This is a genomic window from Methanoculleus chikugoensis, assembly GCF_900095385.1.
Classification (GTDB): Archaea; Halobacteriota; Methanomicrobia; order Methanomicrobiales; family Methanoculleaceae; genus Methanoculleus; species Methanoculleus chikugoensis_A.
This window is the reverse complement of sequence record NZ_FMID01000042.1, coordinates 1-51,775: the sequence shown is the minus strand read 5'-3', so window position 1 is coordinate 51,775 and position 51,775 is coordinate 1. Positions and strand designations below refer to the sequence as shown.

The 51,775-nt window shown below is 63.0% G+C and carries 50 protein-coding genes, 1 tRNA gene and 1 pseudogene; 30 read left to right on the top strand and 22 right to left on the bottom strand.

Annotated elements, in window-relative coordinates; translation table 11 throughout:
• Positions 1–597 precede the first annotated feature (597 nt).
• Positions 598–798, top strand: coding sequence for a hypothetical protein (locus tag L21_RS08745; protein ID WP_074370097.1), 201 nt, complete (start codon positions 598–600; stop codon positions 796–798).
• Between the two features lie 87 nt (positions 799–885).
• Positions 886–1,704: a diaminopimelate epimerase gene (dapF, locus tag L21_RS08740; RefSeq protein ID WP_074370096.1), complete on the top strand. Its 819-nt coding sequence runs from the start codon at positions 886–888 to the stop codon at positions 1,702–1,704.
• Here dapF and radB read toward each other — a convergent pair.
• Positions 1,691–2,365, bottom strand: coding sequence for a DNA repair and recombination protein RadB (gene radB, locus L21_RS08735; protein ID WP_074370095.1), 675 nt, complete (start codon positions 2,363–2,365; stop codon positions 1,691–1,693). The two genes, dapF and radB, sit on opposite strands and share 14 nt — an antisense overlap.
• Positions 2,362–3,555: a nickel pincer cofactor biosynthesis protein LarC gene (gene larC, locus L21_RS08730; protein ID WP_074370094.1), complete on the bottom strand. Its 1,194-nt coding sequence runs from the start codon at positions 3,553–3,555 to the stop codon at positions 2,362–2,364. The genes radB and larC overlap by 4 nt, the downstream gene beginning before the upstream one ends.
• Before the next feature lie 46 nt (positions 3,556–3,601).
• On the opposite strand from larC, the gene L21_RS08725 reads away from it, so the two are divergent.
• Entirely contained in the window at positions 3,602–6,019 is a 2,418-nt protein-coding gene (locus L21_RS08725) for a CDC48 family AAA ATPase (protein WP_074370093.1), read from the top strand.
• Between the two features lie 388 nt (positions 6,020–6,407).
• On the opposite strand, the gene L21_RS08720 is transcribed toward L21_RS08725, so the two are convergent.
• The 7 genes from L21_RS08720 to L21_RS08690 all read right to left on the bottom strand — a co-directional run bounded on the left by L21_RS08720 (position 6,408) and on the right by L21_RS08690 (position 11,864).
• The gene (locus L21_RS08720; RefSeq protein ID WP_256712837.1) at positions 6,408–8,024 is read right to left on the bottom strand and encodes a S41 family peptidase; all 1,617 of its coding nucleotides are present in this window, start codon (positions 8,022–8,024) and stop codon (positions 6,408–6,410) included.
• A 139-nt stretch (positions 8,025–8,163) separates the two neighbouring features.
• A complete protein-coding gene (locus tag L21_RS08715) occupies positions 8,164–8,622 on the bottom strand; it encodes a GNAT family N-acetyltransferase (protein WP_074370091.1) in 459 nt (152 codons plus the stop codon).
• Between the two features lie 22 nt (positions 8,623–8,644).
• A complete protein-coding gene (locus L21_RS08710; protein WP_143727253.1) occupies positions 8,645–8,932 on the bottom strand; it encodes a hypothetical protein in 288 nt (95 codons plus the stop codon).
• Positions 8,929–9,363: a hypothetical protein gene (locus tag L21_RS08705; protein ID WP_143727252.1), complete on the bottom strand. Its 435-nt coding sequence runs from the start codon at positions 9,361–9,363 to the stop codon at positions 8,929–8,931. The genes L21_RS08710 and L21_RS08705 overlap by 4 nt, the downstream gene beginning before the upstream one ends.
• Position 9,364: 1 nt before the next feature.
• The gene (gene feoB, locus L21_RS08700; RefSeq protein WP_074370088.1) at positions 9,365–11,359 is read right to left on the bottom strand and encodes a ferrous iron transport protein B; all 1,995 of its coding nucleotides are present in this window, start codon (positions 11,357–11,359) and stop codon (positions 9,365–9,367) included.
• Complete coding sequence (locus L21_RS08695; RefSeq protein ID WP_074370087.1) at positions 11,356–11,598, bottom strand: FeoA family protein; 243 nt, start codon at positions 11,596–11,598, stop codon at positions 11,356–11,358. Before L21_RS08695 ends, feoB begins: the two co-directional genes overlap by 4 nt.
• Positions 11,598–11,864, bottom strand: coding sequence for a FeoA family protein (locus tag L21_RS08690; protein ID WP_074370086.1), 267 nt, complete (start codon positions 11,862–11,864; stop codon positions 11,598–11,600). Before L21_RS08690 ends, L21_RS08695 begins: the two co-directional genes overlap by 1 nt.
• A gap of 227 nt (positions 11,865–12,091) precedes the next feature.
• On the opposite strand from L21_RS08690, the gene L21_RS08685 reads away from it, so the two are divergent.
• Positions 12,092–13,642, top strand: a complete 1,551-nt coding sequence (locus L21_RS08685; RefSeq protein WP_074370085.1) for a class I adenylate-forming enzyme family protein — start codon at positions 12,092–12,094, stop codon at positions 13,640–13,642.
• Between the two features lie 52 nt (positions 13,643–13,694).
• Positions 13,695–14,279 carry an RAD55 family ATPase gene (locus L21_RS08680; RefSeq protein ID WP_074370084.1) on the top strand — a complete coding sequence of 195 codons (585 nt, stop codon included), beginning with the start codon at positions 13,695–13,697 and terminating at the stop codon, positions 14,277–14,279.
• On the opposite strand, the gene L21_RS08675 is transcribed toward L21_RS08680, so the two are convergent.
• The 4 genes from L21_RS08675 to L21_RS08660 form a co-directional block, all read right to left on the bottom strand.
• Positions 14,276–15,178: a methionine synthase gene (locus L21_RS08675; RefSeq protein WP_074370083.1), complete on the bottom strand. Its 903-nt coding sequence runs from the start codon at positions 15,176–15,178 to the stop codon at positions 14,276–14,278. The genes L21_RS08680 and L21_RS08675 overlap by 4 nt on opposite strands.
• Positions 15,179–15,239: 61 nt before the next feature.
• Positions 15,240–16,529 carry an aspartate--tRNA(Asn) ligase gene (gene aspS, locus L21_RS08670; protein WP_074370082.1) on the bottom strand — a complete coding sequence of 430 codons (1,290 nt, stop codon included), beginning with the start codon at positions 16,527–16,529 and terminating at the stop codon, positions 15,240–15,242.
• 121 nt (positions 16,530–16,650) lie between these two features.
• The gene (locus L21_RS08665; RefSeq protein WP_074370081.1) at positions 16,651–17,193 is read right to left on the bottom strand and encodes a pyruvoyl-dependent arginine decarboxylase; all 543 of its coding nucleotides are present in this window, start codon (positions 17,191–17,193) and stop codon (positions 16,651–16,653) included.
• Positions 17,194–17,478: 285 nt separating this feature from the next.
• Positions 17,479–18,651, bottom strand: coding sequence for a HEAT repeat domain-containing protein (locus tag L21_RS08660; RefSeq protein WP_074370080.1), 1,173 nt, complete (start codon positions 18,649–18,651; stop codon positions 17,479–17,481).
• 234 nt (positions 18,652–18,885) lie between these two features.
• Here L21_RS08660 and L21_RS14140 point away from each other — a divergent pair, with 234 nt between their 5' ends.
• The 4 genes from L21_RS14140 to nifU all read left to right on the top strand — a co-directional run bounded on the left by L21_RS14140 (position 18,886) and on the right by nifU (position 20,137).
• The gene (locus L21_RS14140) at positions 18,886–19,038 is read left to right on the top strand and encodes a hypothetical protein (protein ID WP_178377709.1); all 153 of its coding nucleotides are present in this window, start codon (positions 18,886–18,888) and stop codon (positions 19,036–19,038) included.
• Positions 19,039–19,074: 36 nt separating this feature from the next.
• Complete coding sequence (locus tag L21_RS08655) at positions 19,075–19,323, top strand: sulfurtransferase TusA family protein (protein ID WP_074370079.1); 249 nt, start codon at positions 19,075–19,077, stop codon at positions 19,321–19,323.
• A gap of 118 nt (positions 19,324–19,441) precedes the next feature.
• The gene (locus tag L21_RS14135; RefSeq protein ID WP_178377708.1) at positions 19,442–19,588 is read left to right on the top strand and encodes a hypothetical protein; all 147 of its coding nucleotides are present in this window, start codon (positions 19,442–19,444) and stop codon (positions 19,586–19,588) included.
• A gap of 159 nt (positions 19,589–19,747) precedes the next feature.
• A complete protein-coding gene (nifU, locus tag L21_RS08650; RefSeq protein ID WP_074370078.1) occupies positions 19,748–20,137 on the top strand; it encodes a Fe-S cluster assembly scaffold protein NifU in 390 nt (129 codons plus the stop codon).
• A 9-nt stretch (positions 20,138–20,146) separates the two neighbouring features.
• On the opposite strand, the gene cofD is transcribed toward nifU, so the two are convergent.
• Positions 20,147–21,049: a 2-phospho-L-lactate transferase gene (gene cofD, locus L21_RS08645; protein ID WP_074370077.1), complete on the bottom strand. Its 903-nt coding sequence runs from the start codon at positions 21,047–21,049 to the stop codon at positions 20,147–20,149.
• 73 nt (positions 21,050–21,122) lie between these two features.
• Positions 21,123–22,025 (bottom strand): 2-phospho-L-lactate transferase CofD family protein, encoded by a 903-nt coding sequence (locus L21_RS08640; protein ID WP_074370076.1) that lies wholly within the window; start codon positions 22,023–22,025, stop codon positions 21,123–21,125.
• 225 nt (positions 22,026–22,250) lie between these two features.
• Between L21_RS08640 and L21_RS08635 the strand changes: the two genes are divergently transcribed.
• Positions 22,251–22,850, top strand: coding sequence for a type II toxin-antitoxin system antitoxin SocA domain-containing protein (locus L21_RS08635; protein ID WP_256712835.1), 600 nt, complete (start codon positions 22,251–22,253; stop codon positions 22,848–22,850).
• 2 nt (positions 22,851–22,852) lie between these two features.
• Positions 22,853–23,266, top strand: coding sequence for a type II toxin-antitoxin system PemK/MazF family toxin (locus L21_RS08630; RefSeq protein ID WP_074370074.1), 414 nt, complete (start codon positions 22,853–22,855; stop codon positions 23,264–23,266).
• A gap of 75 nt (positions 23,267–23,341) precedes the next feature.
• Here the strand turns inward: L21_RS08630 and L21_RS14130 are convergent, their stop codons facing one another.
• A complete protein-coding gene (locus tag L21_RS14130) occupies positions 23,342–23,518 on the bottom strand; it encodes a hypothetical protein (protein ID WP_178377707.1) in 177 nt (58 codons plus the stop codon).
• Between the two features lie 568 nt (positions 23,519–24,086).
• Between L21_RS14130 and L21_RS08625 the strand changes: the two genes are divergently transcribed.
• From L21_RS08625 to L21_RS13855, 3 genes are read left to right on the top strand one after another with little or no spacing between them, the layout of a single operon-like run.
• Positions 24,087–24,251 (top strand): DUF2080 family transposase-associated protein, encoded by a 165-nt coding sequence (locus L21_RS08625; RefSeq protein ID WP_074370073.1) that lies wholly within the window; start codon positions 24,087–24,089, stop codon positions 24,249–24,251.
• A gap of 35 nt (positions 24,252–24,286) precedes the next feature.
• Positions 24,287–25,150, top strand: coding sequence for a DNA-methyltransferase (locus tag L21_RS08620; protein WP_074370072.1), 864 nt, complete (start codon positions 24,287–24,289; stop codon positions 25,148–25,150).
• 16 nt (positions 25,151–25,166) lie between these two features.
• Positions 25,167–25,790, top strand: a complete 624-nt coding sequence (locus L21_RS13855; protein WP_143727251.1) for a hypothetical protein — start codon at positions 25,167–25,169, stop codon at positions 25,788–25,790.
• Positions 25,791–26,341: 551 nt separating this feature from the next.
• On the opposite strand, the gene L21_RS08615 is transcribed toward L21_RS13855, so the two are convergent.
• Together L21_RS08615 and L21_RS14605 are read right to left on the bottom strand one after the other, a co-directional pair.
• Positions 26,342–27,778 carry a restriction endonuclease gene (locus L21_RS08615; RefSeq protein WP_256712821.1) on the bottom strand — a complete coding sequence of 479 codons (1,437 nt, stop codon included), beginning with the start codon at positions 27,776–27,778 and terminating at the stop codon, positions 26,342–26,344.
• Between the two features lie 132 nt (positions 27,779–27,910).
• Positions 27,911–27,985, bottom strand: a pseudogene (locus L21_RS14605) (zinc-ribbon domain-containing protein); the annotation flags it as partial.
• A 297-nt stretch (positions 27,986–28,282) separates the two neighbouring features.
• On the opposite strand from L21_RS14605, the gene L21_RS08610 reads away from it, so the two are divergent.
• The 4 genes from L21_RS08610 to L21_RS08595 are packed head-to-tail and all read left to right on the top strand — an operon-like array spanning position 28,283 to position 32,452.
• Positions 28,283–29,491, top strand: a complete 1,209-nt coding sequence (locus L21_RS08610; protein WP_074370070.1) for an HD domain-containing protein — start codon at positions 28,283–28,285, stop codon at positions 29,489–29,491.
• A gap of 12 nt (positions 29,492–29,503) precedes the next feature.
• Positions 29,504–30,058, top strand: a complete 555-nt coding sequence (locus L21_RS08605; RefSeq protein ID WP_074370069.1) for a UbiX family flavin prenyltransferase — start codon at positions 29,504–29,506, stop codon at positions 30,056–30,058.
• Positions 30,051–31,292, top strand: a complete 1,242-nt coding sequence (locus L21_RS08600; protein WP_074370068.1) for a UbiD family decarboxylase — start codon at positions 30,051–30,053, stop codon at positions 31,290–31,292. The genes L21_RS08605 and L21_RS08600 overlap by 8 nt, the downstream gene beginning before the upstream one ends.
• Entirely contained in the window at positions 31,292–32,452 is a 1,161-nt protein-coding gene (locus L21_RS08595) for an aconitase X (RefSeq protein ID WP_074370067.1), read from the top strand. The genes L21_RS08600 and L21_RS08595 overlap by 1 nt, the downstream gene beginning before the upstream one ends.
• A 6-nt stretch (positions 32,453–32,458) precedes the next feature.
• Here the strand turns inward: L21_RS08595 and L21_RS08590 are convergent, their stop codons facing one another.
• Positions 32,459–33,970 (bottom strand): glutamate synthase-related protein, encoded by a 1,512-nt coding sequence (locus L21_RS08590; RefSeq protein WP_074370066.1) that lies wholly within the window; start codon positions 33,968–33,970, stop codon positions 32,459–32,461.
• Positions 33,967–35,007, bottom strand: coding sequence for a class II glutamine amidotransferase (locus tag L21_RS08585; protein ID WP_074370099.1), 1,041 nt, complete (start codon positions 35,005–35,007; stop codon positions 33,967–33,969). The genes L21_RS08590 and L21_RS08585 overlap by 4 nt, the downstream gene beginning before the upstream one ends.
• 107 nt (positions 35,008–35,114) lie before the next feature.
• Between L21_RS08585 and L21_RS08580 the strand changes: the two genes are divergently transcribed.
• From L21_RS08580 to L21_RS08570, 3 genes are all read left to right on the top strand, one after another.
• Positions 35,115–36,443 carry a glutamine synthetase family protein gene (locus L21_RS08580; protein WP_074370065.1) on the top strand — a complete coding sequence of 443 codons (1,329 nt, stop codon included), beginning with the start codon at positions 35,115–35,117 and terminating at the stop codon, positions 36,441–36,443.
• 166 nt (positions 36,444–36,609) lie between these two features.
• The gene (locus L21_RS08575) at positions 36,610–36,882 is read left to right on the top strand and encodes a HEAT repeat domain-containing protein (protein ID WP_074370064.1); all 273 of its coding nucleotides are present in this window, start codon (positions 36,610–36,612) and stop codon (positions 36,880–36,882) included.
• Between the two features lie 64 nt (positions 36,883–36,946).
• Positions 36,947–37,201: a HEAT repeat domain-containing protein gene (locus tag L21_RS08570; RefSeq protein WP_074370063.1), complete on the top strand. Its 255-nt coding sequence runs from the start codon at positions 36,947–36,949 to the stop codon at positions 37,199–37,201.
• Positions 37,202–37,208: 7 nt separating this feature from the next.
• On the opposite strand, the gene L21_RS08565 is transcribed toward L21_RS08570, so the two are convergent.
• Both L21_RS08565 and L21_RS08560 read right to left on the bottom strand, forming a co-directional pair.
• A complete protein-coding gene (locus L21_RS08565; RefSeq protein ID WP_074370062.1) occupies positions 37,209–38,489 on the bottom strand; it encodes an ArsB/NhaD family transporter in 1,281 nt (426 codons plus the stop codon).
• Positions 38,490–38,704: 215 nt separating this feature from the next.
• The gene (locus tag L21_RS08560) at positions 38,705–41,416 is read right to left on the bottom strand and encodes a cation-translocating P-type ATPase (protein ID WP_074370061.1); all 2,712 of its coding nucleotides are present in this window, start codon (positions 41,414–41,416) and stop codon (positions 38,705–38,707) included.
• A 174-nt stretch (positions 41,417–41,590) separates the two neighbouring features.
• Between L21_RS08560 and L21_RS08555 the strand changes: the two genes are divergently transcribed.
• From L21_RS08555 to L21_RS13850, 9 genes are all read left to right on the top strand, one after another.
• Positions 41,591–42,145 (top strand): type 1 glutamine amidotransferase domain-containing protein, encoded by a 555-nt coding sequence (locus L21_RS08555; RefSeq protein WP_074370060.1) that lies wholly within the window; start codon positions 41,591–41,593, stop codon positions 42,143–42,145.
• Between the two features lie 57 nt (positions 42,146–42,202).
• The gene (locus L21_RS08550) at positions 42,203–43,405 is read left to right on the top strand and encodes a HEAT repeat domain-containing protein (RefSeq protein ID WP_074370059.1); all 1,203 of its coding nucleotides are present in this window, start codon (positions 42,203–42,205) and stop codon (positions 43,403–43,405) included.
• A 26-nt stretch (positions 43,406–43,431) separates the two neighbouring features.
• Positions 43,432–43,959, top strand: coding sequence for a HEAT repeat domain-containing protein (locus L21_RS08545; RefSeq protein ID WP_074370058.1), 528 nt, complete (start codon positions 43,432–43,434; stop codon positions 43,957–43,959).
• A 29-nt stretch (positions 43,960–43,988) separates the two neighbouring features.
• Positions 43,989–45,854 carry a sensor histidine kinase gene (locus L21_RS08540; protein ID WP_074370057.1) on the top strand — a complete coding sequence of 622 codons (1,866 nt, stop codon included), beginning with the start codon at positions 43,989–43,991 and terminating at the stop codon, positions 45,852–45,854.
• Between the two features lie 76 nt (positions 45,855–45,930).
• Positions 45,931–46,317 carry a response regulator gene (locus tag L21_RS08535; protein WP_074370056.1) on the top strand — a complete coding sequence of 129 codons (387 nt, stop codon included), beginning with the start codon at positions 45,931–45,933 and terminating at the stop codon, positions 46,315–46,317.
• Between the two features lie 11 nt (positions 46,318–46,328).
• Positions 46,329–46,922, top strand: a complete 594-nt coding sequence (locus tag L21_RS08530; RefSeq protein ID WP_074370098.1) for a CheB methylesterase domain-containing protein — start codon at positions 46,329–46,331, stop codon at positions 46,920–46,922.
• Positions 46,923–46,983: 61 nt separating this feature from the next.
• Positions 46,984–50,838, top strand: a complete 3,855-nt coding sequence (locus tag L21_RS08525) for a DNA-directed DNA polymerase II large subunit (RefSeq protein WP_074370055.1) — start codon at positions 46,984–46,986, stop codon at positions 50,836–50,838.
• A 100-nt stretch (positions 50,839–50,938) separates the two neighbouring features.
• A tRNA-Leu gene (locus L21_RS08520) sits at positions 50,939–51,021 on the top strand.
• A gap of 213 nt (positions 51,022–51,234) precedes the next feature.
• On the top strand, positions 51,235–51,775 hold a 541-nt coding region (locus tag L21_RS13850), incomplete at its 3' end, for an AbiJ-NTD4 domain-containing protein (RefSeq protein WP_218600637.1).

The window sequence follows — 51,775 nt, the reverse complement described above, 5'->3', positions numbered from 1 at the left end:
GGAACGATCTCCCTCGTTCGTCAGCGAACTTCGAAGTAAGGGGTGCTCAGAAGAAGAGATTGCTGAGGCAATCCGTAGCCTGCCGCGAGTTTCATACCTTGACGGATGGACGGAGGCGGATGATAAGCGGGTATCGCCCCTTCTGCAACAGGCAAGGGATGAATTGAACTACTCGATGCACGGCGGGATAGATCTCCCGACAGAGGATTGGGCCTCGGGACCCGGGCACATTGACTCTCCGCTTACAGAACCCGGTTCTCAAGCGGATGCGGTCGTCGCCCTCTCTAATCCAGGGGCTGCTACAACAATTCTGTACCCCTCCGGAGGCCTCCGGGATCCGGAGCCGGGAGCATCCGCCGCGAACCTCCAGCCATCCCACCGGTCTTCACCGGACCGGGGATAGAAGACCTCAAAGCCGGCCTGAACAGGCAGGAGCCCGTCACCGTCACGCTCGGAGGGCTCCCCGTCTCGAAAGGCGGGGGCGGGATACCGCTCTCAACCTTCACCGCCGCCACGAACAATCTGATACGGGAACACTACCTCTACCCCAATGGATCCCTCATCGGGTTCGGCTACGACATCGACGGGTATCTCCGGGTGAGCATCTGGAACGGTCCCCCTCCGGCTGAGAACGTCTCCTCGATAGAGGCGGTGTATGCGATGCTCGATGAGCGGGCTCGGGAGATGGGAATCGAGAGTATCCCGGTGAAGTTCACGGTATTCATCTCCCCGCCGGATCTGGTCATCGGCCCCCGGATGGATTCGTCGGGGTGGAGACGTCTCTGGGGTGCGGCGTGAGGAGGCCCTGATCGGGGCCGGAGTCCCCGCCCAACCCCCACACGGTTTATCACCCGCCGCCCCCATATTTACAGGAGAGGCTACACCATGGAGATCGCGTTCACCAAACTGCAGGGAAACGGCAACGACTTCGTTCTGATCGATGAGCACAACGGCGAGGTCATTCCCGAGGATATGAAGGGGGCGTTTGCGGCGCTCTTCTGCGACCGCAGGTTCGGCATCGGCGCCGACGGCATTCTCTTCCTCCAGGCGTCCGAGGCGGCCGAGATCCAGATGCGGCTTTTCCAGCCCGACGAGAGCGAGGCCGCGATGTGCGGGAACGGTATCAGGTGCCTCGCGAAGTACGCCTACGATGCCGGCTACGTGAAAGAGTCCTGCTCGGTCGAGACCGGGGCGGGGATCGTCCAGGTCTCGGCAGGCTACGCCGACGACGAGTTCACCGCGACGATCACGATGCCTGAGCCCGCGTTCGAGCGGAACGGCATCCCGGCCGTCGGGAACGGCGAATACAGAGAGGAGATCCGGGGTTTCACCGTGTATGCCGCGAACACCGGCGTTCCCCACGCGGTCGTCTTCGTGAAAGAGATCGGCGCAATCGAGATCGGCATTGTCGGCCCGGCCATCAGGAACCACCCTTCCTTCCCTGAGGGCGCGAACGTCAACTTCGTCGAAGAGGCCGGCGACGACACGATCCGGATCCGGACGTTCGAGCGCGGCGTCGAGGGCGAGACCGAGAGTTGCGGGACCGGCGCGACGGCGTCCGCCGCGGTCGCCCGCCATCTCGGCAAAGTCGGCGACACGGTGCGGGTCGAGACAAAAGGCGGTCCGCTCGTGATCCGGTTCGGCGAGACCGTCACGATGGAAGGCCCCGCCGAGACGGTCTTTACCGGCGTTATACCGTTCTGATCCCGTCTTCGGTGATCACGAAGTCGAACGAGAGCCCTTCCGGCCGGGACCGGTGCTTCCGGAGCATCGCCCGGCGGACACTATCCTTCTTTTCGAGCCGTATGATGGCCTTCGAGAGATGTTCGAGCGCCGTTCCCCCGAGCCCCGCCACCCGCTCGCGCTCCACATCCATATAGATCTGGTTCGTGATCAGGACGGGGATGTCGTACTTCTTTGCGAGCCCGAGGAGTTTGATCATGTGGTGCGAGAGTTTCCGTATCGCCTCCCGCCCGAGATCGAGTTCCGTCCGGTAGAGGGCGGTGGCCGAGTCCATCACCAGCAGCCCCACGGGGGCGTGGCCGTTCTTGAGCAGCCCTTCGGAATCGGCGATCATCGTCCCCTGCTGGGCGAAATCGAGCGGTTCGAAGAGGTAGAGCCGGTCGGCGAGCGCCCCGGCGTTCTCCCCGGTGATCTGCGTAAAGCGCTCCACCGAGAAGCCTTCGGTGTCGATGTAGACGACCGAGTTCCCGGCCCGGAGGCAGGCCACCGCCGCCATCAGGCAGAGGGTGCTCTTGCCGCTCGCGGGCTCGCCGTAGATCTGGGTGATCGCCCGCCGTTCGAGCCCGCCGCCGAGCAGGTCGTCGAGGCCCTGGCTTCCCGTGCCGACCCGATCGGTCTTCATGGTTCGAGCACACCCCGCTCGACGAAGAGACGGCGTGCTGCCGCCTCGACCGTTCCGGCGACCTCACGGAACGGGAGTCCGGTCTCCCGTGCGCACGCCGCCGCCTGTTCGTACTCCGCCTTGAACGATACGATCTTCCCCTCACACCAGCCGCACTTCACGTCGATCGTCGTCTCCTTCCCCCGGATCGTCACCGTGACCGGCTCGATCGTCCGCTCCGCGACGGCCCGGTGCACCATCGGGATGCACCGTATCCCGAGCGTCCCGAGTTCCCGCGCCATCACCCCTACGAGGCGGTCGGTCGTGTCGGGGGAAGAGATCACCCGGACGAGATGGCCGCTCCGCCCCTTCTTCATCATCACGGGAATGGCGCTTGCGTCCCGTGCCCCTTCTTCCATCAGGCAGTTGATCGTGTAGGCGAGAGCCTCCCCGGTGACGTCGTCGACGTTCGTCTCGAGGATGTCGATCCGGTCGCCTTCAGGAGCCTCTTTCGTAGAGACGAGCATCGACCGGAGGACGTTCGGCCTTCCCTGCGGGTTCCTGCTCCCCGCCCCGTAGCCGACCGCCCTGATCTCCACCGGTCCGAGGTCTTCGGGCCGGACGGTCGAGAACTCAGCGAGGAGGGCGGCCCCCGTCGGGGTGCAGAGTTCCCGCTCCTCGTCCCCGGGAACAGTTCGAAGATCCGACCCGGCGAGGATTGCGACCGTCGCGGGAGCCGGGACGGGGAAGGTGCCGTGGGCGCCGACCGCAAACCCCCGGCCGAGGGCGACCGGGCGGACGGCGACACCGCCGGGGGCGAGGGAGTGAAGGGCGGTGCAGGCTCCCACCACGTCGGCGATCGCGTCGTCCGCACCCACCTCGTGGAAGTGCGCCCCCTCTCCGTGGATACTCTCCTCGGCCCGGTGTATCCGGAGGAAGACCCGTCGCGCCATCTCCCGGGCGGGGGCGGGAGCGTCGCTTTCGGCCACCCGGTCGAGCACCTCCTCGAGGGTGCGGTGATCGACCGGGGCGTGCGTTCTCACCCGGACGGCCCGGATGCCGGAACGGTCTACCCGCTCTATTGTCGGTTCGCCGACGACTGAGCGCATGGCTGCCCGGACAAGCCCTTCGTCGGCCCCCAGATCGAGAAGGGTTCCGATGATCATGTCGCCTGCGGCTCCGTTGAACGGATCGAAGAGAAGTACGTTCATGCGCCTCCAGTACTTATAAATCCCCGAAATATAAGAACTAGAGGTAATGCCCGAGATATACTTGAAGGTAGATAGCGCTTATCCGGAGGATCAGGGGGCAGGCAAGGCACGGCTTGACCCTGATACCATGTTGCAGCTCAGGCTCAACCCGGGAGACCTCGTTGCTATCGAAGGGAAGCGTCGCACCGTAGCGAAGGTCTGGCGCGCCATGGTGAACGACTGGCACCAGGGCAAAGTCAGGATCGATAATTTTACCCGGCTCAATACCGGTGCGAGCATCGGCGACCGGGTCAAGATACGAACGCTCGACGAGGAGGCCGAGGCGAAACGGGTCGTGCTTGCGCCGCCCGAAGACCTCCCGAAACAGCTCCCCATCAACTACGGCAGCGTCGTCAACAAGCTGATCGACTTTCCGGTTGTGAAGAACGACTCCGTCCCCATCCAGGCCGGGCTCCCGTTCATGCAGCCCCAGCTCGTCGCGTTCAAGGCCGTGGTGGTCGAGCCGGAGAACGCCGTGATCATCACCAAGAACACGAAGATCGAGTTCTCCGAGAAGCCTGCGGCCGGATTCGAGGGCGTCAAAAGGATCAGCTATGAGGATATCGGTGGCCTGAAGGGCGAGTTGCAGCGGGTCCGGGAGACGATCGAACTGCCCATGCGCCACCCGGAGATCTTCAGAAAGCTCGGTATCGAGCCGCCGAAGGGCGTTCTCCTCTACGGCCCGCCGGGGACCGGGAAGACCCTGATCGCAAAGGCGGTCGCGAGCGAGAGCGGAGCACACTTCATCTCGATCGCGGGGCCGGAGGTGATCTCGAAGTACTACGGCGAGAGCGAACAGCGGCTCCGGGAGGTCTTTGAGGATGCACGGCAGCACGCTCCTGCGATCATCTTCATCGACGAGCTCGACTCGATCGCCCCCCGGCGTGAAGAGGTGACCGGGGAGGTCGAGCGGCGGGTGGTCGCCCAGCTCCTGACGATGATGGACGGGCTCGAGGAACGGGGCCAGGTCGTGGTGATCGGGGCCACGAACCGGCTCGACGCCATCGACCCGGCTCTCCGCCGTCCCGGGCGGTTCGACCGGGAGATCGAGATCGGGGTGCCCTCGGAGGACGACCGGATCCAGGTTCTCCAGATCCACACCCGCGGTATGCCGCTCGCGGACGACGTGGCGATCGCCGACGTCGCCCAGCAGACCCACGGATTCGTTGGGGCGGATCTCGCCGCACTCGCCCGCGAGGCGGCGATCAAGGCGCTGCGGCGCTACCTCCCCGAGATCGATCTCGAAGCCGACGAGATCCCGCCGGAGATCCTCGAGAAGATGGAGGTGCAGGCCAGGGACTTCCGTGACGCTCTCCGCGATGTGGGCCCGAGCGCCATGCGGGAGATCCTCCTCGAGGTGCCCCACACTGCCTGGGAGGATGTGGGGGGCCTCGAAGAGGCGAAGCAGGATATCCGCGAGGCGGTGGAGTATCCGCTCACCCGGCGGGAGCAGTTCGAGAACCTCGGCATCGAACCGCCGAAGGGCGTTCTCCTCTACGGCCCGCCGGGGACGGGAAAGACCCTGATTGCAAAGGCGGTCGCGAGCGAGAGCGGGGCGAACTTCGTCCCGGTCAAGGGCCCCCAGCTCCTCTCGAAGTGGGTCGGCGAGAGCGAGCGGGCTGTTCGGGAGGTCTTCAAGAAGGCCCGGCAGGTGGCGCCGTCCATCATCTTCTTCGACGAACTCGACGCCCTTGCCCCGGCCCGGGGCGGCGGCACCGAGTCGCACGTCACCGAGAGCGTGCTAAACCAGATTCTCACCGAGATCGACGGCCTCGAGGAACTCCGGGGTGTGGTGGTGATGGGCGCGACCAATCGGCCGGACATGGTCGACCCGGCGCTGCTCCGGCCCGGGCGGTTCGACCGGCTCGTCTACATCGGCGAGCCCGGGCGGGAAGACCGGCAGAAGATCCTCGCGATCCACACCAGTTACATGCCGCTCGAGGGCTCGACGATGGAAGACCTCGTGGCGATGACGGAGGGGCTCACGGAGAACGATCTTGAAGACCTGGTTCTCGCCGTGGGAGCGAACCGTCAGGTGAGCGTCGAAGACGTGAAGGAGCACCGCGCCGCGATTGCGTCGAACGAAGACGAGGGGCTCGTGAGCCACGTCCGGCGGAAGAAACTCGTCGACCTCTTCACGCAGCAGAAGATGACCCTGGACGATCCGGCGAGAGATCAGCTCATCAAGAAGGTTGCAGCCGAGACCGAGGGGTTCGTCGGCTCGGACCTCGAGGCGCTCGCGCGGGAGGCGGCCATGCTCGCCATGCGGGAGGGTGCCGCCGTCGTGAAGCCGTCGCACTTTGAGAATGCACGGGAGAAGGTGCACGCGACGATGAACGAGCGGCTGCGGCAGTACTACGGGAAGGTGCAGCAGCACTTCAAGGGCGGGCTGCCGAAAGAGATCCAGCCCCCGGAATACCAGTGAGCGGTTATCCGGGGCCCCCCGGAGAACTCTTTTTTACAACTTTCCGTCCCCGTCCGGAAAAATCCTCGTCTCTTCGGCCTGGGGTAATCTCACGCAAAAGTTCACGCGAAGCCGCGAAAGGGCGTTCCTCCCGGGTAAACCGATCTTCGCGCCCTTTCGCGGCTTCTCGCGAGCTAACGGGAGAAGATAACGATACAGCCTCACGCGAAAGACGCGAAGCCGCGAAGGATGGTTGTACGTGTATCTACCGAACTTCGCGCACTTCGGGGCTCAAAGCCTACGGCTTCTCAAGCTCCTGTCTTGCACCTTCGGTGCTCACGCTCCGGTTCTAGCGAACCGTCGCGTCCTGCGGACAGTTGCACTTCGCGTGAGGATCTCTCCTAACCCCTCACCGCCGCCCATACCAGACAGCGACAACCGCAAGCGCCGCAAGCACGACCACCCACCCGGCCGCCGCCTGTGTCGGCACCGCCGAAGGCTCCGCGGTCGTGCTCTCCGCCTGCGCCTCGATCCACTCGACCGCATACGCAAACTGGACGTCCTCCCCGGCCATCGCCCGCGCCAGGGTATCCCGTTCAAGCGGCACCCGCACCGTCGGGGCGACACCGCCGACCAACGATGCGTTGCTGTCGACCTGGATCTTCCCGTCCTCGTCGAGCGACGCGCCCTGCGGGAAGGCCGTCATGACCCCGAGGGGGAGGACCGGCCCCATCGACTCCATCCCGAACGCCCCGTTTGTCCCGTACCACGAGACGATCGCGCCCGTCCCGGACTCCGCAAAGACCTTCGGGAGTCCCTCGCCCGAACTGATGGTGTAGGGGCTGACGAGGAGGGCGACCGGGCCATCGTAGCGGTCGGGCCGGGGCTGTGTCCAGGACTCCCAGAGGACCGCGGGTTTTCCTGTCCCGGGGTCGTAGGTGGTGCCGTACTCGTAGAAGACCGGCCGGTCCACGAACCACCCACCGTAGGCGGCGGCCAGGTTGTCGTCCCCGCCCCGGTTGAACCGGAGGTCGACGACGATGCCGGGCGCCCCGTCCGCGATCGCATCCTCCACCGCCGCCTTGAAGGGCTGGTAGACGTCATAGGACTCTTCGTAGACCGCGATGTAGACGGTCCCTCCGGGGAGGGTCCGGGTGGTCACGGTCTCGTTCGTAATCATCGCCTTGAGTTCCGCCGACGATCCGGCCGCTCCGTCGTTCACCTCGCGGCCGAGGAAGATGCTCGTCCGGGCGAGGGTCTCGTAGCCGTCGTCCGCTGCGGTCAGGTTGATTGTGCGGGGGGCTGATCCCGCCGGGCCGGCGATGCCGACGGTCGCCCCGGCCCCCACCGGCGCCCGGGTCAGGAACCGCAGTTTCTGGAGGAGGATACCTTCGGCGGTCGAGGGCTTGACCGGGGTCCAGATGATCGACGTCGCGTCGATCGCCTCCCCGACCGGCCGGCCGTTCCAGGAGACCACCTCGTCGCCGAACCGGATCCCCGCCCGCTCCGCATCGCTCCCGTTTGCGACGTGGGCCACGATCACTTCGCCCGAATCGAGCCGTGCGACGGCGAGCCCGTAGCCCCCGCCGATATCGGCATGCTTCGCCCCGAAGTCGTCGGGAGCGAGGACCAGGACGTGCCCGTCGGGGATGGCGAAGACGAACTCGCGGAGCGTCCGGTAGTAGGCGGCGCTGTCCCGGTTCTCCTCGGCTTGTGCGATCTTCGGTGCGTAGGTCGCGTACAGCGCGTCCCAGTCGACGCCGCGCCACTCCGTGAAGGCGTAGCGCTCTTCCATATAGGCGCACGTCTCGCGGAAGGCGTCGCTCCAGGTCATGCTGCTGAAGTCGGGTGGGCTGTCGGTCAGGTTCGCCATGATCGGCGTGTAAGACGCCATCAGTTCCTCGTTGTAGGCCGTCTCGTTGTTCCGCTCGAACGGGATAGCGGCGTCCGTCCATACCATCCCGCACGAATCGGTGTAGAGGCCGGCGGATACCGGCGGCATTACGGAGAAGAGCAGGAGCAGCACGATCAATCCGGCTCTCGCTGTGCGCAAACTCTCTGGTTGCACGATCAACTACCCTGAACATCTGTCTTCTTGCCCGGGATTTGGAGTTTGCGTTTTCTTTCGGGATATACGGACCGGCGGGCCGGTGAGCTGCCGGAGATCACTCCGGCGGATACGCGACGAGCCCTTCCTTGACGCCCCGGACGAACCCTGCCTTCTTGTAGAGCCGGAAGACGTTCGGCTCGCGACGGCCGGTGAGAAGCATCACTTTGTAGCAGTTCTCTTCCCACGCACACTCGAGTGCATGGTCAAGGAGGGCCGTGCCGAACCCCCGGTTCCGGAACTCGCGACGGGTCACGACGTTCTCGATGAGCCCGTACGGCCGTGCGCCCCGGGTGAGGTTCTGGAGGATATGGAGGACGCACGTCGAGACGGCCGCGCCCCCGTCTTCGAGGAGGAAGATACGGGTTCGTGGGTCGGCAAGGATATCCTCCCAGGCAGTCCGGAGCGCACGGTCGTCGGCCTCCTCGTCGAGATCGTGCATCTGTGCATACAGGGAGAGGACTGCGGCGAGGTCTCCATGGACGGCCTCGCGTATGAGCGGCGTATCGACCGGCATACACCTCGATCTCCCTCTTCAACTAATCCCCTTTTGGTTTTGTCGGCGGAACCCCGGCAAGCCGCCTCCCCTTCTCCGTCAGGGTATACCGGACGCCTCCGGGAAGACCGGTCCCGCCGCAACACCCCGCACAATGGCGGCAGGAAGGCGCCCCGGCAGGTTCGCACCCTCCGCTCCGCTCGACAAAACCGAGACGTTCCATCATGAAGAGCCGCTCCGCGAGGGCCTCCTGCTGGAGGTTCAGTTCGGCCGCAAGCGCCGGGAGTACGAACCCCCCTTCCGAGATCCGCCGTGCTATCGCCCGCATCATGCCGCCGAGAGCCCCCGGAGGAATGTCCTGCCCCACGCGAGGTACCCGGCGGCACCCAGAACCGCGAGGTACAGGAGCGGGTTCATCGCGTCGGCAACCGACCATTCGACCCATTCCCCGACGAGATAGGCGTCGATCCCCAGTGCGCAGAGGGCGAGGAGTTCCACGAGCCCGAACGCGACCGAGAGGAGAACCCCGACGGAGACGAAGATCGCGCCCTCCCCGGCGCCCGCGGCGAGGTTCCGGACACCGGCGAGGAAGACGGCCCCGACCACGAGGAGGACGAACCCGCCGAACAGGTTGCCCGTGAGGTAGAAGGCTTCGAGGCCGGGTATGGGGCCGACGACGGCCCTGACCATCTGGAGCAGGCCGGCGGCGATGTAGAGTACACCGAGCACCGCTCCATAGACCAACTTTGCTGTATCGTTCATATCAGACACCTCCCATGAAGAGCCCGGCAACGCGCCCGACGACGAACGCGAGCAGCCAGGCGACGACGAGCCCGTAGGCGACCGAGAACCCGGTCCACTTCCACGACCCCGTCTCTTTCCTGATGACCCCCAGCGCCGCGACGCACGGGGTATAGAGCAGCACGAAGACCATCAGGGCAAGGGCCGTCGCCGCGGAGAGGCCCGGATCGGCAAGGAGCGCCGTCGGAAGCGTCTCTTCCCCGGTGCCGTAGAGGGTGCCGAGCGACCCGACGACGATCTCCTTCGCGATGAACCCGAAGATCAGCGCGACCGCGACCTTCCAGTCAAAGCCGAGCGGGGCCACCAGCGGTTCGAGCGCGTGGCCGATCATGCCTGCGAAACTCTCCGCGCTCCCGTACTCGACCCCGAACGGGAACGACGCGAGGAGCCAGACGACCAGAACGCCGGCAAGGATGATCGTACCCGCCTTTCGGATGTACATCGACCCCCGGCTCCACATATGGAGGAGGGCCGTCATCGCCGTGGGGATCCGGTAGGGCGGCATCTCCATGACGAACGGCGAGGCTTCTCCCGGGAGGATGGTGCTCCTGAAGAGCTTCGCGGACGCGATCGCGACGACGATCCCGAGGACGTAGAGGAAGAAGACCACGCTGCCCGCCTGATCGGGGAAGAATACCCCGGCGAAGAGGATGTATACGGGCAGCCTCGCGCTGCACGACATGAACGGATTGACCAGGATCGTGAGCAGCCGGTCCTTCTCGCCCTCGATCGACCGTGTGGCCATGATCGCCGGGACATTGCACCCGAACCCGATCAGCATCGGAACGAAGGATTTCCCGGGCAGACCCAGGGCGTAGAGCGGCCGGTCCATGATGAACGCGGCACGGGCGAGGTAGCCCGAGTCTTCGAGGATCGCGAGGATCAGGAAGAGTATGAAGATGTTCGGGAGGAAGATGAGGACGGAGCCGACGCCGCCGATGATCCCGTCGCCGATGAGCGAGGCTAGCCAGGCGGGTTCGATCGAACCGGCCACGAACCCGGCAAGCCACGCGAAGGCGGCATCGATCGCGGTCATGAAGGGAGTCGCGACCGTGAACGTCAACTCGAACGCTCCCCACATCAGGGCTAAAAAGATCGGGATGCCGAGATACCGGTCGGTGACGACGCGGTCGACCATATCCGAGGGGCGCATCTCCTTGAGGTTTGCTTTCCGGACCTGCGGCAGGACGGCCGCAATCGCCTCGTAGCGCTTGTCCGCCATCAGCGCCTCGTACTCGTCCGGGTCTATCCGGGAGAGGATCTCCTCCACGCGGGTCGATGCCGGTCCTCCCCGGACCTTCGCGAGGACGTTCTCGTCCCCTTCGAGGAGTTTGACTGCGAGCCAGCGGAGAGGGTACCTCCCGGCGAGGTCCCCGTCGGCTGAAAGCGCATCGGCAAGCGATGCGATCATCGTCTCCGTCTCGTTGCCGTAGCCGATGGTGTGCTCGTGGTGGAGGGAGGTCTCCGCCTCCCGGATCGCGGCGTCGAGGAGGTCCTTCAGCCCTTCTCCGCGGGTTCCGACCGTGCGCACGACCGGGATCTCGAGGAACGCCGAGAGCTTCCGGTAGTCGATGGGGTTGCCCTGCGCTTCGGCCATATCCGCCATGTTCAGGGCGATGACGACCGGAACCCCGAGTTCGGCGAGCTGCGTCGTCAGGTAGAGGTTCCGCTCCAGGTTCGTCGCATCCACGACCTGGACGACGATGTCCGGTCTCTCCTCCAGGATGAAGTCCCGCGCGACGACCTCGTCCGCGGTGTAAGCGGTCAGACTGTAGGTTCCGGGCAGATCGACGACCTCGAACTCGAAGCCGTTGCGGCTGGCCTTGCCGGTCTTCTTCTCCACGGTCACGCCGGGCCAGTTCCCGACATGCTGCCGTGAACCCGTAAGCGCGTTGAAGAGCGTCGTCTTGCCGACGTTCGGGTTGCCGGTGAGCGCTATCCGGATCTCTCGCTTCATGCAGCCCCCTTCGCGCACCCGACGATTATCTTCATCGCGATTCCCTTCGACAGGGCGTACCGGGCATCGCCGACCGAGACGATGATCGAACCCCGGTCCGCGCACTGGACCTTCACCCGGGCGTCGGGGCAGAAACCCATCCCGAAGAGACGCGCCTGCATCCCTTTGCCGGCACGGACATCGGCGACCTTCGCCTCGGTCCCGGCGGCGAGGAGGGCAAGCGGGCAGACGCCGTCCACTATCTCCCCTCCGGGACGACCTCGATGAGGCTCGCCTCGGCACGCCGTAGCGAGAGGCAGTACCCCTTCACCCGGTACTCCGTGGGATCGCCGAGGGGGGCGGCCCGGACAACCTCCACTTCCGTCCCCGGCACCATGCCCATGGCAAGCACGCGCTTTCTAAGGGCTCCGGCAGCGCGGACGCCGGCAACGCGGCACCGGCAGCCGTGGCCGACGCGGTCGAGCGTGGTTGTTGCCGCATGATCTGCTGAATCAGATGATTTCATACCGTTTTCTCTCTTATTCGGTCGATATAATCCGGATCCGAAAAAGTTCCGGATTTTATCGCCGGAGACGAAGATTCTTCGGATCTTGCGTGCGATCCGAGATTCAACGAGGGTGCCCGGCGGGGTTTCACGCTCACGACCACGCCCGGTATCCCGGGACAACTTATTTACCGCACTATGGACAAGTATATACATCGAAGTGCAACCCTGTAACGCGGAGCCCCCTGATGCCGAACTGTACCACCTTCCTCGATGCCAACGCCTGTAACCCCGATAAGATCGCTCTCGTCGTCCCCTCCCGCCGCGAGGTCTACACCCGTGCCGAACTCAGGGACCGGGTCGCCTGGGCTGCAGGCGGCCTCCTCGCCCTCGGTATCGAGCGCGGGGAGCAGGTCTGCATCTACCTTGAGAGTTCGCCGGAATACCTCATCACCTACCTCGCCCTCTGGCGGATCGGGGCCGTCGCCGTCCCGACGAACCGGGTATACACGGAGAGCGAGGTCCTTTACGCCGTCCGCGACGCAGAGGCCGTCGCCGTCGTCACCGACGTCGAGGGTGCAGGCCTCGTCGACCGCATCCGTGACCGGGCCCCGGCGCTCCGGCACGTCGTCGCCGTCGGGGGGGAGGCCGCGGGCGCAACGCCGTGGGCCGACCTCCTCCGGGGAGCCCCGTGTCGCCGTGCCGCCCACTGCCGGTTCGACGACCTCTGCCAGATCCAGTACACGAGTGGCACCACCGGCAAGCCGAAGGGCGCCATGCTCACCCACGGGAACTGGATCGCCGCGATGGATGCCGAACGTGACGTTCTCCGGATCACCGATGCCGACATCTACCTCGGGATCTACCCGATGGGGCACGTCGGGGTGAGCTGGGGGATCGCCACCCTCCGGGCCGGCGGAACCTACGTCGTCATGGAGCGGTTCGATCTCGACCGCTACCTCGAACTCGCCCGTGAATACCGGGCGACGATCGTCGCCGGGATGCCGCCGGTGATCCACTCCCTCATCCAGACCCCGCCGGGGACCGAGACGGCGCTCGCAACCGTCCGGGCGATGATCAGCGGCGGCGGCCCCCTGACGCCCGGCGTCTGGAAACCCTTCCACGAACGGTTCGGCATTCCCGTCGTCAACGCCTACGGCCTCTCCGAGACGGTCGTCGTCGGGACCGGGACCGCCATCCGCCCCGAGCACTACGCGAGCGCCGACGAGTTCCGGAGCGTCGGCACCCCGGTCGGGTTCTCGGAGGTGAAGATCGTCGATGCGAACGACCCTTACCTGGAACTCGGGCCCGGCGTTGACGGCGAGATCGCTCTCCGGGGGCCGGGGGTGGCGCTCGGCTACTGGCAGATGCCCGAAGAGACGGCCGCCGTCTTCCTCCCCGAAGGCTGGTTCCTGACCGGGGACGTCGGCCACCTGGACGAAGACGGGATGCTCTACATCACCGACCGCAAGAAGGACATGATCGTGATGTCGGGCTGGAAGGTCTACCCGACCGAGGTCGAGGACGTCCTTGTCCAGCACCCGGGCGTCCGCGACGCGGCGGTCTTCGGGTGCGCCGACGAGCACCGGGGAGAGGTTCCGGTGGCCGTGGTGGTTCCTGCAGGTAACGCCATCTCGCCCGACGAGATCGTCGCTTTCGCCCGCGAACGCCTCGCGGGATACAAGGTCCCCCGCCGGGTCATCATCGCCGGCGAGATCCCCCGGGTGAACGGGTGGAAACTCCTCAGAAAGCGTCTCCGGGAGGAGTATTGCAGCGACGGAGCGCATCCGACAGGGTAGTTATTTAGGAAAGGGCGGCAAAGATCCTGCGAGACATACCCGAGGTACAGACGTGGCCGACACCACCAAACGTTCGACAGGAATCGCGGGCCTGGACCTGGCGCTTGACGGAGGATTCTCACCGGGCACCCGTATCGTCATCGCCGGATCTCCGCTGAGCGGTCTTGAACTCCTGGCACAGCAGTTCTGGCAGGAAGGGGAAGGAGCGGGGGCCTACCTGATGCTCGATACGGCGCCGGGAGAGCATATGATCGACGCCCGGGGGATGGACCCCGCGGCGATGGCGGCGGCGATGGAGGGCGAGAAGATCGTCGTGGACTCCCTCTCCACGCTGATCGCCGCCTGGGGGATCGATACGGCCGCGAGGTTTCTCCTCGAAGATACCCGCCCGATCATCGAAGGGGGTGCAAACATCGTCTACCTCCTCTACGCGGGAGTCCACAGCCCCTCCGAAGAGGCGCGGATCATGCGGGCGGCCGACGTCTTCATCACCCTCCGGCAGGAGATCCACGGCAACGAGTTCGAGCGGACGCTCGCCATCGAGAAGCTCAAGGGTTCGGACGTGCCGCAGCGGGTCATCCCCTACCATATCATCGCGGACGGTATCGAGCTCTCGACGACGAGCAGGGTGGTCTAGCCGGTATATTCTGTCCGGGCCTCGCCCGCCGCAACAACCATATTTTTCAGTTTTCCGAACGCCGCATCGCGCGCCTGCATCCTGAGGCCGCAGTCGGGGTCGAGGAGCATGGCCTCCGGAGAGAAGACATCGATCCCGGCCTCGATCCGTTTGCGAACCGCTTCGACGCTCTCGATGCCCGGATCGGCCGAGTCCACGCAGCCGTAGCCGATCATCCGGCCGCGCAGGTCTTTTGACGAGAGCACCTCGAGGTTTTTGGGGTTGTTTGCGAACTCAAAATCGAATACGTCGACGTTTATCCGGAGGACGTCGTCGATGACGTTCCCGAGGTTCCCGCAGACGTGGAGGCAGACCGGCACCCGGAGCATCCCGGCGATCGCGTTCACCGCCTCGCGGCCGACGGCGAGGTTCGCCGCCCCTGTCGAGAAGATGGGCTCGTCTATCTGGATGAGCGCAACGCCGGCGTCCTGAAGGTAGTTCGCCTCGGCCGCGAGCGCCTGCGCGAGATCGAGAACCAGTTCGTCTTTGTTCCGGTAGAACGGCGTCTCGATCGAGAGGCCGTGGGCGAGCGTGCTCGGCCCGGTGAGGATGCCTTTCACTTTCGGGTGCCGGGAGAGGGCGTATTTCGTGTCCGCAAGGGTGATGGGTCGGGCGGCCGGCTGGACCTTCCCGACGACCGACGACCCGCGGATCCCGGGGAGGTGGGAGGTGAAAGCCCGGATCATGTCGCCCCGGACCTGGCCGTCGGAGATGATGTCGATCCCGGCGCCGATCTGGTCGGCGACCGCTGTCTCCACCGCATGTCTCAGCGGGTCCATGAGGGCGAAAACCCCCGATCCTTTCACCACCGGGTAGCTCCCGACCACGGTGGTCGGGAGGCGCACGCTTGTCAGGGTCATGGGACGGTCCTGTGCCGGTTATGCAAGCACATCGATCCGTAGGTCGGCGGTGTAATTAAATTCATGGCGTCAGTCTGTGCCGGTCACGCGGGAAGAGCACCGCCTCGCGGATGTTTGGAAGGTCGAGCATCGTCATCACCAGCCGCTCGATGCCGAGCCCCCACCCGGCATGCGGGGGCATGCCGTAGCGGAACGGCTTCAGATAGAACTCAAAACTCTCGGGAGAGAGTCCTTTCGCACGGATCCGCTCCACGAGGAGGTCGTGATCGTGGATACGCTGGGCGCCGGAGGAGAGCTCCATCCGGGGGTGCATCATATCGAATGCCTTGCAGAACTCGGGACGATCCGGGTAGGGCATCGCGTAGTAGGGCCTGATATCGGTCGGCCAGTCGACGATGAAGTAGTGCTGCCCGACGGTATCCCCGATCGCCCGCTCGGCCGCCGGAGAGAGGTCGTCGCCGAAGGTGAGTTTCTCCTCGATGGTCTTGTTCGCGATCTCGATCGCCTCCGTATAGGGGATCCGGGGGAACGGCTTTGCCGGAACCGTAAGTTCGACCCCGAGTTCCGCGAGCTGGTCGGCGCAGTTCTTCGCGACGTGGTCGTATATGTGGACGATCAGGTCCTCGAGGAGTTCCATGACGTCGTTGTGGTCGGCAAACGAGACCTCGACGTCGAGGCTCGTCGCCTCGTTGAGGTGCCGGACGGTGTTGTGCTCCTCGGCGCGGAAGATGGGGCCGAGCTCGAAGACCGCTTCGAACCCGGCAGCCATCATCATCTGCTTATAGAGCTGCGGGCTCTGGTTCATGAACGCCTCTTTCTCGAAGTAGGCGATCGGGAAGAGTTCGGTGCCGCCCTCGGTCGCCGCCGCGACGATCTTGGGGGTGGTGATGTTGATGCAGCCCCGGGAGGCGAGGAACGCGGTCGCGGAAGAGGTCACGGCGGACCGGATGAAGAATATGGCGCGGACACGCGGTTTCCTCGCGTCCAGGAACCGGGAGTCGAGCCGGGTATCGAGTTCGGCGGGGACCTTCTCGGCGACGTCGAGCGGGAGCGGGCTCTCTGCGGTGCTGATGATCTCGAGTTCTTCGGGGACGATCTCGCGCCCGCCGGGTGCTTTCTCGATTGCCTTTACCCTGCCCTGGACCCTGACCACCGACTCTCGCGAGACGTTCCGGGCGACATCAAGAATCTCTGCCGGGACTTTCTTCTTCGGGATGGTCACCTGGATGATGCCGGTCCGGTCGCGGATCAGGAAGAACGAGAGTCCTCCGAGGTCGCGAACCTCGTGTACCCAGCCGATGATCTCGGCAGATTCCGTTTCCGGGGTTACGGCCTGTATTGGTAGACGCATGTGAAAAACCTGGATACAGTGTGGGCCCCGGGAGGTATTTTGCTTTGCGCTCCGGCCCGGGAGAAGACTTCGGCGGGGCAGCCGCAGGAAAAGAGATCGGCTGCCCCGGGAGGTGCAGGTCTTAGAGGAAGACCGCTGCGGCGATGACCGTTGTCCAGCGGCCGTCCATGACCCCTTCCGCCGCCTGGCAGGTGTGGGTCGTGCTGATGATCCGGCCGCTCGCCTTGTAGATCTGCTCCCGCTCCTGCCACGCCCTGTCGGGGTCGAACTCGATCCCGAGCGTCGTCGCAAGCATGGTTGCCGCAAGGTCTTCGGCGTATTCGCCCGAGACTTCCGCCGTCTCCCCGAAGGCGTGGTGCTCGGAGAGGTAGCCGTAGGTGTTGCTCTCCTTGGGCATCGCGTGGCCGATGGCAGCGGAGGCGAGCCTGCTCGGCTCGTTGGTCTCATTCCGGGCCATGACGACGTAGACGATGCTGCCCGGGGAGAGCTCCTTTAAGCCTTCCTCCGGCGAGACCAGCTGGCAGTTCGGGGGGAAGATACTCGAGACGTAGACCAGATTGTACTTCTCGATACCCGCCTCCCTGAGAGCCAGTTCAAACGAGGCCAGTTTGTCTTTGTGGATACCCACACCTTTCGTAAAGAAACACTTGGTCGGAACGAACATTAGAGATCTTCTTATCGCTTGAATTTTTTAATATTTTCGGTTATAACAGTCACAAATCGAAAAAGGAATGAAATTTCCCCCATTTTCGGCATTAGGTGGGTAAAATGCCTGCAAACGGGAAATTAGCCTGAAAAAAGCGGGTGGTTATTATGCCCTCCGGTGACTGCGGCCACGCCGGATCGAGTCTCTCCACCCTTTTGGCGCGACCCGAACCGGGATTACCACCGTATTCGCCGCTGCCGCGAAAAACCCCTGCGTTCTCTCGGGGAATGGGGAGCGCGCCCGTCAGGCGAGGTCTCCCCGCGCTTTGATCACTTCGAGCGCCTCGAACGCCTCCCGCCGGACCTCCCTGTCTGCGTCCTGGAGGAGGGGCTGCAGCGCTTCGGACGCGCCCGGAGCGCCGATCTCGCCGAGAACGATAGCGGACCTGCGCCGGGTCTCGGCATCGCCGGCACCGGTGAGACCGATCAGGGCCGGTGCCGCCGCCTCGCCGACCCGCCAGAGCGCCTCCATTGCCCGGTGCCGGGCGGCCTCGTCGCCGTTTCCGAGGGCCTCGACGAGCGGGCCGACTGCCGGAGTACCGATACCTGCGAGCGCACCGCCGACGTGCCACCTCACCTCACGGTCGGGGTCGGCAAGCGCCACGATGAGCGGTGCAATCGCTTCTTCTGACCGGATCTCACCGAGCGCCCGGGCGGCCCACCGGCGGACGGACGGCCGTTCGTCCCGGAGAGCGGCCGAGAGGGGGCCGACCGCCGGGGCGCCGATACGGGCGAGAACCGCTGCGCTTCGCCGCCGGAAGTCCTCGTCATCGTCGCCGAGCGCCCCGATGCAGGACGCGACCGCAGCCTCGCCGAAGGCGGCGAGCGCGTCGCCGGCGAGAGCCCTGACCTGCTCGTCCGGGTCGCGAAGGAGAGCGACAAGCCCCTCGATGCCGCGCTCGTCGCGGGTTTGCCGCACCCCGGCGATCGCACATCGCCGCACCCGGGGATCGTCGTCGGCGAGCGCCTCCAGATAGGCGTCCCCGGCCGGGAACCCCTTGAGCGCCTCCAGCGCCCCGCAGCGGACGGCCGCGTCCCCGTAGTGCGCCGCTTCCTTCAGGGCATCCGTCGCCGGGTTCCCGATCGACCGGAGCGCCCGGACGGCGTCCTGCCGCATGGCGTCGTCCGCGTGCGAGAACGTCCCGATGAGGTGTGGGATTGCCGCCGGCCCCACCCGGCCGAGGGCGGCCGCCGCCTCCCGCCGGACGCACCAGTCCTCGTCGCTGAGCCCTTTCATCAGCGGGAGCACCGCGGCGTCGCCGATCTCCCCGAGCGCACGCACCGCTCTCCACCGGGCTACGATATCCTCGCTCTCAAGCGAGAGAGCGAGCCCCGCTACCCGGGCTTCCTCCTCCGCATCGACTGATGCGTCCGTTTCCTCCCCCTTCCTGCGTCCGAGCCGGTTCCACAGTCCCATCGGTATCCTCCGTACGATCGGTCTTCTCCGATGATGGTAGGTGGCAGGAGATGGAGTATAACCTTTCTGATCTTCTCGCCGAAGCACGGGAACCGTCCGTTGCCGCGCTCTACCGCCGTCACCCCCGGAGGAACGCTTATATGGGATGGGGCAGCACCCGGTCCTCCCGGGAGCGGCACGTTTCCGGGTCACGGCACCGTATTCCCACGCGCGTCCCGCAACGGGAGGTAAGAGATGGAACTGGAGGACGAACCCGGGCTCTCCTCTCCCAGGCCGATCACGATGACGAAAGAGGCGGAAGGCCCTGCCGCGGAGGAGGATATCCGACGCCGGAGAGGCCGGGCGGGGCACGAGATCGTGAAGTTCGAGAAGGATGACGGGGCATGAGGTCCGTTATCCGGAAGATGAAGTGAGGTGAGATGGATGTACGCGGATAAGACGGTAAACTGTGTCGGCGCCTGCCAGTCGCCCATGCTCCTGATCGAGGAGGAGATGGAGGCGCTCGAGAACGGGCAGATCCTGCAGGTGACGGCCGACAGGCACGACCTTGTCGAGGCGGTCAGGTCGTGGGCCGATAAGAGCGGGCATAAGGTCGAGGAGGAGCACGTCGCGAGCGGCGTTACGACCCTCATCGTGCGCAAGGGAGCGGCACCGGCGGCAGAAGCGACGTGACCGGCCGGAAGGGGTGCTGAAGCGTACGGCACGGGTACCGGACTCCGGACCCGCGGCACCGCGACCCCTGAGCGGCCGTATGCGCCGTTCCTGCTCGCGATGACGGTGCGAAGCATGGATGGAGATGATCCCGGCCGGGGACTTCCCGCCCCTCTCGGAGATCATGCAGCAGGCGATCTCGGCGGGGGCGAAGGTTGCCATCTGCGAGCAGCCGGCTCCCCGGCATGGAACCGGGCGGCTTCATTCGCGGGGACGGTCACCTTGAACGACCTCGCGGTCGACGCCGGAGCGGCCGTCTCGCCGGGTTACGGGGAAGAGGTCTGCCCGGCCGGTCTTTGCTTCTCCCCGGCCGACTCCGGGACGCAGGGACATTCGAAGAAACAGTTAAACGCCTGCGGGCTATTACATCGCTGTAGGTGGAAGAATGGCGGACCAGATCGGATACAGCCAGAAGGTGATGGAGCACTTCATGAACCCGCACAACGTCGGGGTGATCGAGAACCCGGACGGTTACGGCAAGGTCGGCAATCCCGTCTGCGGGGACATCATGGAGATCTTCATCAAGGTCGGGGACGACGTCATCGAGGATATCAGGTTCCGGACGTTCGGGTGCGGGTCGGCGATCGCGACGAGCAGCATGGTGACCGACATGGCAAAGGGGAAGACGCTCGACGAGGCGCTGAAGATCACCCGCGACGACGTCGCGACCGAACTCGACGGGCTGCCGCCCAGAAAGATGCACTGCTCGAACCTGGCGGCGGACGCGCTCCACGCGGCGATAGAGGATTACCGCAACAAGCAAAAACAGGGGTGAAGGGCTCTTTCAGCACCCGTAGATCAGGGTCAGGATACTCTTTGCAAGGTCGAGGCTCTTGCCCCGGTTGACCATGAGGGTGTCCTGGCGGAGCGCCCCTTCGAGTTCGACCGGGTCGCGGGTGTCCTGGATGAAGACGTCCACGAAGTCCTCGTAGAGAGCGTAGGTTCCGGCGGACGAGGGCTCTTTTCCGAACGCTCGCATCAGGGCGGCCGCCGGGCCGCTGACCGGCGCATCGCCGATGAACGGGCTGACGACGATGACGTGCTGCCGGCGGAGCGCCTCCCGCACCCCGGTGCACTCGAGGATCGGGGATATGCTCGTGACGGGGTTGCTCGGCCCGATCACGACGGCGTCGCTTCCCTCGATCGCATCGATCACCTCGGAGGTCGCGACCGGCGGCGCATCGAACTTCCGGACGACGCCGTCGATCGCCATGTCGCCGCGGTGCTTCACCCAGTACTCCTGGAAGTGCATCTCGCCCCTGGCCGTCCGGACGCAGGTCGTCACGACGGAGTCGGTCATCGGGAGAACGGTCGCCCGGACGTCGAGCGTGCGGCAGAGTGTGCGGGTTATCTCCGTCAGCCGCATGCCGCTCCGGAGCATCTCGCCCCGTGCGGCGTGAACCGCCCTGTCCTGGTCGCCGACGGCGATGTACTCGTCGATGCCGAGCCGTGCGAGGAGGTCGTGGGTGACGTAGGAGTCATTGCGGATCCCCCACCACCGGTTGGTGTCGAGGATGCCCGCAAAGAGGTACATGACCGTGTCGATGTCGGGCGAGAGGTGGTTGCCGGAGAGCCAGGTGTCCTCGGCCGTGTTGACGACGACCGCGATATCCCGCTCGTCCAGCAACTCCCGCATCCCGCGGAGGAGTTTCGGGGTTCCGGTCCCGCCCGAGAGGAAGGTTATCATTGGATAATTAGCGTATCAAGCCCATGCGTATATGAATTTTCCCAAACTTTGTCCGGGGGTCAATGCCCCAATTTCACGAAATCGCGTGCCGTATGACCGCCGTGATGTCCCAGGCGAGCGATTCGGCCTGCCGTTCGTGCATCAGACGCGTCTCCAGGCGGAGCGATCCGGGGACGTCGTCCGGGTCGTGGATGTCCTGGACGAAGACGTCGACGATATCCCCATACAGCCGGGAGACCGCCGGCGACGTGGGGGGTTCGCCGACGGCGTACATGAGGGCGGCGTCCTTTGGGTCGGGCGCGGCGCCGCCCCGAAACGGCGAGACCGCGACGACGAACGCATCGCGGAGGAGGTCCCGCATCCCGGCGCAGTCGAGGATGGGGAGGATGCTCGCCGCCGGGTTCGCGGGGCCGATCACGACGGCGTCGCTCGCCTCGATCGCCGCCCGCACCCTGTCCGTGACCGCCGGCGGTTCGGGCCCGACGAGTTCCCGGACTTCGGTCCCGGGGTCGGCGGCCATCCGGTACTCGAGGAGCGGGATCCGTTCGGTACCGGTATCGACGAAGAGGGCGGCGTCGCCGTCGGTCATCGGGAGGGCGGTCGCCCCGATCTTGAGCGAGCGGCACTGGCGCTCGACCGCCTCGGTCAGGGTCAGCCCCTCCCGGAGGAGCGCCGCCCGGGCGATCTGGACGGCCCGGGCACGGTCGCCGACCGGGAAGGGTTCGCCGCCCGCCACCTTCGGGAGGTAGTTATGGGTGGCGTAGGTGTCGCCCTTGATCCCCCACCACCGGCCGGTGTCGAGGATGCCGGCAAAGAGGAAGACGGCGGTGTCGATATCCGGCGCACAGTGGCCCCCCGATATCCAGAGATCCTCGGCGGTATTCGCGACCACGGCGATCTCGCTGTCGTAGAGGATCTGGCGGACGCCCCGGATGAGCGGGAGGGTCCCGGATCCGCCGGAGAGGAAGGTGATCATGGCTGAATGTTATTGTAGGTGGGGTGTCCGGGGGGTTAAGAGTTTCATTTGCTGTGGTGGGGATGCATACGGTATGAAGCAGAAAAGCAATGCTATCGTGTAAAGAATCCGTGTCGTTATAGCGAACAGGGATGAGCAACGCGGGCAATAATATCAAATATTATATAGTATTACATTATAGACTCAAATATCCATTGAGGCGTTCAGACAGAGGGCGTGCTGATCATGGAGAGGGTGAAAAGGTTAAACGCACTCCTTTACGCAATGGAGGAGTACCCAGACATTGGAAGAACAAAATTAATGAAGTTCGTGTTCTTCACAGATCTTATCCACTATAACAACTACGGCAACACATTACTGGACGATGAATACATCAGAATGAAAGCAGGGCCAGTTCCCGCGCATGCTTTCGAGGTCTCTGGAGCAACTCAGCCGCAATATGATGTTTGTGTCGAGCAGATCGACGAAGAGCGAACAAAGTATACATATCATCCAAAGCAGCAATGCAATCGCTCTTTGTTCTCCGATGAGGAAAGGGAGTTGTTTGATAAAATCATAAGACTACTCAAAGCATATCACACTGAAGAGATCAGCGAGATCACGCACCGTATGGCACTCTGGAAGAACCATGGAAAGATGGATCAGATTCCAATTGAAGAATTTGAGCTGAGTGACTACGAGATGGATGAGTTTTGCTCCTTCATTGATTACCAAGAGGCAATTGAGTGTGTCTGTCAGTTAGAGATGAACATGGATGATGGTTACGAGGATAGAGTGCCTGAATATATCCACGAATTACAGATGGCTGCATTGAAAGAGGAATAAGTTTGCATTCATCACCATCTCCCATTGGTCCTGGTTCAGTCCATTTTTTTGATCTCACAGCGCACACAGGAGTTTCACCAAATACGATCAAAAAGGCTCATTTTGTTGCTGTTGTCATGAACCCCAGGATCGTTTCCCGACCGCGGCACCTGACGATTATTTGTGTTCCAATGACCTCTTTCCGGCTGGATGATCACTGGGATAACGACAAAGGAGTAATGCGGTCATTCTATCATTACCTCCTTGAAGCACGAAAATATCCTGAGCTGGAACATGATACAGTTGTAAAATGCGAGCAAATCTTCACAATAAACCGGGAATATTTCAATGGAAATTATAGATTCACCCTTGAGAAAGATGATCTGATAGAGATTCGGAAAAAACTTGCTGGTGTCCTTGGCATTGGTGGCGTGTAACAGACCAAAAGTCCGATTGATTCAGGGAATTTTTGAGGGGGAAAAAAGAGTTGAGTTTTTATGATTTAGTTCCCCTCATGCAATTCCACTTGTTGCATCAATGATCATCCCAGCAATTAAGCAGGCGAAGCCAAGTACGCCAAGTGCGACGATAGCTTCTCCTGCATCTTTAAGCACCGGGATGGATGCGATAATGGCGCCCATTACGATGAGGGCGATTATCGTACCAATCAAGGTTTTAACCTCCGGCATTTTTTGCTCAATTTGCGCTACTTTTTTATACCAAAACGCCTAGAATAGATATAGCAATTGGTGAAATTGCATCTATTTAGGAGATTTGATCAGATGGACTGATGCGCGAACATCGTCCATCTCTGATCATCTCGTTTCAGACTCTTCTGACACCCCCTATTGATTGTAATTCTAATTAGCTTGTCAGCATATATATTCTTGTCGCCGACGATGTCGAAAATAAGCCATTTAGTGCCTCTTAATCCAATTTAACCCACTGTAACACAGTGTATCACACTGTATTATAATTCATCCCAAATCATTCCAATACCATCTAATACTATTGCATCTTTTCGCATCTGACTGACTGGGACCTCAACTCACTTGGGTCATGGTCATGGCGCTGCCGTGATTGGGAAGCAGTATGCACACTCCAGTAGGTAGAATAATACATGCTCAAAACTAGGGCTAGGTCAATTCTATCCCCTGATTCCAAAACAACTTTCTCTCAAGATAGTAGAAGATTATTAACCTAATTGTGGCTATATAATAGCACAATGTATTTATTGTATGGCTACAATTTGAATTTATGAACGAACAAATGGAAATAAAAATAAACGGATTCCAAATATTAGAGAAAACTGTAAAAAATTCTGGAAACTCGGGTAGGGTGTACGTGCCAGTCGACTGGGTAGGGAAGCGAGTGAAAATAATCTTATTGGATCCTGTTACCAGTGACCCAACTACAGAGTAAGGCGTATTTTAACAGAAAAATGCAGGGAGCAGGTTATGACTGAGATCACCGAAGTAAATAGGATATATCAAATGGATTGTTTAGCAGGACTAAAGAAAATGAAGGATAACTCTGTAGACGTTATTGTGACATCACCGCCGTATAACATCGGCATCCAATATAATACCTATGAAGATAAAAAATCCGAGCAGGAATATCTCGATTGGCTGCATAAAGTTGCAATCGAGTGCAAACGGGTGATGAAGGATGACGGGTCTTTTTTCCTAAACATTGGAGGGACGCTCACAAATCCCTGGATCCCGATGAAAGTCGCTCTTGCATTCGAAGATTTGTTTGCCCTGCAAAATATGATTCACTGGATAAAGTCTATTGCCATACCTGGGGAGCAGGTTAAAAAATATGCGAAGTTCGATAAGGACATCGCCGTTGGTCACTATAAGCCAGTCAACAGCCAGAGATTTCATCATGACTGTCATGAGTTTATTTTCCACTTTACCAAAACGGGCACTGTAAAGCTCGATAAAATTGCGATTGGTGTTCCATACCAAGATAAGAGCAACATTAAACGATGGAAATCTCCTAATGGCTCAGATAAGCGAGACCGGGGTAATACATGGTTCATCCCCTATGAAACAATACAAGATTCACGACCGCATCCAGCGGTGTTTCCAACAAAATTACCTGAGATGTGCATTCTGGATCACGGGCTTGACCGCACAAGCTTGGTTTTAGATCCGTTCATGGGCATAGGGACAACCGCAGTTGCATGTGCCAGACTAGGTGTCAACTATATCGGCTTTGAAATAGATCCGACCTACATAGATATTGCAAACGCTCGTATACCATGTGGAGGCATCAAAACTGAAAGCAACTCAGGAGAAAGCTTTTTAGCCAGTTAACTAATATGGTCTATTGATGACCAAAATCCCCTCTTTTCAGGAATTACATTCTATGGTTGCCCAGATATCTGGAAAAGTTGCTTTCCCGGACCTAGTTGAAGGAACAACCGGTTTCAAAGTAGAAAAGTTAGATCCTGGGAATAATCCCGATGATTTAGTTCTTTTTAATGAGTTAGAAAAGGCTGCTCGTAACTTTATACGCTATATCGACAGAACTAGGACTCGATATCACGGTGAAAGACCAAATGATGTTGGTAAACAGTTTGAAGAAGTTTTTGTGGAAGAATTGAAAAAAACAACGTTGAAGCCAACTCAATTAAAAAAATCTGGCTATCCAGACATGAAAGTTGTTGATGCTTTCGGGAGAGTAACATATCTGGAGTCTAAAGTTGTCAGCAAGAACTGGGATAATGGTCTTCGTTCTTTTTATTATAGCACAGGAACCAAAATTGACTCCGACGCTAGGCACTTAGTAATTGCTTGGGATATTCGGGAAGAGAGGGAGAAATACTGGAAAGTGGCAGGTTACAAATTATGTGACCTCTATGCATTATCCAACATAAAAGTGAAGTTAGAATATAATTCTAGTAATGACGTATTATATACAGAAGAGATGGTTGTCTCAAGTTTTAATCTATAATAATTTATTCTACATCCTTTCTGCAACCCTTTTTTCTCTCTCCCGCCGCAACCCTGCATCATGACAGGCCAGCAGGTAACTATAACCTAGAAGCCCGAACTCTCCATCCTCATCCCCGAACTTAGCCTCCGGTGATCGCAATCGGTATCGGGCTGTACTGCCTCACTGACCCGATGTGGTTGTAAGCAGTCAGCGTTGCGGTGCTGGTCTGGGAGGCATCCATCCAGAGTCTGGGTGTACTGGGAAATTAGGGGGCAGTATTTGTAAGTTGCAGGCGCGGATGCATCGGAAGCCGGAGCTGGCCCAAAATGAATTAGAAGAGTAAATTAACTTGGGAACGTTTATCGGCCCGTAAGCTGACGCCCTGTATGCTTTGTCCCCTGATTAAGGCAGAATGTCTCCGTGAAGGTTGTGCGTGGTGGGAACCTGTCGATAAGAAGTGTGCAGTTCTGTTGCTGGCCTATACGACGGATATAGAGAGTTTTCTTGAAAAGAAGTTGGACAAACTATTCTAATACTTCGATATCATCCCTAAAATTCAGGTCTAAAAATTATTGGCAGTTCTTACATATTCTCGTCTTCCGCAGTAACCCCGATGTCGTGATACAACTCGGACAGACGGCCGCCCCGCACTTATCGCAGATCAGGGTATGGTTCGCTCCGTATGGCTTGTGACAGATCGGACATTCGACCTCGCAATCGGAGCAGAGCGGCTGGTGGCACCCCCGACAGATCTTACTCGCATGCTCTTTGCAGAACGTCTTGCCACATGAACTGCAGACCGAAGCGTGATCGCTACAGACCCATCTCCCGCAGACAGGACATTGAGAGATGTGCTCACTGCAATAGGCCTTGCCGCAAACCTCACATACGGCAGTGGTCTCTTTCTTGACGTTGATGGCACCGAGCTTGAAGTGCTGCGGGCAGTACTGGATGGTATTCTCAAGGACGGTCCCGGAGTGAGCGAAGACTTCTTTCGTGTAAATTGTGCCGAACGCGTTGAAATAAATCGCCCATTTGGGGACCAGAACCATTTCACTCTTGAAGAGTTTTATGTCGCTCCTTCGCGGCACGAACTTTCGGTGTCTTATGTCCAGAATGACATCCCCTTTTGCAGGGGTATACGCCATGTCCTGAGTATTCCTTGCCGTGATGTATTCGATTGTCGCTCTCTCTACCGTACGCTTGGTAACTTCGGGTTTCAGTTCGGTGATCTGATAGTCTGAACCGATCGTTATGGAGTATTCAGGGGAGGGCGAGAAGTCCATCACTTCCCTGAAGGTCTTGAGCGTTTGAACATTGTCGGCGCTCTGCTTCGAGGAACTCAGGGAGTTTAAGATGGAACCCCCTTTCTTGGCCTGCTTGTTGAGCACCTTGCCGTCGAGCAGATCGATGACGACCGTCCCGTCGTCGGAAAACCTATGAAGCTTCTTGGTCGGATCGTAGACCCGGGCTTTGAAGGTATACGGGACTTTGACGTAGGGATGGAAAGTAAGCCGGGCGCTGCTTACCTCGACCAGATGTTTGTTTTGCAGCGGCAATGTCGTCACCATGAGGTAATCGGACTTGATAGACAGAGCGGATCTTAACGTCAGTCGCTCTCCCTGCCGGCTGACTCTGCCGGCAGAGACAGCGAACCACTTTTCCATGATGTCTTCGTGACCGAGGGTCTCGATGTTCCTGCTCTCTGCGAAGTTCTGGGCATCAAGCGTGAAGTCGTTGAAAGCGGCGAAGACACCACGCCAGCCAGGACCGAGGTCATCAAGTTTCTTGGAGAAGTCCCGGATCTCTTTGATGCCGACTGCGGATGTAAAATTCTTGCACTCGATAGCGACCTGCTCTTTCCTTCTCCTAGCGATGACATCGATCTCGTTTGTATAGCCGCCTTGCCCGGGCATCCTGACCCGCCGTTCGGTCTTGTAGCCCTCCGCTTGGTAAATTGAATCGACAATCTCTTCCAGCTTCGTCCCAAGCTCGTAGGCGTTCACGGGTGACGGGGTAACTTCTTCCGGGTATTCCTCTTCCGACCAGTCGATAGGCTTTGACCAGTCATCGTCTGTAGAGGGTTGGATCTGGGTTCCGGCGGTGGCAATGGGTGTCAGCGTTCCCTGTATCAGTCCGGTGCCGCACTCAGGGCAAAACTTTGCATTAATGCTTTGTAACGGCGTCCCGCACTCGGGACAAAACTTTGGCATAGTTATTCACATAATCTGACTCCTTGTACACCTCCTTTAAGGTAACGAAATGAACTTATGGTCATTAATCTCGAAAAAAGGCAAACCAACCGTGTTTTGAGGGGGGACTCATCACAGATCATCCACAGAACGCATAATTTATCTATGCGGCCTTTTCCTGCCGGAGCGTCCTACCCCGCCGCCTGAACGCTCCACCCCCACACCCACACCCCGCTCCCCCCAAAAGAAAACCGCCCCGCACGCCGCGCGCCTTCAAATACCTTTATCTTCCATCTCCCAAGATTCTTAACAGAACCGATGAAGATCATCAAAGATCCGGTGCACGGCTACGTCGAGGCGGAACCGCTCGCGCTCCGGCTGCTCGACTCGGAGGTTGTCCAGCGGCTCCGCCACGTCACCCAGCTCGGGTTTGCGAACCTCGTCTACCCCGGGGCGAACCACAGCCGGTTCGAGCACTCGCTCGGGACGATGCACCTCGCGGGCCTGATCTCGGGCCAGCTCGGGCTCGACGACGGTGAGACGCGGCTCGTCACCACGGCCGCCCTCCTCCACGACATCGGCCACGGCCCCTTCTCCCACGTCACCGAGCCGGTGATGGAGGAGTTCACGGGGAGGAGTCACCACGAGATCGACCACCTCATCCGCGAGGGTGAGACCGCCGCGATCCTCGAAGGCGAAGGGCTCGACCCCGCCGAGGTCTGCGCCGTCGTTGCGGGGAAGCACCGCCTCGCGAGCATCATCCACGGCAGCCTGGACGTCGACCGGATGGACTACCTGATGCGGGACGCCCACTACACCGGCGTCCCCTACGGGACGGTCGACGCACACCGGCTGATCCGGAGCACTATCTTCACCGAATCGGGCATCGCCCTGCACGAAGGCGGGATCAACGCCGCCGAGTCGCTCCTCATAGCCCGGACGCTGATGCGCCCGGCGGTCTACTTCCACCACGTGAGCCGGATCGCGACGAGCATGTTCGTCCACGCCCTCCGCGAGGAGGTGCGGAACGTCCCGGGCACGGACGCACACGAACTGATGCGGATGGACGACGCCGCCTGCATGGAGCGGCTGAAGCACTCTTCCTGCGAAATTACCCGCGACCTCGCCCGCCGGGTCTACGCCCGCGACCTCTACAAGCGGGCGCTGTATATCGGCGAAGACCGGGTGAACGCCGCAGCCCTCCGGCAGGACCTCGGCCCCGCCCGGGAGCGGGATATCGCCCGCGAGATCGCCGAGGCCGCCGGGATCATCGAAGACGAAGTCCTGGTCGACATCCCCCCGCTCCCCCGGGCGCTCTCGATGGAGGTCCGGGTCAGGAACAGCCACGCGATGGTCGATATCGAGGAGGTCTCCCCCCTCATCAATACCTTGAACGACACCCGGCGGCAGCAGTGGCGCCTCGGCGTCTACACCGTAGAGGAGCACCGGAACACCGTGGAAGCGGCGGCGATGGAAGTCCTCCGGGTGAAGCGGGCGACCAAACAGGATAAACTCATAGTGACATAGTATGGAGAGCGCATGAAGAAGGAATTCGTCGTCGGGGTCACCGGGGCGAGCGGCGTCGTCTACGCCCGCCGCCTCCTCGAAGTGCTCTGCGAACGGGCAACGGTGCATATCGTCATCTCCGATACCGCCCGGCAGATCGCCGGGATCGAAGGCGTGAACCTCGAGGGGTTCGATGCCATATACGCCGAGAACAGCGACCTCGCGGCCGATATAGCGAGCGGCTCGTTCCGCTACGACGGGATGGCGATCGTGCCCTGCAGCATGAAGACGCTTGCCGCCGTCGGCAACGGGTTCGCCGACAACCTGATCGCCCGGGCGGCGGACGTCTGCCTCAAGGAGAAGCGCCCCCTCCTCCTCCTGCTGCGGGAGATGCCGCTCTCCCGGATTCACCTGAAAAATATGCTTGCGGCCGACGAGGCCGGCGCGACCGTGATGGTCGCAAGCCCCCCCTTCTACCAGCACCCGGAGACCATCGACGACCTCGTCGATATGGTGGTGGCCCGGGTGCTCGACCACATGGGGGTCGAACACAACCTCGGAACCCGATGGAGCGGATACGATGCGTAACTTTATTGAACTGATGCGGGAGCAGGGCAGGGTCGAGGAGATCGAGAGCCCCTGCTCGACCGTCTACGAGGCTCCCCGTATGGCGAGCCGGACCGACAAGATCCTCTTCTTCCACGACCTCGACGGCCGCCGGGGGGTGATGAACCTCCTCTCCGACCGCCGATCGCTTGCAGCGGCGCTCGGTGTGGAGGAGCGTGATCTCGTCGCGCACCTCGCGGGCATGACCTACGGCGGCCGCGTCGTGGATGCCGGGCGGTGTGAGGGGGGCGTCAAGCCCGATCTCTCCCGCCTCCCGGTCATGAAGCACTTCCCCGGCGACGCCGGGCGCTACTTCACCTCCGGGATCGTCTTCTCGCGCTACGACGGCGTGGAGAACGCCTCCATCCACCGGATGATGGTCCTCGACGATCATAGAGTCGTCGCCCGTCTGGTGGAAGGACGGCACACCCATACCCTCCTCAAAGCGGCGCTCGCCCGGGGGGAGAAACTCCCGGTCGCCGTCACCGTCGGCACCCATCCGCTGGTGACGTTCGCCGCCTGCACCCGCGTCCCGCAGGGGAAGGAGCTCGCCTACGCGGCGGAACTGATGGGCGGGGAACTCCCCGTCCGGGAGTGCGAGAACGGCGTCCGGGTTCCCGACGCCGAGATCGTCCTCGAAGGCTACATCGGTGCCGAAAAAGCGGCGGAAGGCCCGTTCGTCGACATCACCGGGACCTACGACCCCGTGCGCCAGCAGCACGTGATCGAGTTCACGAAGATGTACTGCAAGGAAGACCCCATCTACCACGGCATCCTTCCCGCCGGCGACGAGCACAAACTCCTGATGGGGGCACCGTATGAGCCGAAGATCTACCGCGCTGTGGGCGAGGTGACGACGGTGCGTGACGTCCTCCTCACGAAGGGCGGCGCCGGCTACCTCCATGGGGTGGTGCAGATCCGCAAGAACACGCAGGGGGACGCGAAGAACGCCATCATGGCAGCATTTGCCGCCCATACCTCCCTCAAGCACGTCGTGGTGGTGGACGAGGATATCGACATCCACGACCCTTACGACGTCGAATACGCGATCGCGACGAGGGTCCGGGGCGATACCGACATCATGGTCGTCGCCGGCGTCCGGGGCTCGTCGCTCGACCCGACGCGGTTATCCGACGGGACGAACGTGAAGGTCGGTGTCGATGCTACCATAGTTATGGGGAAGGAAGACGAATTCAGGAGAGCGGAGTGGGTGTAATGTATCTGGAGAAGGATGATGAGAGGGTGCTCGCCGGCGAGTTCGGCGAGACCCGGCAGAAGATGATGGAGATCCTGGTCACGCTCGGGAGGGTTTACGGGGCGGAGAAACTCGTGGCGATCACGAGCGCCCAGGTGAGCGGTGCGTCCTACAAGACCATCGGAAAGTGGGGGCTCTCCTGGCTGCAGAGCCTCAACGCCCGGGCGGCGGTCCCGGCGGTCTTGAACCCCATCGGGATGCCGCGGGAGGGGTGGCAGGAGTTCGGAATCGGCGAGGAGTTCGCCCGCCGTCAGGCGGAGGTCGTCGAGGCCTACCGGAAGCTCGGGATCCGGGTGGAGTGCACCTGCACGCCCTACTACCTGCGGATCACGGAGTACGGGGAGCACCTGGCCTGGTCGGAGTCCTCGGCGGTCGCCTACGCAAACTCGGCTCTCGGCGCCCGGACGAACCGGGAAGGCGGGCCGAGCGCCCTTGCTGCGGCGATCATCGGAAAGACCCCCTACTACGGCCTCCATCTCGTCGAGAACCGGCGGCCGCAGGTCGTCGTCGAGGTCGAGTGCGGCACGGGCCCGCACGCCGGCCATTGGGGCGCCATCGGCCACGTTGCCGGGAAGAAGGTGGGGAACCGGATCCCGATATTCCAGGGGATCCGGCCGAACCGCGACCAGCTCAAAGCTCTCGGCGCCGCGATGGCGGCGACCGGGGCGGTCGCCCTCTTCCACGTCGAGAAGATCACCCCGGAGACCCGGGTCTTCTCGTTCGACACCGGCGATCTCGACCGGGTGACGGTGACCGAGGCCGAGGTCGAGGCACTCTTTACGGAGACCGAGGTCGAGGCGGTCGCGGTCGGGTGCCCGCACTGCTCCGCCGACGAACTCCGTGAACTCGCGGAACTCCTCCGGGGGAAGAAGACGACGAAACCCTTCTACGTCTTTGCTGCAAAGGGGGTTGCAGCGGCGAACCCCGACCTCGTGAGCGTCATCGAGCGGAGCGGCGCCCGGGTGATCCCGGACACCTGCATGGTCGTCTCGCCCCGGATGGACGAGTTCGCTTCGATCATGGTCGACTCGGGGAAAGCCCTCGCCTATGTCCCCGGGATGTGCGGCGCGCTAGCCCGGATCGGGACGCGGAGGGAGTGCGTCGAGGTCGCGACGTCGTGAGGGCGTTCACGCCCCCACCGCTCTGACGTCGAGCACCTGCATCAGCCCCTCGTCGAGCATGTAGCCCCGGAGCCGGTCGCGGTTGCCCCGCAGGCTCTCGATGCTGTTGATCCCGGCGGCACCCAGGAGTTCGGCGAGTTCGAGCGTCCACGCCCGGATCAGGTTCGCCACCAGTTCCGACGCCTCGTCGGGGTCGAGGCGCGCCACGAGGCCGGGCCGCTGGGTGGCGATCCCCCAGGGGCAGAGGCCGCGGTAGCAGTTCCCGCAGACCCGGCAGCCCATCGCGGCGAGCGCGGCGGTGCCGATGTAGACCGCGTCCGCCCCGAGGGCGATCGCCTTCGCGATGTCGGCGCTTCCCCGGATGCCACCGCTCGCGATGACGGATATCTCGTTTCTGATCCCCTGGTCGCGGAGTTTTTGGTCCACGCTCGCGACCGCCGCCTCGATCGGGATGCCGACGTGGTCGCGAAGGACCATAGGCGCCGCGCCGGTGCCGCCGCGGAACCCGTCGACGACGACCGCATCGGCCGGCGAGCGGGCGATCCCGGCGGCGATGGCGGCGGCGTTGTGGACGGCGGCGATCTTCACGAAGACCGGTTTCTTCCACTCCGTCGCCTCCTTGAGGCCCCGGACGAGCTGGGCGAGATCCTCGATGCTGTAGATGTCGTGGTGCGGTGCGGGGCTGATCGCGTCGCTTCCCTCCGGGATCATCCGTGTCCGGGAGATCTCGGCGCAGACCTTCTCCCCCGGGAGGTGGCCGCCGATGCCGGGCTTCGCCCCCTGGCCGATCTTGATCTCGATCGCGGCGCCGCGCTCCAGGTAATCGATGTTCACGCCGAACCGCCCGGACGCGACCTGGACGATCATCCGGTCCTGGTAGGGGTGGAGTGCGGCGTGCAGCCCGCCTTCCCCGGTGCCCATGAACGTCCCGGTCTTTTTGGCCGCCCGGGCCATGGCAACCTGGGCGTTGAGGCTGATCGCTCCGTAACTCATGTGCCCGATCATCACGGGAGTCTCGATCCGGAGGTTCGGGGTGAGGCGGGTCGAAAGTTCGACGTCGCCGCCCTCCCGCCGCCGGAGATCGAGCCGCGCCGGCCTCTTCCCGAGATGGGTCACCAGTTCGATCGGCTCGCGGAGCGGGTCGAGGCTCGGGTTCGTGACCTGGCAGGCGTCCAGCACCAGGCGGTCGAAGATGACCGGGTAGTCGAGGGCGTTGCCCATCCCCGCGAGGATGATCTTGCCCGTCCGGGCCTGGTTGTAGATCGCCTCCCGCGCCTCCCGCGTCCAGAGGGGGTGGCTCCGGTAGTCGCAGGGGTGCTCCTCGAGGCTGATGGCGTCCCGTGGGCAGCAGGCGATGCAGCGGTGGCATGCGGTGCAGTTCCGGGAGTTGACGAAGATCCGGTCGCCGTCCAACCGGAAAACGCCGTAGGAGCAGTTCTCGATGCACCGCCCGCACTCCATGCACCGGACGGTGTCGATCCCGATCCGGTAACGGGAAGGGAGGCTCCCGATCGTCACGGGGCAACCCTCCCGATCACCGGCTCGCCCGCGGCCGGCATCCTGATCGATTCGACCTGCGGTTCCATCGCCCGGATCGCGGCCTCTTCGCTTGCGATGTAGAGCCGGTCGCCGCACTCGCCGACGACCATCGGGCGGAGCTTGCCCCGGTCGGTGAACCCGACTATCATATCGCGGTTCGCGGCCACGATGGCGAACGGCCCGTTCATCATGGCGGATGCGTAGGCGAGCCGGAGGGCTCTGTTCCACTCCCGCTCGGCCTCGGGCATCCGGTCGATCTCCTCCCAGAAGGGCGGGGCGAGCGCCCGGACCGCGAGCTCGACGTCAAGGCCGTGCCGCCGCACCAGGAGGTCGATCAGGTATGCGACGACCTCGGTGTCGGTGTGCATCGTGCAGGTGTAGCCAAGACTCTCGATGTAGCGCCGGTTCGTCCCGTAGGAGGTGATCTCGCCGTTGTGTACGACGCTCCAGTCGAGGAGGTTGAACGGGTGCGCGCCGCCCCACCACCCGGGGGTGTTCGTCGGGTAGCGGTTGTGCGCGAGCCAGATGTAGCCCTCGTAGTCCTCGATCCGGTAGAAGTCCGCAACGTCCTCGGGCCACCCGCCGGCCTTGAAGACCCCAAGGTCCTTGCCGGAGGAGACGATGAGCGCGCCGCGGCGGGCGGCGTTGACCTGCATCACGAGGGCGCTGACGATCTCATCCTCCGGTGTTCCGAGGGACGGGTCGGGCCTGAAGAAGTAGCGCCAGGGGGTGTGAACCGCCCGGAGGTTCGGCCGATCGTAGGTCGGGATCGCCTCGTCGTGCTCGACCGTCCCCCACTGCGCGAGCGTCGAGTCGAGGAGCGGCTTGTTCTCGCGGACGTTGTCGAAGAAGACGTGGAGGGCGTAGCAATCCCGGTAATCGGGATAGATGCCGTAGGCTGCGTACCCCGCCCCCTCGCCGCTGCCGCGCTCGTTCATCATAGAGAGGGCCTGTCGGATGCCGGAACCGTCCATCGTCCGGCGGGATCTGTCCATTACGCCTATTATGCCGCACATAACCATCACGGTCGATCCGCTCCCCTCCACCCGGGGTGGTTGGGGAACGCTCTGACAGATGTTAATGCGTCAAGTATAAATAATATTGGAAGGAAGTTTCCTTCTACATGTCTGGCGACAACATCTCAGCGATGCTTGAGCGCATCGAGCAGGACAACGTCCGGTTCCTCCGGCTGCAGTTCACCGATCTCCTGGGCATGCCCAAGAATGTCTCCATCCCGGCGAAGCAGGTCGGGAAGGCGCTGACCGACGGCATCGGGTTCGACGGGTCGTCGATCGAGGGGTTCGTCCGGATCGAGGAGTCCGACATGGTCCTCAAACCCGACCTCTCGACCTACACCCTCCTCCCATGGCGGCCCCGGGAGAAGAGCGTCGCCCGGTTCATCTGCGACGTCTGCAAGCCGGACGGCACGCCGTTCGAGGGCGACCCGCGCTACGTGCTCCGGCGGGCGATGGAGGATGCCGCGAAGGACGGCTACATCTTCAACACCGGCCCGGAACTGGAGTTCTTCCTCTTCAAGATGCTCGACGGTCGGCCGACCACCGGGTTCCAGGACGTCGGCGGCTACTTCGACCTCGCGCCGACCGATCTCGCGGAGGACCTCCGGCGCGAGGCGATCCTCGCGCTCACCGAGATGGGCTTCGATATCGAGGCGTCGCACCACGAGGTCGCCGAGAGCCAGCACGAGATCGATTTCAAGTACAGCGACGCCCTCCATACCGCCGACAACGTCATCACGTTCAAGTTCGCGGTCAAGACGATGGCGCTGATGCGCGGCCTGCACGCGTCCTTCATGGCAAAGCCGATTCAGGGCATCAACGGGAGCGGGATGCACACCAACTGCTCGCTCGCAAAGGACGGGAAGAATGCCTTCTATGACCCGGATGCGCCGCGGCAGCTCTCGACGACCTGCATGCACTTCATCGGCGGGCTGCTTCGCCACGCAAAGGCCGTCACCCGGGTCGCGAACCCGACGATCAACTCCTACAAACGGCTCGTTCCGGGTTATGAAGCGCCCTGCTACGTCAGCTGGAGCGCGAGCAACCGCTCGGCCCTCGTCCGGGTTCCGGCGCCCCGCGGCAACAGCACCCGGGTCGAGTTCCGCAGCCCTGATCCCACCTGCAACCCCTACCTCGCCTTCACGGCGATGCTCGCCGCCGGAATGGAGGGCGTCCGGCAGGAGATCGAGCCCCCGGACGATGCTCACAAGAACATCTTCCACATGACGGCCGACGAGCGGGGCCGGAACGGAATCGAGACGCTGCCCGGCGACCTCCACGAAGCCCACCGGGCGCTGCTCGCCGACGACCTCATCTGCAAGGCGCTCGGCCTCCACGTCGTCGAGGCGCTCACGAGCGTTGCCGGGGCCGAGTGGGAAGGATACCGGACGACGGTTCACCCCTGGGAACTCGACCGGTACCTGGCGACCTCCTGAACTTTTATTTTTTACAGGTCAGAGCACGGGGCGGTTCCACCCCTCACAGACCGGGAATCCTTCCCTTTGCGTTCTCACATCTGCGGAGTTCAAATCCGGCCGCTGCAGGAACGTTCATATCCCCCGAAAAGCATAGATGCGCGTATCGGCCGAACAGGGTAGACACATGACGCAGAGAAAGGATATCGACACCATGCGAAGGCGCCGGGATATCGACGGCCTGGTTGCAGCACTTTTTGAGCCTGAAGAGATCGTGCGGCAGACCGCTGCCGAAGCCCTCGGCCTCGTCGGCGATGAACGGGCGCTCGAGCCGCTCGAGCACCTGAAGTTCTCGGACTCTGATGCGGGCGTCCGGCGGGCCGCGTCGGTCGCGCACGCCCAGGTGGCGGCGAGGCTTGCAGCCCGGAAGGCGGCAGAGGGAATCCCCCGCGAATCGTAGTCCGCACCCGGTAAGACATATATATCCCTGGGACGTCTACGCGAAGACGGTCAGGAAGATTACCATGGCGACAATCGATGAGGTCGATACCATGCGGGACGCCCGGGACGTCGACGGGCTGATCCGGGCGCTTGCCGACCCGGACGAGTTCGTCCGGTCGCAGGCGGCCCTCTCGCTCGGGACGCTCGCCGACCCGAAAGCGCAGGAACCACTCGCGAGGATGAGGGACGAGGACCCGAGCGCCTCGGCCCGGGAGGCGGCCGCGACCGCGTATAAGTGGGTCGTCGGCCGGCTCCAGGAGGTCGAGGCGACCCGGTAGCGCCGGCCTACAGGACGGCGAAGTTGAGATAGAGGATAGCGGTGCCGATCCCGACCGTGACGAAGAGCACGAGCATTCCAATCTTTAAGAACTCCACGAACGAGATGGAGAAACCGTTTCTTGCAGCGATCCCGAGGACGACGACGTTCGCCGATGCTCCGATGACCGTGCCGTTCCCGCCGAGACAGGCCCCGAGCGAGAGCGCCCACCAGAGCGGGTAGATATCCATCGACCCGCTCATCCCCTGGATCAGGGGGATCAGGGTGGCGGTGAGGGGGATGTTGTCCACGATGGCCGATGCGATCGCCGAGAACCAGGCGATGATCAGGATGGCCTCCCCCTCCGAGTGGACGTTCTCGACCACGAACTCCGCGACGCTCGCGATCACGCCGGTCTCGACGAGAGCGCCGACGACGACGAAGAGCCCGCCGAAGAAGAAGAGCGCCGGCCACTCGATCTTCTCGAATATCTCCTCGGGCGACTGCCTGCTCCAGAAGAGGAGGGCCGACGCGCCGATCAGGGCGACGAGAGCGGGTTCCAGCCCGAGCTGATCGTGGATGAAGAACATTCCAATGACGAGCGCGATGACGATGACCGACTTCTTGAAGAGCGAGGCGTCGCGGATCGCCTCCCGCTCCTTTAACTCCGCGAACGTCTTCTCGATCCCCTCCCGTTCGTCGGGCGAGACGTGGAGCTGCTTTCTATAGATCAGGGCGAGCATCCCCAGGACGACGACGAGGTTGACGACCATCATCGGCGCCATATTGACGATGAACTCGTTGAACGTCAGGCCGGCGGCCGAACCGATCATGATGTTCGGGGGGTCGCCGATGAGGGTCGCCGCCCCGCCGATGTTCGAGGCAAAGATCTCGGCGATGAGGAAGGGCATGGGGCTGGTCTTCATGACGCTCGCGACGTAGAGCAGCATCGGGGTGATCAGGAGGACCGTGGTGACGTTGTCGAGGAAGGCGCTCGTGACCGCGGTCACGAGCGAGAAGAGGAGCAGCACCCGCATCGGGCTCCCTCTTGCAAGCTTCGCCGTCTTGATGGCGATATACTCAAAAAGGCCGCTGCCGCGGGCAGTGTTGACGATGATCATCATCCCGATCAGGAGGAAGATGGTGCCGAGGTCGATGTACTCCGGGATCATCTCCCACGGGACGATGTGGAGGAGAACGACGATCGAGGCGCCGAGCATCGCCACCACTGCACGGTGAATCCGCTCGTCGATGATGAGCGCGTAGGTGAAGAGGAAGACCGCGACGGCGATCACTTCCGGGCCGATCACGCGTTCCCACCCCGGCGAGGGTTGGGGCCACGGGCGGCGGGGTATGCCGCGAGAGATTGACGATATGCCATAGAACTCTCCGAGAAGAATAAACTGCAGGATTCAGATATGCGCGATCCTCCCATAATCGTGCCGGTCGGCACCGCTGCGGGGATAATGCCGGTGCAGTCTCCTGCACTCGAAAATCGGGGCGGCGACGATCTGCCGCGCCGGGTTCAGCCTGCTCCGGGAGACGCCCCCGCCCGTTTCAGCCGGAGGATCTTGTAGGCTTCCCCCGCGAGCAGCACCGGGAGGCCGAGCAGGGCGAGCAGCCCCCAGTCGGCGAGGGTCAGCGGCGCGGTCCCGAGGAAGACGTTGAAGACCGGGACGTAGACCACCAGCGCCTGGAGGGCGAGGCTCCCGAGGATTGCGAGGAGCAGGGCGGGATTCGAGAAGAACCCGATCCGGTGGAGGGGGAACCGGAACGACCGGAAGTTCAGCACGTTGTAGAGCTCGAAGACGATGAGCCCGGTGAACGCCATCGTCCGTGCCCGGTCGAGATCGACCTCATAGAGACCCAGGAAGACGTAGATGGTCAGAAGACCGAGCCATATCCCGAGGATGAGGATGACGAGGTACGCGTTCCGCGTGAGGATGGCCTCCTGCGGGTCGCGCGGCCTTCTTTGCATGACGTCTCGTTCGGCGGGTTCGAGGCCGAGGGCGAGGGCGGTGAGACCGTCGGTGACCAGGTTGATCCAGAGGATCTGGACGGGGATGAGGATCAGCGGCAGGCCGAGGAGGAGCGCGCCGACGATCGCGACGAGCTCGCCGACGTTCGAGGAGAGGAGATAGCGGGTGAACCGGGCGATGTTGTCGTACTCCCGCCTTCCTTCCTCGACGCCGGCGACGATGCTCGCGAAGTTGTCGTCTACGAGCACCATGTCGCTCGACTCTTTGGCCGCGTCCGTCCCCTTGATCCCCATGGCTATCCCGATGCTCGCCTTTTTGAGCGCCGGGGCGTCGTTGACGCCGTCGCCGGTCATGGCGATGACCTCCCGGTCGCGGGAGAGGATATCGATCACCCGGAGTTTGTGCTCCGCGGTGACCCGGGAGAGCACCTTCGTCGTCCGGAGGCGTTCTTCGAGCTCGTCGTCGGTCATCGCCTCGAGATCCGCCCCGGTCATCGCCCCCTCGCTCGATAGGCCGAGTTTGCGGGCGATGGTGGAAGCGGTCAGCGGGTTGTCCCCCGTGATCATGATGACGTCGATCCCGGCGCTCCGGCAGAGCCGGATCGCCTCCGCCGCCTCGGGCCGCGGGGGGTCGACGATCCCGGCAAGCCCGAGGAAGACGAGATCGCTCTCCACGGTCTCGACCGTCCACTCGATGCCGGCGGGGAGCGGGCGGCAGGCCGCCCCGAGCACCCGGAGCCCCTGCGACGCGTACCTCTCGATCTCGGCAAGAAGCGCGTCCCGGAGTTCGTCCGTGAGCGGGACGACCGAACCCCCCAGGAAGACCCGGGACGAGCGGGCGAGGAGAACCTCCGGCGCCCCCTTCACGTGGGCGACGTCCCCCTCCCCCTCCCGGTAGACGATCGTCATCCGCTTCCGGGTGGAGTTGAACGAGAACTCCTTCACCGGCTCCGGGGCGTCGTCGCGCGAAAGCCCGGCCTTCTCCGCCGCGACGACGAGCGCCCCCTCGGTCGGGGTGCCGAAGACCCGCCACCCCCCTTCTTCGAGAGCGAGGGTCGCGTGGTTGCAGAGGAGGACGGTGCGGAGGAACCGCCGGAGCCCCGGGTCGGCAAGCGGGTCGATGGGTCTCTCCTCGACGAGAAACTCCCCCATCGGGAGATACCCCGCCCCGGTGACCGCGATCTCCGTAGCGGGCGTCCGCACCCGGACGACCGTCATCTCGTTCCGGGTGAGCGTCCCGGTCTTGTCGGTGCAGATCACCGAGACCGCGCCGAGCGTCTCCGAGGCCGGCAGGTGACGGATCAGGCAGTTCCTCCGCATCATGGTCTTGATGCCGATGGCGAGCGTCAGCGTCACGACCGCCGGGAGCCCCTCCGGGATCACCGCCACCGCAAGGGAGACGCCGACGAGGAACATCTCAAGGAGTTCCCGCTGTTGCAGGAGACCGACGACGACCACGAGCGCGGCGATCCCGAGGGCGATCAGCCCGAGATCCCGGCCGAGACGATCCATCTGCCGGGCAAGGGGCGTCGTCTCATCCGCGATCCGCTGGGAGAGGCCGGCGATCCGCCCGAACTCCGTCTGCATCCCGGTGGCGACCACAAACCCCCGACCGTGCCCGTTCGTCACCGTCGTGCCGGCAAACGCCATGTTGCTCCGCTCGGCAAGGGGCGTTCCGACAGGGAGCGAGCCCGGTGTCTTGTCCACGGGCGACGACTCGCCCGTCAGCGGCGCCTCGTCGACCTGCAGCGACGTCGCCTCGACGATGTAGATGTCGGCGGGCACCCGTCCCCCCATATCGAGGAGGACGAGATCCCCCCGGACGAGTGCGGCTGCATCGATCTCCCGCCGCTCGCCGTCGCGGACGACCATGGCGTGCTGGACGAGCATCTTCCTGAGCGCCTCGATCGCCTCACCGGCCTGCCACTCCTGCGAGTACCCGAGGAGGGCGTTTAAGATGACGATGATGAGGATTGCGGCGGCGTCCAGGGCTTCGCCGACGAAGAAAGAGACTGCAGCGGCAATGATCAGGATGACGATGAGGACGCTCTTGAACTGCCGCAGAAAGACCTGGAGGCGGCTCTCCCGCTCCTCCTCGCGGAGGACGTTCGGCCCGTAGCGCTGCAGACGCTCCTCCGCGTTTCCCGTGGAGAGACCCGACGGATCGGCGCCGAGCTCCCGCTGCACCTCCGTCGCCGAGAGGGCGTGCCAGTCGGGCGGAGGGCTTCCGCCTGCAGACTCTCCTGTCGGCGCGGGCATATGTCCGGGTTTCGCTCCGGGGTATAAAAAGGTATAGAAATCGCTCCTCCAGCCGCGAAACCGCTGCATTTGTGGCCGGTTCGTCCTTGATCTGTCGTCCCTCCGGCAGGATTATATCTTCCGGGCGAATCGATCCGGTGCCGGGCCGGGCGACCGGTCCGGGGAGGAACGACGATGAGCAGAATAGCAGTCCTGATCACGGATATGTTCGAGGATGTCGAGTATACGGAGCCTGCCGGGGCGTTCCGGGGGGCCGGCCACGATCTCGTCCACGTCAGCCTCTCCGCGGGAGAGACCGTCCACGGGAAGGCGGATCAAACACCGGTCACCATCGACCGGAGCGTATCGGACGTCTCGCCGGACGACTTCGACGCGCTCTTCATTCCGGGCGGCTACTCGCCCGACAAACTCCGGGCCCACGAAGCGCCCGTCGAGTTCGTGCGCCGCTTCGTCGAGAGCGCCAAACCGGTTCTCTCCATATGCCACGCGCCCCAGCTCATGATCACCGCGCAGGTGCTCCGCGGGCGGAAGATTGCCGGCTGGAAGTCCGTCGCACAGGACATCAGGAACGCCGGCGCGGAGTACGTCGACCGGGAGGTGGTCGTCGACGGCAACATCGTCTCGAGCAGGCAGCCGGACGACATTCCGGCGTTCGTCGAAGCATCGCTCGCGAAACTCGAGGAGGCTTCCGGGCAGGAGGCCCGGGCTGCGGCCGCAGGGCAGCGGTGAGGCGGAAGCCGCACCGCATAAACTCTTTATGGATGCGGCCCGCACCCCCTCTTAAGGATGAGTCCTGCAGGTCCGTCGAAGAGCGCAGAGGCATGGGGCAGGCCTGCAGTCATTGTCCTCGTCACGGCCCTCGCCGTTCTCCTGGATCTCGCCTTCGGCACGGTCGCGTACACCCACCTCTTCTACCTGGTGCTCATCATCGCCGCGTTCTGGTACCGGAGGCGTGCGATCGTCGTCGGGATTCTGCTCGCCATGGCTCACGTCACCGTCGGGAGCATCCTCTACGGCACCCCGGACGCCGGCATCCTCGTGAATGCGGCAGCCTTCGTCGTCGCCGCGTACCTCCTCGGCTACCTCTTCGAGATAGCGGGCAGGCGTGCCGGCGGTCTCCACTTCCATATCGATGAGGCCGGCGGGGCCGCGTGCGACCGGGACACGAGACGGCTGATTGCCCGGCTCTCGAGCCGCGACCCCGATACCCGCTACCGGGCGGCCGGGTGTCTCGGCGACGCGGGCAACCCTGCGGCGGTCGAACCGCTCGCCGCCCTCCTCGAGGACCCCGAGGTCGGCGTCCGCTGGAAGGCGACGGAGTCGCTCGGAAGACTGGGAACTCCTGCCGTCGGGCCGCTCACGGCGAGCCTCAGGAGCGAGAACGTCGACGTCCGCTGGATGGCCGCGGTTGCTCTCGGGGAGATCGGTGATCCCGCGGCAATCCCGGCGCTGATGGCTGCGCTCGACGACGAGGACGCTTACGTCCGGAGCAGGGCGGCTCTCGCACTCGGCGCGATCGGCGAGCCCGCCCGGGAGGAGGTCGCCGCCGCCCTCTCTGACGGGAACGCACGCGTCAGGCGGGGAGCGGCGATTGCGCTCGGGAGCATCGGCGGTGAGAAAGTCGTCGAAGCGCTCGTCGAAACGCTCCGCGACCCGGATGGGGGGGTGCGGCAGCGTGCCTGCGCTGCGCTCGGCGATATCGGCGAGCCCGCCGTCCAGCCTCTCATCGAGGCGCTCGGGACGGAGAACGAACTCCTCCGGCGCGGGGCGATCGCCGCCCTCGGCCTCGTCGGAAAGCCCGCCGTCCCCGCGCTCGCCATGGCGCTCCGGCACGGCGACGACCGGCGCGTCCCCGCGGGAGCCGTGCGTGCCCTCGGGGAGATCGGCGATCGCAGGTCGGCCGATATCCTGATCCGGGCGCTCGAAGACGAGCGGGAGGAGGTGCGCGAGGCTGCCCGGGAGGCGCTCGCCAGCATCAGGAAGACATAACAACAGCAAGGGTGCACCTGAACGTTATGACTGACAGAACCCGGATCGAGGAACTGATCGCCGATCTCCGGGACGGCCCTCTCGCGACGCGCCGGGCGGCGACCGCCGGGCTCGGTGCGAGCGGAGAAGCGGCCGTAGAACCCCTCATAGACGCGATGCAGGCCGAAAACAACGACGTCCGGTGGTATGCCGCCCGTGCGCTGGTGCAGATCGGGGAGCCGGCGATCGCCCCCCTCCTCGCGGCGATGCGTGCCGCGTGCGACTGCGACTTCCGGCGATACGCCACGGCGGCTCTCGCGGGGATCGGCGCCGCCGCCGTCGAACCTCTTGTTGCCGTCATCGAGAACGCCGATGCCGACCTTCAGCCGTTCGCCGCGATGGCCCTCTGCCGGATCGGGGAACCGGCGGTCGCACCGCTCCTCCGCCTGATGGAGAGCCCTGATGCGAAGACGCAGGAGCGCGCCGCTCTCCTCCTCTGGAAGATGGGGGAGACGGGCGCCGTCCCGCTCACCGAGGCGCTGGAAGGGAGAGGCCAATCCGCGAACAATAAATGATCGCGACGCCTTCAGATCGTTAAGGTCTGATGGCATCTCGTACGGCGGGGGGTCTCCTCCGGTTCCTGCAGGAGGGCGATCTCCGTGAACCCGGGAACGTTCTGGTAGCTGGTGCTTTCGGTACGGCAATCCTTGCCGCCCTTCTTGTGGAGCCGCCCGGCACCAACCTCATCCTCTGGGCGCTGCTCTTCGTCCCCGCCGCGGCGGTCGGCTACCTCTACCGCGAGAAGGGAATCGTTGCCGCCACCGTGCTCGGGCTCGCCTATCTCGGCGTCACGGCAGGGCGCGCCTACCCCCCCAACCCTGCAATATTCCTTCCCTTCGTCGCCATGGTCGCCCTTGCGTCGCTCGCCTCGACGGTCGGCTACTCGACCCGGGAGCAGATCCACTACCGGGAGGCCATGGAACGAGCTCCCGGCGGCGCGTTTCTTCTCAGGCGGGAGGACGGAGCGATAATGGACGCGAACCGCGACTTCGCGGAACTCCTCGGCTACACGAGGAGAGGTCTCGAGAACCTGCCGGTATCGAAGATCTGGCCCTACGGCGACGACCGCGAGCGTTTCTTCGCGCAGGCGCAGCCGGGCGCAGGCAACGCGGTCATCGAGACGCAGTTCCTCGGCCGGGACGGGAGAACACGCTGGCTCGTCCTCTGGGGCCGCTGCCTCGAAGACGTCGTCGTCACCTGCCGCGTCTCGGAGATCACCCGGTACAAAGAGGCGGAATCGGCCCTGAACGCCGAACGCCGTCGTCTCTTCGCGATCCTGGATACCCTCCCCGCGTACGTCACCCTGCAGGGGGAGGATCACACCATCCGGTTCGCCAACAGGGCGTTCCGGGAGACCTTCGGCGACCCGGAGGGCGGGCTCTGCTACGAGGTGCAGCGGGGCTCCCGGAGACCCTGCAAACCCTGCAAGGGGGCGATGGTCTTCACCCTCCGGAGCCCGCAGCAGTGGGAGTGGGACCACACGAACGGGAAGACCTACGAAGTTCACGCCTACCCGTTCACCGATACGGACGGGTCGCCCCTGATGCTGCAGCTCGGGATCGACATCACCCAGCGGGTGCAGGCGGAAGAGGCGCTCAAAGGGTTTGCCGGGAACCTCCAGGCAAAGAACCGGGAGCTGGAGACGCTCCGGAACCGGCTCTCCGTCATCAACCAGGAACTCGACGCGACGGTCCGGGAACGGACCGCCGACGTGGAGAAACTCCTTGCCCAGAAGGACGAGTTCATATCGCAGCTCGGTCACGACCTCAAGACGCCCTTGACGCCGCTGGTCGCGCTCATGCCGAGGGTCATAGAGCGCGAGCAGGACCCGGATCTCCGGCGCCTCCTCGAGATCGCCGGCCACAACGTCACCTACATGAAGGATCTCGTCCAGAAGACCCTGCAGCTCGCCCGGATGAACTCCCTCTACGTCGAGCTCGATCTCGAGCCCCTCGACCTGAAGACGGAACTCGACAACACGCTCCGGAACTACGCCGTCCTCTTCAAGACGAAGTCCATCTCGCTCAAGAACAACATCCCCCCCGGAACCACCGTCAGGGCCGACCGGGTTCTCCTCGGGGAGATCTTCAACAACCTGATCGCCAACGCCGTCAAGTACATCGAGGGCGAGATGGGGACGATCACCATCGACGCCGCCCGCGAGCAGGAGGTCGTGGTCGTCTCGGTCAGGGATACCGGGATCGGCATGACCCGCGAGCAGCTCGAGAAGGCGTTTGCCGAGTTCTACAAGGCCGACGCCTCCCGGCACGACCTCGACTCGCCGGGCCTCGGTCTCACGATCTGCCGTCGGATCGTGGAGCGGCATGGAGGGCGGATATGGGCCGAGAGCGCCGGGGAGGGGGAGGGGTCGATGATCATATTCACCCTCGAGGCGGTAGACGCGCCGTGAGAAATCCACAGGGTTATATACTGTTCCGGGTGAGAGGTTTTATTTAACAACCCGGCGGGTCCCGGGGAGGGAGCAGATGGCGGACGAATCGAGCAGGCGGATAATGGTCGTCGACGACGACGTCTTCATCCTCGAGGTGATGGAGGAACTCCTCGAACCGGAGGGGATCGGGGTCGTCGGCGCGGAGAGCGGCGATGAGTGTATCGCAGAACTCGCGAACGGGTTTCGGGGCGTCATCCTGATGGACATCATGATGCCCGGAAAGGACGGATGGGAGACGATCCAGGAGATGATCGACCGCGATCTCCTGGAGGGGAACGTCGTCGCGATGCTCACCGCAAAGGACATCCCGGACGTGGAACTGGACTGCCTCAAGGAGCACGTCATCGACTACATCACGAAACCGTTCGAGGCGGACGAGATCGTGGCCCTTGTGAAGGGGTACCTCAATTACCTGCCGTGAGGGGAGAGTACATGGAGTATTCCTCATCTCTTCCCCGCGATGGGCGGACGATCGTCGTCATCGGTTCGTCGACCGGAGGGGCGCGAACCCTGGAGGTCATCTTTTCCCAGTTCCCGCTCGTCGATGCCGCCGTCATCCTCGTCCAGCACATGCCGCACTCGATGAACAACGCGCTTTGCCGGCATATCGAAGAGATCTCGTTCATGGAGACCGGGATCGCAGAGGACGGCGAAGCGATCGAGCACGGCAAGGTCTACGTGGCACCGAGCGACCTTCACCTGAAACTGATCAAAAACCGGACGATCAGCCTCTTTGACGACAGAAAGGTCCAGTATGTCAGGCCCTCGATCGACGTCGCCATGACATCGCTTGAGCGGCGCGAGAATGACCGGGTCGCCGGGGTGATCCTCTCGGGGATGGGGAGCGACGGTGCCGAAGGGATCTGCCACATCAAGTCCATCGGGGGAACCACCTATGCGCAGGCCCTCCGGACGTGCGCCATCCACTACATGCCCCGCGCCGCGTTCGCGACCGGGCGGGTGGACGAGATGCTCCCGCCGGAAGGGATCCGCGAGAATCTCATCCGGTTCGCCGGGATCCTCTGATGGTCGGGGTCGGCAAATGCGAACGACTCCTCTAAATGCGTGAAGAGTCCATACTTCATGTATGGAGGTCTCGCCTGCTGTCGCCCGGTACTTTGAGGAGATCGAGGCCGGGCTTCTGGCCGCGATGCAGATCGCCGCCGCCGCACGCGCTCGGGGGCTCGATCCGAGAACAGAGATCGAGATCCCGGTGGCAAGCGACCTCGCCGACCGTGTCGAGGCGCTCCTCGGCTACAAAGGGATCGCGGCCCGGCTACGGGAACTCGAGCAGAATATGTCCCGTGAGGAGGCGGCGCTCAAGATAGGCGACGATTTCGTGGCGCGGAAGTTCGGCGAGACGGCGCCGGAAGAGATCCTCGACCACGCCATCCGTGCCGCGATGGCGATCCTGACGGAGGGGGTGGTGGCCGCCCCGACGGAAGGGATCGGGAAGGTCAGTCTCGGGAAGAACGACGACGGGACGGACTACCTGAAGATCTTCTACGCAGGGCCGATCCGGAGCGCGGGCGGGACGGCACAGGCGCTCTCGGTGCTGGTGGGCGACTACGTCCGTCAGGCGCTCGGGATCAACCGCTACATCCCCCGACCGGAGGAGGTGGAACGCTACATCGAGGAGATCCGGCAGTACAACAACATCATGAGCCTGCAGTATCTCCCGAGCGAGAAGGAACTCCGGATGATCATCGAGAACTGCCCGGTCTGCATCGACGGCGAACCGACCGAGCAGCAGGAGGTGAGCGGCTACCGGAACCTGGAGCGGGTGGAGACGAACACCGTCCGGGGCGGGATGGCGCTCGTGGTCGCGGAGGGGATGGCGCTGAAGGCCCCGAAGGTCCTCAAAAACGTCCGCAAGATGAAGATGCAGGGCTGGGACTGGATCGAGGAGCTGATCAGCGGCGGCCCGAAGAGCGACGACGACGCAAGCGCCGCGATCAAGCCGAAAGACAAGTACATCCGCGACCTGATCGGCGGCCGGCCGGTCTTTTCCTACCCGATGCGGAAGGGCGGGTTCCGGCTGCGCCTCGGCCGGTCAAGGAACACCGGGTTTGCGGCCGCGGGCCTGAATCCCGCGACGCTGCACATTCTCGGGGATTTCCTCGCGGTCGGGACGCAGATGAAGGTCGAGCGGCCGGGGAAGGCGGCGGGGATCGTGCCGGTGGACTCGATCCAGGGACCGACGGTCAAGCTCCGGAGCGGGGAGGTGCGCCGGGTGGACGACGCGGCGGAGGCCCGGCGGCTTGCCGGGCAGGTGGACGAGATCCTGGACGTCGGCGAGATGCTGGTCAGTTTCGGGGAGTTCATGGAGAACAACCACCCGCTGATGCCCCCGGCCTACTGCGAGGAGTGGTGGATGCTCGAGGGCGGCCCCCGCCACCCGGAGAACGAGCTCGAGGCGATCGAGTTCGCGCTCGACGGCGCACCGCTTCACCCCGACTACACCTACATGTGGGACGACGTCGCCCCGGGCGATATCGCCCGCCTTGCGGATGCGGTCGGCACCGCCGGGACGATCGAGGACGGGATGCTGATGATCCCGAACACCCCGGAGGCGAAGGCGATCCTCGAGGAACTCCTGGTGCCCCACCACCTCTCGGGGGACCGGCTGGCGATTCCCGAGCACCTGGTGTTCCTCGCCTGCCTCGGCCTGACGCTGCAGCTTGAAAAGCGGCCTGCGTGGGAGGACGCGCCGATGGAGAACTCGCTCGACCTCGTGATGCACCTCTCGGGCTTTCGGGTGCGTTCGCGGGCGGGAACCCGGATCGGCGGCCGGATGGGCCGGCCGGGGAAGTCGAAGCCGCGGGAGATGCGCCCGCCGCCCCACTCGCTCTTTCCGATCGGCGACGAGGGCGGCGCCCGCCGGTCGTTCCAGGCGGCCTGCGCCTCAAAGCCGCGGTCGAACACCGACGGTGGAATCATCGAGGCGGAGGTCGGGGAGCGGCAGTGCCCCGCCTGCGGCGCCTTCACCTACAAGAACCTCTGCGAGTGCGGGGCGCACACGAACCCGGTCTTCCGGTGCCCGAAGTGCGGCAAGGATGTCGGGCAGGAGGTCTGCCCCCGGTGCAACGTGCCGACGGTCTGCCTCCAGAAGGTCACGATCAACGTCAAGAGCGAGTACCTGGCGGCGATGGAGCGGCTCGGGGTGCGCGAGTCCTCGGTCGCGCTCTTAAAGGGCGTGAAGGGCCTGATCTCGCGCGAGCGGCCGGTGGAGCCGATCGAGAAGGGGATCCTCCGGGCGCTGCAGAACCTTTATGTCTTCAAGGACGGCACCGTCCGCTACGATATGATCGACCTTCCCCTGACCCATTTCCGGCCGGACGAGGTCGGTGTTCCGATCGAGCGGCTCCGGGAACTCGGCTACACCCATGACACCTACGGCCGGGAACTCGTCTCGGACGACCAGGTGCTGGAACTCCGCCACCAGGACATCCTGGTCTCGGAGGACTGCGGCGAGTGGCTCGTCCGGGTGGCGAAGTTCGTCGACGATCTTCTGGTGCGGGTCTACGGGCTCGAACCCTTCTATAACGCGGAGAAACCCCTCGACCTCGTCGGTCAGCTCCTGATGGGGCTTGCCCCGCACACGAGCGCCGGGGTTCTCGTCCGGCTGCTCGGGTTCTCGAAGGCGCCGGTCGGCTACGGCCACCCGTTCTTCCACGCGGCGAAACGGCGGAACTGTTTTGCAGGCGACACGGAGATCGCCGTCTCCGACGGGCGGCGGTGGACGACGATGCCGATCCGGCAGTTCGTGACGGAGAACTTCGATCTCTCGAAGCCGGGGATCGACCACGTGGGAACGTTCTACTCAGATCCCCGGCAGCCGTTCTACGTCCGGAGCATCGACCCGCAGGGGAAGATCAGCCTGAAGAAAGTGACGTCCGTCTCCGTCCACCGCGCCCCGGCGCACCTCGTCCGGTTCGTTACAGGGCGGGGGAAGGTCCTCACGGTGACGCCCGATCACGCGATGCTGGTCTGGGACACGGACTACCTCCGGAAGATCCGGGCGCTCGAGGTCGCGATCGGCGATCGCGTCCCGGTTGAGGAGGGGGGTTTCGTCGTCAGCGACGAGATCGCGAGCCGCGAGACGGTGCAGGCGCTCGACGACCGGGTCTACTGCCTGACGGTCGCCGAAAACCACACGCTGGTCGCGAACGGGATCTTCTGCGGGCAGTGCGACGGCGACGAGGACTGCGTGATGCTCCTCCTCGACGGGTTGATCAACTTCTCCCGCGCCTACCTCCCCGAGACCCGGGGCGGGACGATGGATGCTCCGCTCGTCCTGACGACCCGGATCGACCCGGCGGAGGTCGACAAGGAGAGCCACAACGTCGATGTCTGCGACCACTACCCGATCGAGGTCTACAACGGCTGTCTTGCCTACGCCCACCCGAAGGACCTCGATAAGTATGTCGACCGGGTGGAGCGGCGGCTCGGCACCCCGGCCCAGGTCGAGGGGTTCTCCTACACCCACCCGACCTCCGACATCTCGGCGGGGCCGCTCGAGTCGACCTACACGAAACTCGGCTCAATGCTCGACAAACTCGATGCGGAGCTCGACCTCGCGAAGAAGATCCGGGCGGTGGACGAGGACGACGTCGCTGAGCGGGTCTTAAACACCCACTTCATCCGCGACCTCCAGGGGAACCTGAACGCGTTCTCCAAACAAAAAGTCCGGTGCACGAAGTGCAACGCGAAGTACCGGCGGATGCCGCTTGCGGGGAAGTGCACTCGCTGCGGCGGCAACGTCATCCCGACCGTCCACGAGGGCTCGGTGAAGAAGTACCTGGAGATGTCGCGCAACATCTGTGCGACCTACGCGATAACGGAGTACACGAAGCAGCGGGTGGAGGTGCTCTTCATGCAGATCGAGTCGACGTTCGGCGAGCCTCCGGAGCGGCAACTGGGGCTTGCGGATTTTATGTAGAGGAGCCGCCCGGCGCCGGAGGCCGTCCGGGATCGGGTCTTCGTCCGGCGGGGCGGGCCGCCATCAAGCTCATTACTTTTGAGGTTCAAGAGGTACAGGCGCGAGTGTTACCGAGCGGCCAAAGGTGATCGACTCAAGATCGATTCTCGAAGGAGTTCGCAGGTTCGAATCCTGCCACTCGCATTTTTGGGATTACATATATTAGGAGATAATCGCTTCTTTAAACCCTTGATGCTAGTTAAGCATCATGGGCAATAACTTCCACGCAAGCCCCGTGGACACCCATGTGAGCATTATTGGTTTCGTTGCTGTACCGAGACTAATATTGGTTTTAGACATTTGTTCACGATAAGGCACCTTGCAAAGTTTTTATCCCCAAAAGACTAGATCAGATAAATGAGTTCCTTCTCAAAAAGAATGGGTCTAAAACCAGTTACCGAATCTCTCCAAGTAGAGATAGTGACAGATGATTTGAGGAATTCCCTTTGGAATATCTTATATGACATATACTTTCAGCACTTTTGGTTCTTGCTAACAAGCTCACAAGAAGATCTGAATAAGAATCCAGGATATACACTGTGTAAGTCATTATGGCTCGACCATTTTAAATATCCGATAGATGAATTCCGCAGTTTAGGTTTCTCAGGAAACGTCACAACACAAATTAAACGTTATTTTCTTAACTGCCCGTGGAATGAGGTATACGATTTCATTGAATTTACAGCAGAAAACACACATGACTTAGAGATTCGTCAATGTTTTATCGACTCTTGTAACAAAATTTTTGAGAGGGAAAACTCGGCATATCGATTTATTAACGATATTATTGTTTCTATCATCGACACTAACGAAGTAAACGAGATTGAAAATGCATTCAACATTCTACCAGAAGTAGATTCACATTTAAGCACCGCCTTAGATCTTTTCGCGAATCGCG

Excerpts from the sequence above, each read along its gene's own strand:
- dapF (WP_074370096.1), top strand. The coding sequence starts at position 886 with ATGGAGATCGCGTTCACCAAACTGCAGGGAAACGGCAACGACTTCGTT.
- radB (WP_074370095.1), bottom strand. The coding sequence starts at position 2,365 with ATGAAGACCGATCGGGTCGGCACGGGAAGCCAGGGCCTCGACGACCTG.
- larC (WP_074370094.1), bottom strand. The coding sequence starts at position 3,555 with ATGAACGTACTTCTCTTCGATCCGTTCAACGGAGCCGCAGGCGACATG.
- L21_RS08725 (WP_074370093.1), top strand. The coding sequence starts at position 3,602 with ATGCCCGAGATATACTTGAAGGTAGATAGCGCTTATCCGGAGGATCAG.
- L21_RS08715 (WP_074370091.1), bottom strand. The coding sequence starts at position 8,622 with ATGCCGGTCGATACGCCGCTCATACGCGAGGCCGTCCATGGAGACCTC.
- L21_RS08710 (WP_143727253.1), bottom strand. The coding sequence starts at position 8,932 with ATGATGCGGGCGATAGCACGGCGGATCTCGGAAGGGGGGTTCGTACTC.
- L21_RS08705 (WP_143727252.1), bottom strand. The coding sequence starts at position 9,363 with ATGAACGATACAGCAAAGTTGGTCTATGGAGCGGTGCTCGGTGTACTC.
- feoB (WP_074370088.1), bottom strand. The coding sequence starts at position 11,359 with ATGAAGCGAGAGATCCGGATAGCGCTCACCGGCAACCCGAACGTCGGC.
- L21_RS08690 (WP_074370086.1), bottom strand. The coding sequence starts at position 11,864 with ATGAAATCATCTGATTCAGCAGATCATGCGGCAACAACCACGCTCGAC.
- L21_RS08685 (WP_074370085.1), top strand. The coding sequence starts at position 12,092 with ATGCCGAACTGTACCACCTTCCTCGATGCCAACGCCTGTAACCCCGAT.
- L21_RS08675 (WP_074370083.1), bottom strand. The coding sequence starts at position 15,178 with ATGACCCTGACAAGCGTGCGCCTCCCGACCACCGTGGTCGGGAGCTAC.
- aspS (WP_074370082.1), bottom strand. The coding sequence starts at position 16,529 with ATGCGTCTACCAATACAGGCCGTAACCCCGGAAACGGAATCTGCCGAG.
- L21_RS08665 (WP_074370081.1), bottom strand. The coding sequence starts at position 17,193 with ATGTTCGTTCCGACCAAGTGTTTCTTTACGAAAGGTGTGGGTATCCAC.
- L21_RS08660 (WP_074370080.1), bottom strand. The coding sequence starts at position 18,651 with ATGGGACTGTGGAACCGGCTCGGACGCAGGAAGGGGGAGGAAACGGAC.
- L21_RS14140 (WP_178377709.1), top strand. The coding sequence starts at position 18,886 with ATGGAACTGGAGGACGAACCCGGGCTCTCCTCTCCCAGGCCGATCACG.
- L21_RS08655 (WP_074370079.1), top strand. The coding sequence starts at position 19,075 with ATGTACGCGGATAAGACGGTAAACTGTGTCGGCGCCTGCCAGTCGCCC.
- L21_RS14135 (WP_178377708.1), top strand. The coding sequence starts at position 19,442 with ATGGAGATGATCCCGGCCGGGGACTTCCCGCCCCTCTCGGAGATCATG.
- nifU (WP_074370078.1), top strand. The coding sequence starts at position 19,748 with ATGGCGGACCAGATCGGATACAGCCAGAAGGTGATGGAGCACTTCATG.
- cofD (WP_074370077.1), bottom strand. The coding sequence starts at position 21,049 with ATGATAACCTTCCTCTCGGGCGGGACCGGAACCCCGAAACTCCTCCGC.
- L21_RS08640 (WP_074370076.1), bottom strand. The coding sequence starts at position 22,025 with ATGATCACCTTCCTCTCCGGCGGATCCGGGACCCTCCCGCTCATCCGG.
- L21_RS08635 (WP_256712835.1), top strand. The coding sequence starts at position 22,251 with ATGGAGAGGGTGAAAAGGTTAAACGCACTCCTTTACGCAATGGAGGAG.
- L21_RS14130 (WP_178377707.1), bottom strand. The coding sequence starts at position 23,518 with ATGCCGGAGGTTAAAACCTTGATTGGTACGATAATCGCCCTCATCGTA.
- L21_RS08625 (WP_074370073.1), top strand. The coding sequence starts at position 24,087 with ATGAACGAACAAATGGAAATAAAAATAAACGGATTCCAAATATTAGAG.
- L21_RS08620 (WP_074370072.1), top strand. The coding sequence starts at position 24,287 with ATGACTGAGATCACCGAAGTAAATAGGATATATCAAATGGATTGTTTA.
- L21_RS13855 (WP_143727251.1), top strand. The coding sequence starts at position 25,167 with ATGACCAAAATCCCCTCTTTTCAGGAATTACATTCTATGGTTGCCCAG.
- L21_RS08610 (WP_074370070.1), top strand. The coding sequence starts at position 28,283 with ATGAAGATCATCAAAGATCCGGTGCACGGCTACGTCGAGGCGGAACCG.
- L21_RS08605 (WP_074370069.1), top strand. The coding sequence starts at position 29,504 with ATGAAGAAGGAATTCGTCGTCGGGGTCACCGGGGCGAGCGGCGTCGTC.
- L21_RS08600 (WP_074370068.1), top strand. The coding sequence starts at position 30,051 with ATGCGTAACTTTATTGAACTGATGCGGGAGCAGGGCAGGGTCGAGGAG.
- L21_RS08595 (WP_074370067.1), top strand. The coding sequence starts at position 31,292 with ATGTATCTGGAGAAGGATGATGAGAGGGTGCTCGCCGGCGAGTTCGGC.
- L21_RS08585 (WP_074370099.1), bottom strand. The coding sequence starts at position 35,007 with ATGTGCGGCATAATAGGCGTAATGGACAGATCCCGCCGGACGATGGAC.
- L21_RS08580 (WP_074370065.1), top strand. The coding sequence starts at position 35,115 with ATGTCTGGCGACAACATCTCAGCGATGCTTGAGCGCATCGAGCAGGAC.
- L21_RS08575 (WP_074370064.1), top strand. The coding sequence starts at position 36,610 with ATGACGCAGAGAAAGGATATCGACACCATGCGAAGGCGCCGGGATATC.
- L21_RS08570 (WP_074370063.1), top strand. The coding sequence starts at position 36,947 with ATGGCGACAATCGATGAGGTCGATACCATGCGGGACGCCCGGGACGTC.
- L21_RS08560 (WP_074370061.1), bottom strand. The coding sequence starts at position 41,416 with ATGCCCGCGCCGACAGGAGAGTCTGCAGGCGGAAGCCCTCCGCCCGAC.
- L21_RS08555 (WP_074370060.1), top strand. The coding sequence starts at position 41,591 with ATGAGCAGAATAGCAGTCCTGATCACGGATATGTTCGAGGATGTCGAG.
- L21_RS08550 (WP_074370059.1), top strand. The coding sequence starts at position 42,203 with ATGAGTCCTGCAGGTCCGTCGAAGAGCGCAGAGGCATGGGGCAGGCCT.
- L21_RS08545 (WP_074370058.1), top strand. The coding sequence starts at position 43,432 with ATGACTGACAGAACCCGGATCGAGGAACTGATCGCCGATCTCCGGGAC.
- L21_RS08540 (WP_074370057.1), top strand. The coding sequence starts at position 43,989 with ATGGCATCTCGTACGGCGGGGGGTCTCCTCCGGTTCCTGCAGGAGGGC.
- L21_RS08535 (WP_074370056.1), top strand. The coding sequence starts at position 45,931 with ATGGCGGACGAATCGAGCAGGCGGATAATGGTCGTCGACGACGACGTC.
- L21_RS08530 (WP_074370098.1), top strand. The coding sequence starts at position 46,329 with ATGGAGTATTCCTCATCTCTTCCCCGCGATGGGCGGACGATCGTCGTC.
- L21_RS08525 (WP_074370055.1), top strand. The coding sequence starts at position 46,984 with ATGGAGGTCTCGCCTGCTGTCGCCCGGTACTTTGAGGAGATCGAGGCC.